This is a genomic window from Brevibacterium sp. CFH 10365, from assembly GCF_009299785.1.
GTDB classification, from domain to species: Bacteria; Actinomycetota; Actinomycetes; order Actinomycetales; family Brevibacteriaceae; genus Brevibacterium; species Brevibacterium limosum.
Genome location: NZ_VIGO01000002.1, coordinates 171949 through 228567 on the forward strand (window position 1 = coordinate 171949; position 56619 = coordinate 228567).

At 65.0% G+C, this 56619-nt stretch carries 58 protein-coding genes and 1 tRNA gene (2 of these 59 cut by a window edge); 43 read left to right on the top strand and 16 right to left on the bottom strand.

The features are described from left to right. From FHG09_RS04020 to FHG09_RS04030, 3 genes are all read left to right on the top strand, one after another. Window positions 1-108, top strand: partial view of a MaoC family dehydratase gene (locus FHG09_RS04020; RefSeq protein WP_152346420.1) — the final stretch only. 747 nt of this gene lie to the left of the window's left edge; only the last 108 of its 855 coding nucleotides appear in the window; its start codon lies beyond the left edge, outside the window; it ends in the stop codon at window positions 106-108. 81 nt (window positions 109-189) lie between these two features. Beyond that, window positions 190-277, top strand: a tRNA-Leu gene (locus FHG09_RS04025). A gap of 238 nt (window positions 278-515) precedes the next feature. After that, window positions 516-1823 (top strand): M20/M25/M40 family metallo-hydrolase, encoded by a 1308-nt coding sequence (locus tag FHG09_RS04030; protein ID WP_152346421.1) that lies wholly within the window; start codon window positions 516-518, stop codon window positions 1821-1823. Here the strand turns inward: FHG09_RS04030 and FHG09_RS04035 are convergent. After that, window positions 1777-2751, bottom strand: a complete 975-nt coding sequence (locus tag FHG09_RS04035) for a DMT family transporter (RefSeq protein ID WP_152346422.1) — start codon at window positions 2749-2751, stop codon at window positions 1777-1779. The genes FHG09_RS04030 and FHG09_RS04035 overlap by 47 nt on opposite strands. Window positions 2752-2755: 4 nt before the next feature. Beyond that, entirely contained in the window at window positions 2756-2938 is a 183-nt protein-coding gene (locus FHG09_RS04040) for a DUF5703 family protein (protein ID WP_152346423.1), read from the bottom strand. A 58-nt stretch (window positions 2939-2996) separates the two neighbouring features. Between FHG09_RS04040 and FHG09_RS04045 the strand changes: the two genes are divergently transcribed. Then, window positions 2997-3710, top strand: a complete 714-nt coding sequence (locus FHG09_RS04045; RefSeq protein WP_152346424.1) for a histidine phosphatase family protein — start codon at window positions 2997-2999, stop codon at window positions 3708-3710. 59 nt (window positions 3711-3769) lie between these two features. On the opposite strand, the gene FHG09_RS04050 is transcribed toward FHG09_RS04045, so the two are convergent. Next, window positions 3770-4606, bottom strand: coding sequence for an undecaprenyl-diphosphate phosphatase (locus FHG09_RS04050; protein ID WP_152346425.1), 837 nt, complete (start codon window positions 4604-4606; stop codon window positions 3770-3772). Window positions 4607-4675: 69 nt separating this feature from the next. Here FHG09_RS04050 and FHG09_RS04055 point away from each other — a divergent pair, with 69 nt between their 5' ends. Then, entirely contained in the window at window positions 4676-5590 is a 915-nt protein-coding gene (locus FHG09_RS04055; protein ID WP_152346426.1) for an aldo/keto reductase, read from the top strand. Between the two features lie 48 nt (window positions 5591-5638). Here the strand turns inward: FHG09_RS04055 and FHG09_RS04060 are convergent, their stop codons facing one another. Beyond that, complete coding sequence (locus tag FHG09_RS04060; RefSeq protein ID WP_152346427.1) at window positions 5639-5899, bottom strand: hypothetical protein; 261 nt, start codon at window positions 5897-5899, stop codon at window positions 5639-5641. Window positions 5900-5956: 57 nt separating this feature from the next. On the opposite strand from FHG09_RS04060, the gene FHG09_RS04065 reads away from it, so the two are divergent. The 3 genes from FHG09_RS04065 to mshC are packed head-to-tail and all read left to right on the top strand — an operon-like array spanning window position 5957 to window position 8659. Further along, a complete protein-coding gene (locus tag FHG09_RS04065) occupies window positions 5957-6520 on the top strand; it encodes a DUF3090 family protein (RefSeq protein WP_152346428.1) in 564 nt (187 codons plus the stop codon). 18 nt (window positions 6521-6538) lie between these two features. Further along, window positions 6539-7339, top strand: a complete 801-nt coding sequence (locus FHG09_RS04070) for an SCO1664 family protein (protein ID WP_227492535.1) — start codon at window positions 6539-6541, stop codon at window positions 7337-7339. Between the two features lie 60 nt (window positions 7340-7399). Further along, a complete protein-coding gene (gene mshC / locus FHG09_RS04075; RefSeq protein WP_152346430.1) occupies window positions 7400-8659 on the top strand; it encodes a cysteine--1-D-myo-inosityl 2-amino-2-deoxy-alpha-D-glucopyranoside ligase in 1260 nt (419 codons plus the stop codon). Window positions 8660-8701: 42 nt separating this feature from the next. On the opposite strand, the gene FHG09_RS04080 is transcribed toward mshC, so the two are convergent. Then, on the bottom strand, window positions 8702-9532 hold the full coding sequence (locus tag FHG09_RS04080) for a proteasome assembly chaperone family protein (protein WP_152346431.1): 831 nt from the start codon (window positions 9530-9532) through the stop codon (window positions 8702-8704). Window positions 9533-9554: 22 nt separating this feature from the next. On the opposite strand from FHG09_RS04080, the gene FHG09_RS04085 reads away from it, so the two are divergent. Continuing rightward, window positions 9555-10229: an HAD family hydrolase gene (locus FHG09_RS04085; protein ID WP_152346432.1), complete on the top strand. Its 675-nt coding sequence runs from the start codon at window positions 9555-9557 to the stop codon at window positions 10227-10229. A 3-nt stretch (window positions 10230-10232) separates the two neighbouring features. On the opposite strand, the gene FHG09_RS04090 is transcribed toward FHG09_RS04085, so the two are convergent. Next, window positions 10233-11042, bottom strand: coding sequence for a RecB family exonuclease (locus FHG09_RS04090; RefSeq protein ID WP_152346433.1), 810 nt, complete (start codon window positions 11040-11042; stop codon window positions 10233-10235). A 127-nt stretch (window positions 11043-11169) separates the two neighbouring features. On the opposite strand from FHG09_RS04090, the gene FHG09_RS04095 reads away from it, so the two are divergent. From FHG09_RS04095 to arc, 3 genes are read left to right on the top strand one after another with little or no spacing between them, the layout of a single operon-like run. Continuing rightward, window positions 11170-12330, top strand: a complete 1161-nt coding sequence (locus FHG09_RS04095) for a site-2 protease family protein (protein ID WP_152346434.1) — start codon at window positions 11170-11172, stop codon at window positions 12328-12330. A 45-nt stretch (window positions 12331-12375) separates the two neighbouring features. Beyond that, window positions 12376-13449, top strand: coding sequence for a tRNA (adenine-N1)-methyltransferase (locus FHG09_RS04100; RefSeq protein ID WP_152346435.1), 1074 nt, complete (start codon window positions 12376-12378; stop codon window positions 13447-13449). Next, a complete protein-coding gene (arc, locus tag FHG09_RS04105; RefSeq protein ID WP_152346436.1) occupies window positions 13446-15098 on the top strand; it encodes a proteasome ATPase in 1653 nt (550 codons plus the stop codon). The genes FHG09_RS04100 and arc overlap by 4 nt, the downstream gene beginning before the upstream one ends. A gap of 109 nt (window positions 15099-15207) precedes the next feature. Here arc and FHG09_RS04110 read toward each other — a convergent pair whose 3' ends face one another. Then, window positions 15208-15612: a DUF3054 domain-containing protein gene (locus tag FHG09_RS04110; RefSeq protein WP_152346437.1), complete on the bottom strand. Its 405-nt coding sequence runs from the start codon at window positions 15610-15612 to the stop codon at window positions 15208-15210. A gap of 32 nt (window positions 15613-15644) precedes the next feature. On the opposite strand from FHG09_RS04110, the gene dop reads away from it, so the two are divergent. The 7 genes from dop (at window position 15645) to FHG09_RS04145 (ending at window position 21756) form a co-directional block, all read left to right on the top strand. Then, the gene (dop, locus tag FHG09_RS04115) at window positions 15645-17174 is read left to right on the top strand and encodes a depupylase/deamidase Dop (RefSeq protein ID WP_152346438.1); all 1530 of its coding nucleotides are present in this window, start codon (window positions 15645-15647) and stop codon (window positions 17172-17174) included. A gap of 11 nt (window positions 17175-17185) precedes the next feature. Next, the gene (locus FHG09_RS04120) at window positions 17186-17377 is read left to right on the top strand and encodes a ubiquitin-like protein Pup (RefSeq protein ID WP_025778371.1); all 192 of its coding nucleotides are present in this window, start codon (window positions 17186-17188) and stop codon (window positions 17375-17377) included. Window position 17378: 1 nt separating this feature from the next. Continuing rightward, entirely contained in the window at window positions 17379-18176 is a 798-nt protein-coding gene (prcB, locus tag FHG09_RS04125) for a proteasome subunit beta (protein ID WP_152346439.1), read from the top strand. Window positions 18177-18210: 34 nt separating this feature from the next. Continuing rightward, window positions 18211-18900 carry a proteasome subunit alpha gene (gene prcA, locus FHG09_RS04130; protein ID WP_152346440.1) on the top strand — a complete coding sequence of 230 codons (690 nt, stop codon included), beginning with the start codon at window positions 18211-18213 and terminating at the stop codon, window positions 18898-18900. Next, complete coding sequence (pafA, locus tag FHG09_RS04135) at window positions 18901-20304, top strand: Pup--protein ligase (protein WP_152346441.1); 1404 nt, start codon at window positions 18901-18903, stop codon at window positions 20302-20304. A 63-nt stretch (window positions 20305-20367) separates the two neighbouring features. Beyond that, the gene (locus FHG09_RS04140; protein WP_227492536.1) at window positions 20368-21324 is read left to right on the top strand and encodes an FKBP-type peptidyl-prolyl cis-trans isomerase; all 957 of its coding nucleotides are present in this window, start codon (window positions 20368-20370) and stop codon (window positions 21322-21324) included. Window positions 21325-21381: 57 nt separating this feature from the next. Then, a complete protein-coding gene (locus tag FHG09_RS04145) occupies window positions 21382-21756 on the top strand; it encodes an FKBP-type peptidyl-prolyl cis-trans isomerase (protein WP_152346442.1) in 375 nt (124 codons plus the stop codon). A 141-nt stretch (window positions 21757-21897) separates the two neighbouring features. Here FHG09_RS04145 and FHG09_RS04150 read toward each other — a convergent pair whose 3' ends face one another. Next, a complete protein-coding gene (locus FHG09_RS04150) occupies window positions 21898-23031 on the bottom strand; it encodes a DUF3866 family protein (protein ID WP_152346443.1) in 1134 nt (377 codons plus the stop codon). Between the two features lie 40 nt (window positions 23032-23071). Here FHG09_RS04150 and FHG09_RS04155 point away from each other — a divergent pair, with 40 nt between their 5' ends. The 5 genes from FHG09_RS04155 to FHG09_RS04175 all read left to right on the top strand — a co-directional run bounded on the left by FHG09_RS04155 (window position 23072) and on the right by FHG09_RS04175 (window position 28896). After that, window positions 23072-24094 carry a helix-turn-helix transcriptional regulator gene (locus FHG09_RS04155; RefSeq protein WP_227492537.1) on the top strand — a complete coding sequence of 341 codons (1023 nt, stop codon included), beginning with the start codon at window positions 23072-23074 and terminating at the stop codon, window positions 24092-24094. Next, window positions 24078-24965, top strand: a complete 888-nt coding sequence (locus FHG09_RS04160) for a WYL domain-containing protein (protein ID WP_152346444.1) — start codon at window positions 24078-24080, stop codon at window positions 24963-24965. The genes FHG09_RS04155 and FHG09_RS04160 overlap by 17 nt, the downstream gene beginning before the upstream one ends. Before the next feature lie 88 nt (window positions 24966-25053). Beyond that, a complete protein-coding gene (tatA, locus tag FHG09_RS04165; protein WP_152346445.1) occupies window positions 25054-25344 on the top strand; it encodes a twin-arginine translocase TatA/TatE family subunit in 291 nt (96 codons plus the stop codon). Next, window positions 25341-26183: a twin-arginine translocase subunit TatC gene (gene tatC / locus FHG09_RS04170; protein ID WP_319803241.1), complete on the top strand. Its 843-nt coding sequence runs from the start codon at window positions 25341-25343 to the stop codon at window positions 26181-26183. The genes tatA and tatC overlap by 4 nt, the downstream gene beginning before the upstream one ends. After that, window positions 26176-28896, top strand: coding sequence for a DEAD/DEAH box helicase (locus tag FHG09_RS04175; RefSeq protein ID WP_152346446.1), 2721 nt, complete (start codon window positions 26176-26178; stop codon window positions 28894-28896). The genes tatC and FHG09_RS04175 overlap by 8 nt, the downstream gene beginning before the upstream one ends. A gap of 129 nt (window positions 28897-29025) precedes the next feature. Here the strand turns inward: FHG09_RS04175 and secA2 are convergent, their stop codons facing one another. Together secA2 and FHG09_RS04185 are read right to left on the bottom strand one after the other, a co-directional pair. Further along, on the bottom strand, window positions 29026-31287 hold the full coding sequence (gene secA2, locus FHG09_RS04180; RefSeq protein WP_152346447.1) for an accessory Sec system translocase SecA2: 2262 nt from the start codon (window positions 31285-31287) through the stop codon (window positions 29026-29028). Window positions 31288-31329: 42 nt separating this feature from the next. Further along, entirely contained in the window at window positions 31330-33042 is a 1713-nt protein-coding gene (locus FHG09_RS04185) for a 5'-3' exonuclease H3TH domain-containing protein (RefSeq protein WP_227492538.1), read from the bottom strand. A gap of 76 nt (window positions 33043-33118) precedes the next feature. Here FHG09_RS04185 and FHG09_RS04190 point away from each other — a divergent pair, with 76 nt between their 5' ends. Both FHG09_RS04190 and FHG09_RS04195 read left to right on the top strand, forming a co-directional pair. Then, window positions 33119-34045, top strand: coding sequence for a metal-dependent hydrolase (locus FHG09_RS04190; protein ID WP_152346785.1), 927 nt, complete (start codon window positions 33119-33121; stop codon window positions 34043-34045). Window positions 34046-34374: 329 nt separating this feature from the next. Continuing rightward, a complete protein-coding gene (locus FHG09_RS04195; protein ID WP_227492539.1) occupies window positions 34375-35133 on the top strand; it encodes a polyprenol monophosphomannose synthase in 759 nt (252 codons plus the stop codon). 148 nt (window positions 35134-35281) lie between these two features. Here the strand turns inward: FHG09_RS04195 and FHG09_RS04200 are convergent, their stop codons facing one another. After that, window positions 35282-35623: an RNA polymerase-binding protein RbpA gene (locus tag FHG09_RS04200; protein WP_135808267.1), complete on the bottom strand. Its 342-nt coding sequence runs from the start codon at window positions 35621-35623 to the stop codon at window positions 35282-35284. Between the two features lie 146 nt (window positions 35624-35769). Beyond that, window positions 35770-36534, bottom strand: a complete 765-nt coding sequence (locus FHG09_RS04205; RefSeq protein WP_152346449.1) for a glycerophosphodiester phosphodiesterase family protein — start codon at window positions 36532-36534, stop codon at window positions 35770-35772. Between the two features lie 56 nt (window positions 36535-36590). Between FHG09_RS04205 and FHG09_RS04210 the strand changes: the two genes are divergently transcribed. The 15 genes from FHG09_RS04210 to FHG09_RS04280 all read left to right on the top strand — a co-directional run bounded on the left by FHG09_RS04210 (window position 36591) and on the right by FHG09_RS04280 (window position 51533). Beyond that, window positions 36591-36914, top strand: a complete 324-nt coding sequence (locus tag FHG09_RS04210) for a hypothetical protein (RefSeq protein WP_152346450.1) — start codon at window positions 36591-36593, stop codon at window positions 36912-36914. Window positions 36915-37176: 262 nt separating this feature from the next. Beyond that, window positions 37177-37986: a septal ring lytic transglycosylase RlpA family protein gene (locus tag FHG09_RS20235; RefSeq protein WP_152346451.1), complete on the top strand. Its 810-nt coding sequence runs from the start codon at window positions 37177-37179 to the stop codon at window positions 37984-37986. Window positions 37987-38203: 217 nt separating this feature from the next. Further along, window positions 38204-39562 carry a flavin monoamine oxidase family protein gene (locus FHG09_RS04220; protein ID WP_152346452.1) on the top strand — a complete coding sequence of 453 codons (1359 nt, stop codon included), beginning with the start codon at window positions 38204-38206 and terminating at the stop codon, window positions 39560-39562. Window positions 39563-39565: 3 nt separating this feature from the next. Continuing rightward, complete coding sequence (locus FHG09_RS04225; RefSeq protein ID WP_152346453.1) at window positions 39566-41089, top strand: APC family permease; 1524 nt, start codon at window positions 39566-39568, stop codon at window positions 41087-41089. After that, the gene (locus FHG09_RS04230; protein WP_152346454.1) at window positions 41086-41493 is read left to right on the top strand and encodes a helix-turn-helix transcriptional regulator; all 408 of its coding nucleotides are present in this window, start codon (window positions 41086-41088) and stop codon (window positions 41491-41493) included. Before FHG09_RS04225 ends, FHG09_RS04230 begins: the two co-directional genes overlap by 4 nt. Before the next feature lie 19 nt (window positions 41494-41512). Next, a complete protein-coding gene (locus tag FHG09_RS04235) occupies window positions 41513-41923 on the top strand; it encodes a VOC family protein (RefSeq protein WP_152346455.1) in 411 nt (136 codons plus the stop codon). A gap of 5 nt (window positions 41924-41928) precedes the next feature. Next, window positions 41929-44301 (top strand): ATP-binding cassette domain-containing protein, encoded by a 2373-nt coding sequence (locus FHG09_RS04240; RefSeq protein WP_227492540.1) that lies wholly within the window; start codon window positions 41929-41931, stop codon window positions 44299-44301. A gap of 247 nt (window positions 44302-44548) precedes the next feature. Beyond that, window positions 44549-45010: a transglycosylase family protein gene (locus FHG09_RS04245; RefSeq protein WP_319803242.1), complete on the top strand. Its 462-nt coding sequence runs from the start codon at window positions 44549-44551 to the stop codon at window positions 45008-45010. A gap of 273 nt (window positions 45011-45283) precedes the next feature. Continuing rightward, the gene (locus FHG09_RS04250) at window positions 45284-45712 is read left to right on the top strand and encodes a DUF1801 domain-containing protein (protein WP_152346458.1); all 429 of its coding nucleotides are present in this window, start codon (window positions 45284-45286) and stop codon (window positions 45710-45712) included. 43 nt (window positions 45713-45755) lie between these two features. Beyond that, the gene (locus FHG09_RS04255; protein ID WP_152346459.1) at window positions 45756-46259 is read left to right on the top strand and encodes a hotdog fold domain-containing protein; all 504 of its coding nucleotides are present in this window, start codon (window positions 45756-45758) and stop codon (window positions 46257-46259) included. A gap of 298 nt (window positions 46260-46557) precedes the next feature. Then, on the top strand, window positions 46558-47304 hold the full coding sequence (locus FHG09_RS04260) for a DUF5058 family protein (protein WP_152346460.1): 747 nt from the start codon (window positions 46558-46560) through the stop codon (window positions 47302-47304). A 9-nt stretch (window positions 47305-47313) separates the two neighbouring features. Beyond that, window positions 47314-48051, top strand: a complete 738-nt coding sequence (locus FHG09_RS04265; protein ID WP_152346461.1) for a hypothetical protein — start codon at window positions 47314-47316, stop codon at window positions 48049-48051. A 104-nt stretch (window positions 48052-48155) separates the two neighbouring features. Then, entirely contained in the window at window positions 48156-49397 is a 1242-nt protein-coding gene (locus FHG09_RS04270; protein WP_152346462.1) for an amidohydrolase, read from the top strand. Then, on the top strand, window positions 49394-50827 hold the full coding sequence (locus FHG09_RS04275; protein WP_152346463.1) for an amidase family protein: 1434 nt from the start codon (window positions 49394-49396) through the stop codon (window positions 50825-50827). The genes FHG09_RS04270 and FHG09_RS04275 overlap by 4 nt, the downstream gene beginning before the upstream one ends. A gap of 190 nt (window positions 50828-51017) precedes the next feature. Further along, on the top strand, window positions 51018-51533 hold the full coding sequence (locus FHG09_RS04280; protein ID WP_152346464.1) for a ferritin: 516 nt from the start codon (window positions 51018-51020) through the stop codon (window positions 51531-51533). A gap of 149 nt (window positions 51534-51682) precedes the next feature. Here the strand turns inward: FHG09_RS04280 and FHG09_RS04285 are convergent, their stop codons facing one another. After that, complete coding sequence (locus FHG09_RS04285; protein ID WP_152346465.1) at window positions 51683-52615, bottom strand: AEC family transporter; 933 nt, start codon at window positions 52613-52615, stop codon at window positions 51683-51685. Window positions 52616-52697: 82 nt separating this feature from the next. Between FHG09_RS04285 and FHG09_RS04290 the strand changes: the two genes are divergently transcribed. Next, window positions 52698-53168, top strand: a complete 471-nt coding sequence (locus tag FHG09_RS04290; protein WP_152346466.1) for an Hsp20/alpha crystallin family protein — start codon at window positions 52698-52700, stop codon at window positions 53166-53168. A gap of 113 nt (window positions 53169-53281) precedes the next feature. Here FHG09_RS04290 and FHG09_RS04295 read toward each other — a convergent pair whose 3' ends face one another. Beyond that, on the bottom strand, window positions 53282-54016 hold the full coding sequence (locus tag FHG09_RS04295) for a class I SAM-dependent methyltransferase (RefSeq protein ID WP_152346467.1): 735 nt from the start codon (window positions 54014-54016) through the stop codon (window positions 53282-53284). A gap of 129 nt (window positions 54017-54145) precedes the next feature. On the opposite strand from FHG09_RS04295, the gene FHG09_RS04300 reads away from it, so the two are divergent. Next, window positions 54146-55405: an aminotransferase class I/II-fold pyridoxal phosphate-dependent enzyme gene (locus FHG09_RS04300; RefSeq protein WP_152346468.1), complete on the top strand. Its 1260-nt coding sequence runs from the start codon at window positions 54146-54148 to the stop codon at window positions 55403-55405. 181 nt (window positions 55406-55586) lie between these two features. Here the strand turns inward: FHG09_RS04300 and FHG09_RS04305 are convergent, their stop codons facing one another. Together FHG09_RS04305 and FHG09_RS04310 are read right to left on the bottom strand one after the other, a co-directional pair. Then, on the bottom strand, window positions 55587-56441 hold the full coding sequence (locus FHG09_RS04305; protein WP_152346469.1) for a 3-hydroxybutyryl-CoA dehydrogenase: 855 nt from the start codon (window positions 56439-56441) through the stop codon (window positions 55587-55589). Window positions 56442-56491: 50 nt separating this feature from the next. After that, window positions 56492-56619, bottom strand: the final stretch of a protein-coding gene (locus tag FHG09_RS04310) for a peptide deformylase (protein ID WP_152346470.1). Its footprint extends 379 nt past the window's final position; the window shows 128 of its 507 coding nt (coding positions 380-507); its start codon lies off the right edge, out of view; it ends in the stop codon at window positions 56492-56494.

The window sequence follows — 56619 nt, forward strand, 5'->3', positions numbered from 1 at the left end:
TATGCGCTGACCGAAGGACGGCGTCACGAGGCCGCGCAGTCGGCCGTCTTCGACCTGAAGTCAGGTAAGCCGCACGTGCTCTCGCAGGTGGCACACCTCGAACGATGAGCAGAAAAGTAAAGTGCGTCACAAAAGCCGATTTCGATTTTGCGACACCGTTTCGCGCATGTAGAGTTATATCTGTTGCCAGCGCGAGTGGCGGAATTGGTAGACGCGCTAGCTTGAGGTGCTAGTGCCCAACTTATCGGGCGTGGGGGTTCAAGTCCCCCTTCGCGCACAACGAGGAGATGGCCTCCGGATTTCGATCCGGAGGCCATCTCCGTCTTCGGGGGTCATTGGGGCTTCCGCGGGTCGAAAGATCATACGCACTCATCCAGATCACCACGTATGAACTTCTGACCCGCTGATACACACCATTTGGACAGTGAGCCGCGCCCGCCGGTGGGATACGGTGGTAGCTGTCAGGCCGATCACAGCACTGCCGCGTGATCCACCCACCATCGAGGGGAGTCCCCGTGTTTGATTTCAGCGCCGCAGAGGACGAAGTCACCGAACTGTGCCGTCAGCTCATCCGCATCGACACCCAGAACTGGGGCGGGAACAGAGCCAACCCGGAGCTTCCGGCGGCCGAACTCATCGCCTCCTGGCTCGCCGAGGCCGACCTGAAGTCCGAGATCGTCGAATCCTCTCCGGGGAGGGCCAACCTCGTCGCCCGCGTCAGAGGCTCCGATCCGGAGGCTCCGGCGCTCGTCGTCCACGGCCACACCGACGTCGTTCCCGCCGCAGCGGAGGACTGGAGCGTCGACCCCTTCGCAGGTGTCGTCAAAGACGGCCTGCTGTGGGGCCGCGGCGCAGTGGATATGAAGAACATGGACGCGATGATCGTCGCCTCCATCCGCGCCATGCTGCGCCAGGGGCTCACGCCTCGCCGCGACCTCATCATCGCCTTCTTCGCCGACGAAGAGGCCGGAGGCAACTTCGGCGCCCGCCATATGGTGCGCAATCGTCCCGACCTCTTCTCCGGAGCCTCCGAGGCGATCTCGGAAGTCGGCGGCTACTCCGTCGACATCCGCGGGCAGCGCGTCTACCTCATCCAGACCGCGGAGAAGGGCCTGGCCTGGCTCAACCTCGTCGCCCACGGCACCGCCGGACACGGATCTCAGCGCAATGACGACAACCCCGTCACGCGTCTCGCGGCCGCGATCACGCGCATCGGCAGCCATCCATGGCCGCAGGAGATCCCCTCGGCCACACGGAAGCTCCTCGAAGGCGTCTCCGAGATGACGGGAATCGAGTTCCGGGCAGAGACGATTCCGCAGCTGCTCGCCGAACTCGGTTCGGTCGAGAAGTTCGTGGCACCGACCCTGCAGAACACATCGAACCCGTCATTCCTCGAAGCCGGTTACAAGCACAATGTCATCCCCGGCACAGCGACCGCCTACGTCGACTGTCGCACACTGCCCGGCCGGCACGAGGACGTCATGCTCACGATCAAGGAGCTCGCGGGGGAGGGCATCGATATCAGCGCCGAAGACGAGGGTGAGGCACTCGAGTCCCCTTTCGACACCCCGCTGGTCGCGCAGATGCAGAAGAGTCTGCTTGCCGACGACCCGAGCGCGAAAGTTCTGCCCTACACGCTCTCCGGCGGTACGGACAACAAGTCGATGGCCGAACTCGGCATCACCGGCTACGGCTTCGCCCCGCTCCAGCTCACCGGCGACCTCGACTTCCCGGCCATGTTCCACGGAGTCGACGAGAGAGTGCCGATCTCGGCACTCAGGTTCGGGGCGCGGGTTCTCGGGGACTTCCTGATGAGGGCATAGCAGTCACGACGATCCCGATGAGCACTCCGACAGCGCTGAGCACCGTGGTCGCAGTGACCACGGAGCCCGGGATCGGCAGCAGCACATCGAGTGCCAGCGCCCCGACGAGGTTGCCGAAGAGGGCGAACAGGCTGAGCAGCAGCACGCCCAGCCTCGCCACGGTCACCGTGGTCAGGGCGATGAAGACCACGCCGAAAGCCCCGCCGAGGAGGATCCACCACTGATCGGGTGCGGTCGGGAGGCCCTGCCACGGAACACCCGAGACGAGCAGGGCGGCCGTGCCGATGATGAGCGCCGCGAAACCGACCGTGAAGTTCACCGTCGTCGCGACCACCGCCGATTCGGTGGCGGCTCGGATATGGCCGTTGAATGCCTGCTGCACACTCGTCAGTGCTCCGGAGACGAACGGAAGCAGGGGAGCCCACAGCGGAATCCCCGACTGCAGGCGGTCACCGGCGGCGTAGGCCAGGGAGGCGAGCACGATGAGCACACCGAGGATGCGCAGCGCGTTGAGGCGCTGTCGGCCTCCCGGCGGCAGCTCGGTGGAGTCGACGATGAGTCCGCCGGTGACCTGACCGGAGACGAACGCCATCGTGAACATCGCTACGCCCATCAGGGGAATCGTCGTGGCCTGGGCGATGACGACGAGCCCGCCGCTCAAGCCCCCGAGGAGCATCCACCAGGGCAGCCTGCGTTCGCGCAGGAGAGCGAACAGGCGTCGGGAGGCGGCTCGGGATCGAGCCGAGACGACGAGGGCGATGCCGACACAGAGAAGCCCGACGAGGAACGAGATGAGCGCGGCGAAGACGGCGTGGCCGAGCACCTGCCCGAGCAGACCGTTCGCGCGCCCCTGCAGAGACATCGCCGCTCCCGCGACGATCGTGACGAGCCCAGCGGTGACGACGGGGACGAGCGAGGACGATCTCAAGCGATCAGCTGCTCAACGTCAGCGGCATGATCTTCCGGCGCAGCCATACGGTGCGGACTCCGCCGACCGAGATGCGGGTGCGGGCGAGTTCCCACTGGCCGTATTCCGCCTGGTCGTTGAGTTCCTGCAGGCTGACCGACCGCGGCACATCCTTGGAGAACGAGACCTTCCGGAACTCGTAGGTCATACGTGGACGCTGACGTTTCATAGCCTCACCCTAGACGATCTGGGCTAATCTTGACGGTATGCCCGTCATCGTTCTGCTGCGGCACGGCCTCTCCAGCGCCAATGTCTCCGGAATCCTGGCCGGACGCGCCCCCGGCGTGTCCCTCACCGACGAGGGGGTCCGTGCGCTGCGAGCCAACCTGCGGCTGCTGCCGCACCGGCACTTCGCCCACCTGCTGCATTCGCCGCTGCAGCGCTGCGAACAGACCGCGACGATCGCGACAGAGGCGGCCGAATTCGAGCACATCGACGTCGATGAGGACATCATCGAACTCGACTACGGCGAATGGACGGGACGAGCGCTCACAGAACTGGGGGAGGAGCCCCTGTGGAAGACCGTGGTGAAGTCGGCATCGCAGGCCCGGTTCCCCGGAGGGGAATCCATCGCCGAGGCGGCCGATCGTTCCACGGCCCGTGTCCGAGAGCTCGTGGCTCAGCTGCGTGAGGAGGAGCGTGCCGATGCTGAGGGCGGGGCCACCGCGGAACCGGTGGCCGACGCTGGGAAGCCGGTGCCGCCTCGGTGGGCGATGGTCGTCTCCCACGGGGACATCATCAAAGCGATCATCGCCGATGCGCTGGGAATGCCGCTCGATGACTTCCAGCGTCTGAGCGTCGCCCCCGGATCGTTCACGGTCATCGATCACTCCGGTGCCGAACCGGTGCTCGCGGCGATGTCGGTGACCGCCGCCGGACTCGCGCAGTCGGCCGCCGTCGGCGGGGGCGGAATGCGCTGATCCCGGCACTCGAGAGCGAATGCCGGGATCAGGATGTCGGTGTGCGGAGGTGCGGCGACTCAGACGGCGGCGAGGACTCCCGTGCCGAGCAGGATGTAGAGGACGATGCCCACGGCCACGCGGTACCAGACGAAGACGGCGAAGGACTTCGTCTGCACGTATCTGAGGAACCAGTGGATGACGACGAGGCCGAGAGCGAACGAGATGACCGTGGCGAGGATCGTCGGCCCCCAACCGAGCACCATGTCCTCGCTGCGACCGAGGGTCTGCGCCACGCCGTAGAGGCCCGAACCGACGACTGCGGGAATGGCCAGCAGGAACGAGTAGCGGGCCGCGGAAGGACGGTCGAAGCCCATGAAACGCCCGGCCATGATCGTGCCGCCCGACCGTGACACGCCGGGGATGACGGCCAGTGCCTGAGCGAAGCCGAACAGGATGCCCTGACCCCAGTTCATGTCCTCGAGGGTGCGTTCGCGCTTCCCGGCCCAGTCGGCGACGCCGATGATGAGGCCGAAGACGATGAGCATCGTGGCGGTGATCCACAGGCTGCGCAGGGCGCCTTCGATGTAGTCCTGGAAGAGCAGACCGATGATGACGATGGGGATCGAACCGATGATGATGAGCCAGCCCAGGCGCACCTCGGGATCCCTGCGATCATGCTTGCCGACGAGTGCCTTGCACCATTTCGAGATGATCGTGACGATATCGCGCCAGAAGTAGACGACGACGGCCGCCTCGGTGCCGATCTGGATGATGGCGGTGAAGAACGCACCGGGGTCGTCACCGGGCAGCATGAGTTCGCCGACGATGCGCACATGCGCCGAAGAGGAGATCGGGAGGAACTCGGTGAGTGCCTGCACGATTCCGAGCACAGCAGCGACCAGCCAGTCGTACATACGACTCCTTGAGAATATGAGGTGGGAACGAAACCACGGTAGTCGCCGCATCGGGTAACCTCAAGAAGCATGAAGCACCAACGACTCGGCACCACCGGTTTGGAAGTCAGCGATGTGGGTCTCGGGACCTTCGAGTGGGGACACCGGGTCGATGACCAGGTCGCTCAGCGCCTCGTCGATGAGTTCGAAGACGCAGGTGGCAACCTCATCGAGCTGCCCAGCTCGGCCACGATCGCCGCTGAGGTGCTCGGGCAGCTGAGACTTCCCGAAGAGATTCTGCTGCTTGCCCGAGTGGGCGTGTCCATGAGTGAGCCCGACCACATCGAGGTCGGACTGGGGCGCTCCAGAATCCTCAGCCAGGTCGATTCGCTGCTGCGCACGGTGGGACGAGATCACGTCGACGTACTGGTCCTCGATGTCTTCGATTCCGAGGTCGACCGCGTCGAGACCGCTTCGGCGGTCGAGACACTGCTCACCCTCGGAAAGATCCGCTACATCGGCGTGTCCCATCACACCGGATGGCAGCTGGCGGAGATGCGCGGAGCCGGGGTCCCGGTCGCCTGTGCCGTCGCCGAATACTCCCTGCTCAACCGCGAAGCCGAGGCAGAACTCATCCCCGCTGCCGACTATGCCGGAGTCTCACTCATCGCCGGAGCCGGACTGGGCCGCGGTGTGCTCACCGACAAATACCGCAACGCCACCCCGCAGGATTCGCGACTGGCGGGGGAGCTGAGCGAATACGCCGGTGCCTACCTCGACGACCGGTCGAACCGGGTGCTCGCCGGGGTCCGCCGTGCAGCGACCGCTCTGGGCGTGTCGACGACGGATATCGCACTGGCCTTCAACCGGCAGCACGGAATCGCCAGCACTCTGGTCTCGCCCCGAACCCCGGCGCAGCTGGCGGAGGTCACCGGCAGCGATGTCGAACTGGCGCGGGAGATCGCCGAGGTGCTCGATCAGATCTCCTGGAGTCCGTCGGCCTAGAGCGCAGTGGCGCCGAGCACGCAGTGACGCTGAGCGCGAACGAGTCGTTCAGTCGTCCTCGTCATCGTCGTCGAGGACGAACTCGTCATCGTCCTTGGCATCCTCGACATCATCGAAGAGCTCGAACGGGGTGACTTCGTCGAACGCTGTGTAGATCGCGTCTTCGTAGATTTCGAAGGCATCGGCCAAAGCCATATAAGCGGCTTCGACTCGGGGGTCTTGGTCACCGTTGCGGTGTGCGGATGCAGCGTAGTGCTCTCTCACTGCTTCGAGGAATGCGTCCAGGGCCTCACGAGGATCTGTGCTCATGACTCAAATGTATCCCAGGCCGGACCGACATGTAAGTCTTTGAACTAGGCTGAAGACATGGCAGCTCTGTACGACCACCCCACACCCGATCGTTTCGTCGTCGGCACAATCGGACTTCCCGGCGAGAGGACGTTCCTCCTCCAAGCGAAGTCCGGCAACGCGCTCACGACCGTGGTCGTCGAGAAGGAGCAGGTCGAGATCCTCTCCGATCGGGTCACCGAACTGCTCGACATGGTCATGATCAAGGACCCCGCCGCCCGGGTGCCGCAGACGGCACTCGACGATCTCATCGACAATGCCGGGCTCAACGTGCCCATCGAACCGGAATTCCGCGTCGGCACGATGAGCCTGGGCTGGGACACCGTCAAGCATGAGCTCGTCATCGAGTGCTTCGAACTCACCGAGGCGGACGCCCAGGCCGGAACCTCCGCCGACCCCGATGACGACGAAGTCGAACGCGAAGTCCTGCGCATCGTCCTCGACGCCGCAGCCGCACGGGAGTTCGCCCGCCGCGGCGAACAGGTCGTCAGCGCCGGACGCGGTGACTGCCCGTTCTGCTCCCTCCCGCTCGAACCCGACGGTCACCTGTGCCCCCGTGCCAACGGGATCCCGCGCGCCTGATCAGTGATGGACCACGGGATGCTCCTCGACGCTTTGGAAGCGGGGGACTGGACGGAGATGGGTTCGATCCCACGCGCCAGCAACGACACCCGACTGCTCGTGCTCGACCACGAGGGCCGGGCGATCAAGGCCGTGTACAAGCCGATCTCGGGCGAACGCCCGCTCACCGACTTCCCATTGGAGACACTGGCCCTGCGCGAAGTCGCGGCCTACCGTCTGTCTGCCGCACTCGATCTGGGAGTGGTCCCGCCGACGGTGCTGCGAGACGATCTGCCCGCCGGCCGCGGATCGCTGCAGGCCTATGTCGAAGCTTCCGACGATGACGAAGCCGTGACCCTGTCGGCGGTCGACGCGATCCCCGTCGATCACACGCCGATCTTCGCTCTGCGCACCGAAGACGGTCGTGACCTCGTACTCTCCCATGCGGTCGATGAGGGTCTGCGGGCCGTGGCCTTCTTCGACCTCCTCGCCAACAACGCCGATCGCAAAGCCGGTCATGTCATCTCCGGCTGCTGCCTGCCGAGCACTGCCGCGGCCGATAAAGGCGTCTTCGGCATCGACAACGGTCTGACCTTCCACGATGAGGAGAAGCTGCGGACCGTGCTGTGGGGTTTCTCTCGCGCCTCGTTCCATGCCGAAGAGATCGAGGCGCTCGAGGAGGTCGCCGCAATGGACGAGGCACTGCGGGCACAGCTGAGCGACTGTCTGTCGGCAGACGAGCTGCAGGCGCTGAGGCACCGGGCGAACCGGCTTCTCGCCGCCGAGTTCTTCCCCGAAGCATCTGCCGATCGGACCGTCATTCCCTGGCCGCCGATCTGAAACGCGCATCACTTCGCGTCGGAAGTGCCGAACGCCGACCTCTCGGTTAGGCTGGTTGCCGTGAAGTCATGGCCCGAACCTCAACTGCCCCGTCTGACCAGCACCGGCAAAGTGCCCACGGTCTTCGACACGAGCACCCGCAGCCCGCGCCGACTGCGCGGATCCGAGCAGACCGCTCGTCTCTATGTCTGCGGGATCACCCCCTACGATGCGACGCATCTCGGTCATGCCGCCACCTATGTGGCCTTCGACCTGCTCAACCGGATCTGGCGGGATGCCGGGCTGGACGTCGTCTACGCACAGAACACCACTGATGTCGACGACCCGCTGCTGGAGAGGGCCGACGCCACGGGAGTCGACTGGCGCGAACTCGCCTCCTCCCAGATCCAGCTCTTCCGCGAAGACATGGACGCCCTGCGGGTGATCCCGCCGGACAGCTTCATCGGCGTCGTCGAATCGGTCGACGAGATCGCCGCCGGCGTCCGCGATCTCGTGGACAAGGGGGCCGCCTACACACTCGACAACGGTGACGTCTACTACCGAGTGTCGACCCAGATCACTCCGCCCTTCGGCACCGTCAGCCACGATGATGCCGAGACCATGGCCGCACTCTCGGCCGAACGCGGCGGAGATCCGGAGACCGCGGGCAAGGAGAACCCCATCGACCCGCTGCTGTGGCGAGCCGAACGCGAAGGCGAACCCTCCTGGGACGGAGGCTCACTGGGGCGGGGGCGCCCGGGTTGGCATGTCGAATGCACCGTCATCGCCGATAAGTACGTCGGATTCCCCGTCGATGTGCAGGGAGGCGGCAGCGACCTCATCTTCCCGCACCATGAGATGAGCGCCGCACATGCCGCAGCCTGGCGGGACACGCCGATGGCGAAGACCTACATGCACACCGGGATGGTCGGCCTCGACGGCGAGAAGATGAGCAAGTCCAAGGGCAATCTCGTCCTCGTCTCGAAGCTGCGTGAGCGCGGAGTCGACCCCATGGTCATCCGCACTGTGATCCTGTCCAACCACTACCGCAGCGACTGGAGCTTCACCGAGGAGCAGCTCTCCATCGCAGATGCGCGCCTCCAAGCCTGGAGGCATGCCGCCAAGTGCGAGTCAGAATGTCGTGAAGGCCTGCGCGAGCACATCATCGGCCTGCTGCGCGAAGCACTCACCGATGACCTCGACAGCCCACGTGCCCTGGGGATCCTCGACGAATGGGCCGAACACTATGCGGACTCCGAGCCGTCGGAGACTGCGGCTCTCAGCGGCGACCGAGTCGCCGACGCCGTCGACGCCCTGTTGGGCATCCGCCTCCTCGACTGACATCGATCGACGCTCACTGTCTGAGCGCCGGATGCCCGTGGTTCACTTATCGCGGCCGCGTTTGCGCAGATAGCGTTCGAACTCGGCCGCGATGGCGTCTCCGCTGGCTTCGGGCAGCTCCGTCGAATCGTTCTGTCGCTCCAGCGTCTTGACGAGTTCGACGAGTTGCGGGTTGAGGGAGACGAGCTCATCGGCGCCGAGTTCCCACGCCCGGCTCTCCTCTTCTAGCACGTGGATGTCGATTTCGATCCCGGCATAGCGTTCGACTGCCTTCGCCAGTGCGAGCTCCGCCTTCGGCGACGGTGATTCAGCCAGGTAGTCCGGCACGCCCACCCACAGATTGATCGCCCGGACTCCGCGCCATCGGCAGGCGACCCCGAGGAGCCCGAGAATGCCGATGGGACCCTCATAGCCGTTGGCGTCGATGCCGAGTCCGGAGGCGAGCTCCTTGTCCTCCGTATTGGCCACCACCGGCAGCGGTCGCGTATGCGGGACCTCCGCGTGGAGCCCGCCGAGGAGGACGACCGTATCGTCATCCCCGACGTGAGCGAGGACGAGGGAGAGGAACTCCCGCCATTTCAGACCCGGTTCGTGACCGTGGATGACCGTGATCAGCTGCTCGCCGAGGCAGCCCCGATGAACCGCGACGCCCGGCCAGGCGATCGACGCCGTTCCGTCCTCGTCGCGGATGATCTCGGGTTCGGAGAAACGGAATTCGTAGAACCCATCGGTGTCGAGGATCTCGGGGTCGTCCAGCTGCCAGACCTCGATGAGATCCTTGACCAGCGAACTCGCCGCTTCGGAAGCATCGGCATCCTGACCTTCGAAGGCGATGAAGACGAGTGCCCCGGACCCGGATGGAAGAATACTCATGGTCCCAGACTACGCTGGGCGTATGACGAACCATGCATCAGCCGACCCTGCCGCCGTCCTGTGGGATATGGACGGAACCCTGGTCGACACCGAACCGTATTGGATCCGCGCCGAGACCGAACTGATGAACGCCCATGGGCTGCCGTGGTCGGAGGAACAGGGACTCGACTTCGTCGGCAACGAGCTGATCGTCTCCGCCCGGATGATGCGTCAGGCCGGACTCGACCTGCCGGCCGAAGAGATCGTCGAGACCCTGATGGGCAAGGTCATCGCCCAGATCCGCGAGTCAGTGCCGTTCCGGCCCGGTGCCCTCGAGCTGCTGGCCGAACTCAAGGCCGAGGGCATTCCGAACGTCATGGTCACGATGTCCTACCGCCCCTTGGCCGAGGCCGTCATCGCCAACTGCCCGCCGAACAGCTTCGCCGGGCTCGTCTCCGGCGATGAGGTCTTCGCAGGCAAACCGGATCCCGAACCCTATCTGCGCGGGGCGGCACTGCTCGGCCTCGACCCGACCGAGTGCGTGGCCCTGGAGGATTCGAAGCCGGGCCTGGCCAGTGCCGAGGCGGCCGGAACCATTGCGATCGGCGTGCCCCACTTCGTCGACCTCGAGCCCCGTCCTGGCCGCATCCTCTGGGACAGCCTCGAAGGCCGCGGTGTCGCCGACCTGCGACGCCTCCGTGCCGAACAGAGCGCCTGAGGACTACGCCCCGACGATCTTCGTGATCTCCGGAGTCGGGGGAGGGGTGTTGCCCCAGGCCGGGCACAGCGGTTTGAACGTGCACCAATTGCACAGCGGTGACTTCTTCGGCCGCCACCGATCCGACTCCGCTGAGGCGATGATGTCCTTCCAGATCGCATCGATTTCGAACTGCGTCTGTTCGACCTCAGCCATCGTCGGATGGGACTTCAGCACGCTGCGCGAACCCAGGTACATCAGCTGCAGAGTGTGGACGAGTTCGCCGGAGAGTCGATAGACGACGAGAGCGTAGAAGCCCATCTGGAACTTCGCCTCCCGCCCGTACTGCGGCTTCGGCTGCTTGCCCGTCTTGTAGTCGACGAGACGCCGCTCGCCGCCAGGGGCGACATCGACCCGGTCGATGAACCCGCGCAGCTCGAGTCCGTTGTCGAGCTTCGTGCGGACGAACTTCTCCGTCTCCTCCGGTTCGAGATGCTCCGGATACTCGAGAACGAAATAGGAATCGATCAGCCGACGTGCCGATGTGAAGAACGTCTCCTTCTCCGATTCGTCCACGAAGATCTCGAGCACATCGGGGTCTTTCTCGACGAGCTCCTCCCACGCCGGCATGAGCATCGTCTGCGCCAGTTCGGCCGTGCGCTCGACCGCCGGTGCGGTGAACAGCTTCTCGAGCACCGAATGGACCACCGTGCCGCGGAATGCCGCCTGAGAAGGCGGCTCCGGCAGCTTGTCGATGCTGCGGAAGCGGAACTTCAGAGGGCATTGGATGAAGTCGTTGGCCCGGGAGGGCGAGAGACTGGTGAGCTCGGCCATAACTCCACTGTAACGACCTGCACGGACACGACGTGGCGACCAGCGGTCAGTGCGTCGTCGCTGTTAGGCTGAGTAACCGACCCTCTGTGGTCCGCTGACCACGACATCGACCGGAGGAATCCCTTCAATGGCCGCGAAAAACCACCACCCCGGTGCGTCATCGGGTCTGCGCCTGGGCACTGTCCTCGGCGCGCCGGTGATTCTGGCGTGGTCGTGGTTCCTCGCCGCCATCGTGATCACCATCCTCTTCACCCCGTGGCTCAACCAGGTCCGTCCCGATCTGGGCATCGGGGCATGGTTCGTGGCCTTCGCCTACGCCGTGCTCCTCTTCGCCTCCGTGTTCCTCCACGAGCTCGCGCACGGAGTGGCCGGTCAGTTCTACGGCCAGAAGGTCGCTGCGATCGAACTCAATATCTGGGGCGGGTTCACCCGGTTCGAACCGCAGATGGACAATCCGCGCGACAAAGCGGCGATGACGAGCTTCGTCATCTCCATCGTCGGCCCCATCGTCAACATCGTTCTGGCTCTGCTGGGATGGTGGTGCCTCAGCGCCGCCAGCCCCACCTCGGTGCCTTGGCTGCTGCTCATCGCCGTCACCTTCGCCAACGTCGCCCTCGGTGCCATCAACCTACTGCCGGGCATCCCGCTCGACGGCGGCTGGGCGCTGCAGGCGATCATGTGGCGCCTCACCGGTTCGCAGTTCCTGGGCACGATCGTGGCCAGCTGGGTCGGACGCATCATCGCCATCGGGTTCATCGGCTGGTCGGTCATCACACCGCTGCTCGCCGGCGAACGCCCCGCCCCGCTGACCGTGGCCTGGATGTCGCTCATCGCGATCATGCTGTGGTTCTCCGCCGGAGACGCCGCGACCCACGCCAAACGGGCTCGGAAGATGGAGACCTACGACCTGTCCCAGGTCATCCAACCGGCGATCGCCGCCACCTGGGACGCCGACCTGGCCGACACGCTCGACTATGCGAACACGCTCGGGAACGCGAAGGAGCGCACCCTCATCGTCGTCCTCGACCAGAAGGGGCTGCCGTACGGTCTCGTCGACCGGCATGCGGCAGCCGGTCGGCTCGCCGAGACCCTCGAGGCCGTTCCCGCCGGAGAGGTGGCGCGCCCCCTGGCCGGGTGGATCGGAGTGCCGAAGGACATCACGGCCCCGCACCTGCTCGAATCGCTCACCCACCGCCCCAAGGCACAGTTCAGCCTGGTCATGGACGGCAACACCCTCGTCGGAGTCATCGACCTGCAGGAGTTCTTCGACGAACTTCTCGCAGCCTGAGCCGGTTGTGTGAGGCAATCCTCACCAGCGTAGAGTGGACTCATCATGACTCAGCCACTGCATTCCCGGCCTCCGCGCGTTCTGGGCCGCGGAGAGAAGGTCCAACTCACCGACCCCAAGGGGCGGATGCACACCTTCGTGCTCGCCCCGGGTGAGCACTTCCATACGAACAAGGGCCTCATCAGCCACGATGACATCATCGGGCGCACAGAGGGAATCATCGTCGCGAACTCCGGGGGAGTGGACTTCCAGGTCTTCCGCCCCCGGTACGAAGACTTCGTGCTCTCCATGCCCCGTGGGGCCGCAGTCGTCTACCCGAAGGATTCGGGACTCATCGTCACCCTCGGCGACATCTTTCCCGGGGCTACCGTCGTCGAGGCCGGCGTCGGATCCGGAGCCCTGTCGATGGCGCTGCTGCGCGCCGTGGGCGCAGGCGGGTCCGTGCACTCGTTCGAACTGCGAGAGGAATTCGCGACGATCGCGGCCGGCAACATCGCCGACTTCTTCGACGGCGAACCGGAGAACTGGTCGGTCACCGTCGGTGATCTCGCCGAGACCCTGCCGCAGACGTTCGGACCCGGCAGCGTCGACCGCGTCGTCCTCGACATGCTGACCCCCTGGAACACCCTCGAAGCAGTCAGCGAAGCGCTGACACCCGGCGGAATCGTCATCGCCTATGTGGCCACCGTCCCGCAGCTGTCCCGTTTCGTCGAAGCCCTGCGCGCTTCCGGCCGGTTCGCCGAACCCGAGTCGATGGAGGCCATGGTCCGCGGCTGGCACGTCGACGGACTCGCGGTCCGCCCCGACCACCGGATGATCGCCCACACCGGGTTCCTCATCATGGCCCGCCGGATGGCCGACGGCATCAGCCCGCTGGAGAAGAAGAAGCGCCCTCAGGGAGCCGCCGCGGCCGCAGAGGATGTGGCGGCGTGGACGGAACCCGAGGTCACCGAGGCGGCCATCGGCACCCGCACCGCACACGGGAAGAAGCTGCGCCGGGTGATGCGCGAGGCCGGCAGACGCCTGCGCGACGAGCCCGAAGGATCCGGCGAAACGCCGACCACAGATGTCACAGACAGCCCGACCGACACGAGCACAGGGCCGAAGGAGGATCGATGACAGAGACCACGACCGAGGTGAAGAAGCTGCGCGAGGACACCGCGTCCCTGCGCCAGCAGCTCTACACAGCGGGCAAACGCAACGAGGCACTGTCGAAGACTCTGCGCACGGCCCGCGATGAGCTGGGCAGGATCAAAGAGGAGGCCAGGCGACTGACCGAGCCTCCGAACAACTGGGGCACACTCATCGCCCTCGGCGAGAATGCAGTGACCGCCGACGTCATCGTCGGCGGACGACGCATGCGCGTGGCCGTCGCCCCCGAAATCGAACCCGAGACCCTGCGTGCCGGAGCCGATGTGCTCCTGTCCGAAGGTCTCGTCATCATCGGCACCGGCGACTTCCCGCCCGTGGGATCGGTCGTCAACGTCCGCGAATTCGTCGACTCCCAGCGCATCCTCGTCGGAGCTCCCGGCGATGACGAACAGGTCTTCACCCTCGCTGCCGGCCTCGTCGAATCGGGACTGCGCGTCGGCGATGCCGTCGTCGTCGACACCCGCACCCACTATGCGCTGCAGGTCGTCGAGAAGCCCGAGGTGTCCTCGCTGCTGCTCGAAGAGGTCCCCGACATCACCTACTCGGACATCGGCGGACTGGCCGACCAGATCGAACAGATCAAGGACGCCGTCGAACTGCCCTTCGAACATCCCGAGCTCTACACCGAGCACGGACTCAAACCACCCAAGGGGATCCTGCTCTACGGACCTCCCGGCTGCGGAAAGACGCTCATCGCAAAGGCCGTGGCGAACTCCCTGGCCGATCGCACCGGCACGGTGCGCACGAGCAAGACCTACTTCCTCAACATCAAAGGCCCGGAGCTGCTGGACAAGTACGTCGGTGAGACCGAACGTCAGCTGCGCCTGATCTTCGCCCGAGCGCGGGAGAAGGCCTCGGCAGGTTTCCCCGTCGTGGTGTTCTTCGACGAGATGGAATCGCTGTTCCGCACACGCGGCACCGGCAAGTCCTCGGACGTGGAGACGACGATCGTGCCGCAGCTGCTCACGGAGATCGACGGTGTCGAACAGCTCGACAACGTCATCGTCATCGGTGCCTCGAACCGTGAGGATCTCATCGACCCTGCGATCCTGCGTCCCGGTCGCCTGGATGTGAAGATCCGCATCGAACGTCCCGACGCCGACGCGGCCCGGGACATCTTCGAGAAGTACCTCACGGCGGACCTGCCCCTGCACTCGAGCGTACTCGCCGGTCATGACACCCCCGCCGAGGCGGTCACCGCGCTGATCGACAGCTGTGTCGAACGGATGTTCGCGGAGACTCCGGAGAACGAATTCGTCGAGGTCAGCTATGCCGACGGTTCGAAAGAAATCCTCCACTTCTCTGCTTTCGCCTCCGGTGCGATGATCCACAACATCGTCGACCGTGCGAAGAAGGCGGCGATCAAGTCGCTGCTCGACACCGGTGAGCGCGGTCTGCGTCCTGGACACTTCGAGGATGCCATCGCCGAGGAATTCAGCGAGCACGAGGATCTGCCGAACACGACGAACCCTGACGAATGGGCGCGGATCTCCGGGCGCAAGGGCGAGCGGGTCACTCATCTGCGGATGATGCACCTCGATACGACCAGGGGAGCCCCGACCGTGCCCTATGAGACCGAGATCGCCGAGGTGCGGCCGAACTCCGATCTCGTCTGAGCCTGCCGATGATCACGAGGCGATGAATCGAGAGCCCGCCGTCTCCATCGGTCGACGGAGGCGGCGGGCTCGGTTCGCAGTCAGGCGTCGGGCCGACGCGAGCAGATGTTCAGCGGCTGCGTCTGCGGCGGCCCGAACCGCCGGAGACGGCCGTGGCGATGAGGCGCCAACCGACCAGAGTGATGAGATTGAGCGAGGTCGCCACGATCATGAAGCTCACCGGCACCGCAGCTGGGTCCCCGCCGGCACCGGTGACTCCGCGCAGAACGAGCCCGACGAGGACGGTGATCGCCCAGACGCCGGTGCCCGTGGCCAGAGGAGCGATCGGCCGATCCCACACGGCCGTGAGCAGCCACGCGATGACGAGGGCTGCGACGAAGGGCCACGCTGTGGTCATCAGCCCCTGAAGATCGAAATTGTGAGAATGTGTGTAATGACCGACGATCGTGAACAGAACCACGAGGATGAGGTCGACGATCAGTGCGATGGGGAGATGAGATTTCTTCGTTGCCACGTCCCCGAGTCTAGACCTTGGAGGAGAATCAGATGCTCAGAGTCAGGCGCGTCATGGGGGCCGAGACCGAGTTCGGCCTCAGCCAGCCGGGCAACCCGCGGGCGAACCCGATGCGGGACTCGGCGCGTGTCGTCGACGCCTATGCCGGTCACCGCGGGCTGAAGTCCTCCCAGAACTTCTGGGACTTCGCCACCGAGTCTCCGCTGGCCGATGCCCGCGGCTTCTTCATGAACATCGCCGACGCCGATGCCACCCAGCTGACCCACGTTCCGGCCGACGATGTCGAAGCCCAGTATCTGGCGAATGTCGTCACGGAGAACGGCGCCCGCTACTACGTCGACCACGCCCATCCCGAATACTCCTCCCCGGAGGTGCTCACCCCGCGCGATGTCGTCACCTTCGACCGAGCCGGCGATCTCGTCGCATTGGAGTCGGTGCGAACGCTCGAGAAGAGCGCGGAACCGGTCAATCTGTACAAGAACAACACGGACTCCAAGGGCGCTTCCTACGGCACCCATGAGAACTACCTCGTCGACCGGTCCACGGACTTCGATGACATCGTGGCCGGCCTCGTCCCGTTCTTCGTCACCCGTCAGATCCTGTGCGGATCGGGACGGGTCGGCATCGGTCGCGAGGGGGAGGGCAAAGGCTTCCAGATCTCGTCCCGCGCGGACTTCTTCGAAGCCGAAGTGGGACTCGAGACGACCCTGCGGCGACCCATCGTCAACACCCGCGACGAACCGCACGCCGACCCGGCGAAGTACCGCCGTCTGCACGTGATCATCGGCGACGCCACTCTGGCGGAACCGGCGACGTTCGTCCGCTTCGGGTCGACCTCCCTCGTCCTCGGACTCATCGAGGCCGGACTGGCGCCGCGGATCGAGCTCGCAGATCCCCTGCAGTCGCTGTGGGACGTCAGCCACGACCTGAGCCTATCCGCCCCGCTGCCGCTGGCCGACGGGACGACGAAGACGGCCCTGGAGATCCAGGAGATCTTCTATTCCGCCTGTCTCGAGCACGCCGACCCGGATGATGCCGAGACGAGTCAGGTGCTCGCCGAATGGCGCCGATTCCTCGACGGGCTCTCGACCGATCCGACGAATCTGGCCGACTCCATCGACTGGGTCGCCAAATGGGTGCTGCTGTCAAGCTACCGCTCCCGGGAAGGAATCGACTGGGACCATCCGAAGCTCGCCCTCATCGACGTCCAGTACCACGATGTGCGCCCGGAGAAGGGGCTGTTCCACAAGCTCGAACGGGCCGGACGGATCCGCCGGATGACCACCGACGCCGAGGTCGAAGCCGCCGTGACCAACGCCCCCGACGGGACCCGGGCGTTCCTGCGCTCCGTGGCGGTCAGCCGCCTCGGCGAGGATCTGGTGGCCGCGAGCTGGGATTCGCTCGTGCTCAACGCGGGATCCTTCGGCGTGGTGCGCCTGCCCATGCACGAACCGCTCAAGGGCACCCGCGAACTGCTTGCCCATCGGGTTGAGGGAATCGGGACGGCCGAGGGCCTGCTGGAGGCACTCGGAGTGGATAGACTGAGCGTGAAGAACGACTGAAGGAGTGTGAGATGAGCTCGCAGGAACAGGTCCAGAGAGACAAATCGTCCGGTGGGGGAGACGCCCCCGTCGATCCGCCGGAGGCAGTGCAGGGACAGATCAACACTCAGAACGTCGACTCCATCCTCGACGAGATCGACGGTGTGCTCGAATCGAATGCGGAGGAGTTCGTCAAGAACTTCGTGCAGAAGGGCGGCCAATGAGATGGCAGGATTCCCTCCTGCATTCTTGAGTTCGACGAGCAACTCCTTCGTCGAACTCGCCCGCTCCCTGGCGCCCGAAGCGCTGCCGCAACCCGGGGGTGGGGATCTGGCCGAACAGGCCCCGGACGGCACGACGATCATCTGCTTCCGCACGGCCGATGGAATACTCATGGCCGGTGACCGGAGGGCGACGATCGGCAACCTCATCGCGTCGCATTCGATGGAGAAGGTCGATGCCGCCGATGACTTCTCCGTCATCGGCATCGCCGGCACCGCCGGTGTCGCACTCGACCTCATCCGGCTGTTCCAGCTCGAACTCGAACACTACGAGAAGATCGAAGGAGCGCGCCTCTCGCTCAACGGCAAAGCCAACCGCTTAGCGGCGATGCTGCGCGGAAACCTCGGCCTGGCGATGCAGGGTCTGACCGTCGTCCCGCTGTTCGCCGGAGTCGACGAATCGAGACCGCAGGGTCAGATCTTCAGCTTCGACGTCACCGGCGGAAAGTACGAAGAGCACCGGTTCCATTCCATCGGCTCCGGATCCGGGTTCGCCCGCGGGGCACTGAAGAAGCTGTGGCGGGCCGATCTCGACCACGAGCAGGCGATCTCCGTGGCCGTCGAAGCCCTCTTCGACGCCTCCGACGATGATTCGGCGACCGGCGGGCCCGATTTCGTCCGCCAGATCGCCCCGACGATCTGCACCGTCGACCTTGACAACGGTGTCACCGAAATCGATTCGGCCACCGTCCTGGACACCGCCACCGAGGTCGTCGCCCGCCGCACCGCCGCCGCCCGGTGATGACCACGGCACCGTTACCGCGAAAGGATCGTGGATGAGTCAGGCACCGTTCTACGTCTCGCCCGAACAGCTGATGAAGGACCGGGCGGACTTCGCCCGCAAGGGCATCGCCCGAGGCCGGTCCGTCGTCGTCATGCGCTTCGACGAAGGCATCCTGCTTTTGGCGGAGAACCCGTCACCGACGCTGCACAAGATCGCTGAGATCTACGACCGGATCGGCTTCGCCGCCGTCGGCAAGTACAACGAATTCGAGACGCTGCGCCAGGCCGGAGTCCGCTACGCGGACCTGCGCGGGTACTCCTACGACCGCACCGACGTCACCGCTCGCGGACTGACGAACGCCTACGCACAGACGCTGGCCGGAGTCTTCACCACCGAATCGAAGCCCTTCGAAGTCGAACTCGTCGTCGCCGAACTCGGAGTCGCACCGGAGGGCGACCAGCTCTACCGACTCAGCTACGACGGGTCCGTCATCGACGAGACCGAACACGTGGCCATCGGCGGTCAGGCCGATGCGATCACCGCCTCCCTGGCCGGGGTGCGCAGCTCGCAGATGACTCTGCGGGAAGTGTTCGACCACGGCGTGGCCGCCCTGGGAGCCGCCACCCAGGCGACCTTGGACACCGACGCGCTCGAGGCCGCCGTCCTCGACCGCACCACGACGAAGCAGCGGACATTCCGGCGCCTCGACGATGCGGCGATGAGCGGACTGCGGGAGGACTGAATGGCACGCATCTACGGACTCGAAACCGAATACGGACTCGCCCACACCGCCGATTCAGAAGGCCGCCGCATCGGCCCCGAGGAGATCGCCCGGTACCTCTTCCGACCCGTCGTCGAATGGGGCCGGTCCTCGAATGTGTTTCTCCCCAACGGGTCACGCCTCTACCTCGACGTCGGATCCCACCCGGAATACGCGACCGCCGAATGCGATGACTTAGGCGATCTGCTCGCCCAGGACCGGGCCGGCGAAGGCCTGATGATCGATCTGCTGGACAAGGCACAGTCCGCGCTCGAGGCCGACGACGTCGGCGGACGCGTGCACATGGTCAAGAACAACACGGACGCGGCAGGAAACTCCTACGGTTCCCACGAGAACTTCCTCATCCGCCGCACACTCGACTTCAACCGGCTGACCACGGTGCTGCTGCCCTTCCTGGTCTCGAGGCAGCTGCTCGTCGGGGCCGGAGCCGTCATTCCCCGCCGTTCGGCGTTCGCCCCCGACGAGGAGGCCGACCGGTCGGAGATGATGTTCGGCCTCTCGGCCCGCTCCGATGTCATGTGGGAGGGACTGTCCTCGGCGACGACGCGGTCGCGACCGATCATCAACGCGCGCGACGAACCGCACGCGGATGCGGAGAAGTACCGGCGGCTGCACGTCATCGTCGGGGATTCCTCGATGTCGACGGCCACCTCGGCGCTCAAGATCGGATCCGCGGTGCTCATGCTCGACCTCATCGAACAGGGCGCCAGGATCCCGGAGAACGGGCTGCGCCACCCGGTGCGCGATATTCGTCTCGTCGCCCGCGACCTCACCGGGCAGGTCGTGCTCGAACGCACGGACGGGACCACGACGACTCCGCTGGGACTGCTCGGCGACTACCGGGATCGGGCCCAGCGGATCGTGGAGTCCGGGGAGCACAGCCTCGGCGATGATGATCTCGCCCACTATGTCATCGATCTGTGGACACGGATGCTCACAGCCGTGGAATCCCAGGACTTCTCGAGCGTGGACACGGAGATCGACTGGGTGATGAAACGCACCCTGATCGAGCGGTCTATGCAGCGCGGCATCGCCGATATCGCCGATGCGCGCATTCACCGCCTCGACATCGCCTTCCACGACATCACCCCCGCAACTGGCCTGTTTCCCAAACTCGAAGCCGCCGGGATGGCGAAGTGCCTCGTTCCCGCCGAGGCGGCCGAGCGGGCCAAGGACACACCGCCGGCGAGCACGCGCGCTGCGATCCGCGGCGAATTCGTGCGCGCCGCTCACGCCGCCCGTCGGGACTACACCGTCGACTGGGTGCACCTGCGGCTCAACGACGAATCCGGTCGAGCAGTCGCGCTCAAAGACCCGTTCTTGACGACTCACCCGCAGGCGGAAACACTCATCGCGGGCCTGTAAGATCGCCCTGTGATCCGGTCGAGCCCCCATCCGGGCACGGCCTCCCGTGACGAAAGGAAACCAGTGCGCACCAAAGTGCTCAGCGCCATCGCGGCCGGCCTGCTGCTGCTCTCGGCCTGCGGACAGGGTGAGGAGTCAGAGGACTCGACCACACCTCCGCCGTCGGTGGCCGCGCAGGACGCGAAGTCGACCGGTCTCGACGACATCACCGTCGACGGCAAGATCGGGAAGAAGCCCGAGGTCAGCTTCGAGGCTCCACTGGTCATCGACGAGACCGAGAAGAAGGTGCTCAAGAAGGGCACCGGCGACAAGATCGCCGAGGGCGAGCAGGTCACGGCACAGATGACACTGGTCTCCGGCACGACCGGCAAGACCGTCGAGTCCAGCTACGATTCGGATTCCGCCGCCGGATTCCCCATGGACAAGGCCCAGATCTCCGAAGACCTCTTCAACGCGCTCATCGACGTCAAGGTCGGATCGCGCGTGATGATGTCTCTCAACGGCAGCGCCGAGCAGGGTGAAGCCTCCCAGACGCTGGTCTACATCATCGATGTCGAGGACACGACGAAACCGCTGACTCGCGCCGAAGGCACGAAGGCCGACCAGTCGGACAACCCCGTCACCGTGAAGTGGGGTGACGACGGTGCTCCGTCGATCTCGAAGCCGAAGGGCAAAAAGCCGACCGAGCTCGAGTCCTACACGACGATCGAGGGCAAAGGCCAGGAGGTCAAGAAGGGCCAGAGCGTCTCCGTGAAGTACTCCGGTTGGCTCTGGGACGACACGTCGAAGACCTTCGACTCGAATTGGAAGAAGGACGGACAGCCCTTCGTCGTCGCCCCGGTCGGCGAGGCTCAGGTCATCGACGGCTGGAACGAGGGACTCGTCGGTCAGAAGGTCGGCGACCAGGTCGTCCTCGTCGTCCCACCGGACAAGGGCTATGGCGAACAGGGCAGCGAACCGTCCATTCCCGGCGATGCGACTCTGATCTTCGTCGTCGACATCCTCTCGGCCCAGGGCTGAGACCCAACGGTCCGACACCGAGCGACACCTCAACAGAACCGACACCAGGAGGAACATATGAGCAAGCAGAAGCCCGAAGTCGACTTCCCCGGCGGAGACGCCCCGACCGAGCTCATCATCACCGATGATGTGATCGGCACCGGCGCCGAGGCGGGGCCCGGCGACACCGTGAGCGTGCACTATGTCGGAGTCGCCTATTCCACGGGCGAAGAGTTCGACGCTTCGTACAACCGCGGCACCCCGCTGGAGTTCCGTCTCGGCTCCGGAATGGTCATCTCCGGCTGGGACCAGGGCATCCAGGGGATGAAGGTCGGCGGCCGCCGCACCCTGCAGATCCCGCCACACCTGGCGTACGGCGACCAGGGGGCCGGCGGAGTCATCCAGCCCGGGGAGTCCCTGATCTTCGTGTGCGACCTCGAGAACGTGCGTTGAGAGACAGCAATAGGACCAACACGCGCTGATTCTGCCTGAGACGACTGTGGCCGGGTTCTTTCGAACCCGGCCACATCTGTCTTTCCCGACGCGGAGGGGGATTCTGCGAGGACGAGGCGGCGGACTGAGTGTTCGACGTGGTCAGCGGCGGGCGAGCCCGGCGGCGCAGCGTCCAGCGGCGGCCGCGGCGAGGAACGATGCGGCATCGGCGGGCAGCTTCCTGCCCATCGTCGACAGTCGCACCGGCGATGTGCCCAAGGCATCCCACAGCCCGGTCAGGTCGACATCGACGAGATCATGCATCTGCAGACGAGGCAGCTGTCCGGCCACGGTCTCGGCCACGACATTCGGGTCCGGATCCATCTCGGCCCGCTCCGCCTCGGCAAGGGTGGAGAAATCGGGCACCGGCACGGTCATCCCCGCCCGCGCGATCTCACTCAGCGGAGTCAGCGAATGATGGGAGATGCCGAAATGACGGCCGCGGGCATCGGCATTCGACATCCGCAGCAGACCGACCGGACGCCCGCCGAGGAGGGCCGCGGCATTGAGATGCTCACCGGTGACCAACCCCGAATACCCGTACTTCGTGCCCGTGCCCAGATTCCCGGGACCCTGAGCGACGATGGCGATGTTGGCGGCCATCACGTGCTTGGCCGCGAGCAGCCCCGTATGGATGGTCACAGCTTCCAGATCACCGCCCCAGGCCTGGCCGGTGCTGATCGACCCGCTCAGCCACCCGGCGTCCTTGAGCCCGGCGACGGCCTGCGAGAACGGGGCCGGCAGTGCCGCACCGTCGCTGAGCACATACGCCACTGACAGGGACGGGTCGACGGCACGGATTCCGGCGATCACCGCGGGCAGAGCCGAATGCAGGTCGGCCACGACCACGGGCATGCCGTCGAGGTGTTCGGCCTCGGCGAGGGTGGAATGATGCTGCGATTCCTGATCGTCGACGCCGAGGACCATCGTCTGCAGGGGCGAATAGCGGTCCTTGACCAGATGACCGGGACCTTCCGGCGGGTCGGCCGGCAGGGCATCGGGCAGGGCGATGATGAGTCCGAACCCTCCCGTGCCCAGACGCTTCGCGAGAGCCGAGACATTGACGATGACGGCGTCGGCCGTCATCGGCTGCCCGACGGCATCGGTATAGGCGACCGCCCGGATGGATCTCACATCGGTGCCCGGCAGAGCCTCGTCCAGTTCGACGTCGACCTCTGTGTATCCTGGCCGGGTGGAGCGAATCGCTGCGACGATTCCTTTGCGCCAATGAATCATGGTCCCAAGACTATCGCCCGGCCTAGGTTACGGTGGAATCGTGAACACACCCCGCACCAGCAGACAGAGACAGCAGACCGAACGTCTGATGAATCTGCTGATCGCCCTGCGCGCGTCCCGCGGTTGGGTGTCGCGCAAGACTCTGATGAGCGCCATCGACGGCTATTCCGGACTCGACGAGGTCGCCTTCGATCGCAAATTCTCCCGCGACAAGGAACTGCTGCGGCATATGGGCATCACCATCGCCACCCGAGCCGAACACGACTCCTACGGTGATGTGGGGGAGACCGGCTACCGGATCTCCACCGCCGACTATGCGATGGACGACGTCGATCTCACCCCCGCCGAGGTGGCCGCCGTGACCGTGGCCGCCGCATTCTGGTCCGAGACCGAACTCGGGGAGTCCTCCGCCCAGGCGCTGACGAAGCTGCGTGCTCTCGGCATCGACCTCGACCAGTCCGCGGACGGGCCGGGAGCCGTCGACCCGGGCACCGCCGCGCACAGGCTGGCCAGCGCGAACTTCGCCGCCGCCCTTCATCACATCAACGCCCGCGAAGCCATCGGATTCCGCTATCACAAGCCCGGCCAGAGCGTGCGGAAGGTGCGCCTGGAACCCTTTGCGCTGCTCAGCCGTGGTGACCGCGTCTACCTCTTCGGCTTCGACCTCGATCGGCAGGCGCGTCGCACCTTCCGACTCTCCCGCGTCGAGGGTGGAATCGCGAAGCTCGGCGGCCGTGAACCCGGAGACTATGAGATCCCCGAGGACTTCTCCCCGCAGCTGGCGCTGCAGTCGAGTTCGGAGATGGCCGTCGTCGCCGAGGCGACGCTGCGCATCCGCGCCCACCGGGCCGATCCGCTGCGACGCCGACAGATCCGCAGCGACGGAGACGAAGTGATCATCGGCTGTTCCGATGTCGACGCCCTTGCCGCTGAGATCGTCGGTTTCGGTGATGCCGTCGATGCCGTCGACCCACCCGAGCTCGTGCGAGCCGTCGACCGCAGACGCGAGGCGATCCGGGAGTCGCTCAACCGCTTGGGAGGCGCCAGTGTCCTCAGCGCGTGAACGTCTCACCCGGCTGCTCAGCCTCGTGCCCTACCTCGACGCCCATCCGGGAGCGGATCTCGAAGACACTGCCGCCTACTTCGGCATCGACTCCGACACTCTCATCGACGATCTGCAGCTGCTCTTCGTCACCGGTCGCCCCGGGCATATGCCCGATGACCTCATCGATGCGTCCTGGGAAGGCGGACAGATCTTCATCTCCAACGCCGAGGAGGTCTCCGTGCCCGTGCGACTGAGTGCCGAGGAGGCCGGCGTCCTCGTCCTCGCCCTCGACATGCTCTCGTCCCTGCCCGGGCTCGACTCCGAAGCGGTGGCCACTGCGGCGTCCAAACTGCGTGTGGCGGCGGGGGAGAACCTGCGCACCGCGGTCGATGTCAGCCCCATCGACGTCGACGAGGAGCTGCTGGCCGCTCTGCGGCGGGCCGTCGAGTCCGGGACGGCGCTGCGCATCGACTACTACGTGGGGTCCCGCGACGAACTCACGACGCGGACCATCGCCCCGACCCGTCTCGTGCCCGGCGCCGATTGGTATGTCGACGCCTGGTGCTATTCGGCCGGGGCTCCGCGCCGTTTCGCCCTGGGCCGCATCCGGTCCTGGGAACCGGCGGCGCACCCCCCGATGTCGGTGAGCGAAGCGACGACGTCCTCATACGAGGTCACCCTCGGTCTCGCGGCGAGAGGAGCATGGCTGGCAGACGAACTCGACGTGACGAATCGGGAATATCTCGACAGCGGTGAGACGAGTGTGCGTATCCGTCTGCTCGTGCACTCGGTGGATTGGCTCAGCCGGTTCCTGCTCTGTCACGCCGATGTGATCACCGAAATCGATGACACCGAAGCGGTTGCGGCCGCTCTGCGCAGGCTCGGCTGAGACGAAGACCGCGTCCGAATGTGGATGAAAGGCTCAGCCGCAGCGCGTAGAATCGTCCACAGCATCAACAATCCAAGGAGAGCTCCCCATGAAACCGAGTTTCGTGCAGATCGCGATCGTGATCCTCATCATCGTGATCATCTTCGGCGCACCCAAACTGCCGCAGCTGGCCCGAAGCCTGGGACAGTCGATGAAGATCTTCAAGTCCGAGGTCAAGGATCTGCGCGGCGACGAGGACGAATCCGGCACGAGCAAGACCACCGAGCCGGGAGCGCTCAATCAGAACTCCTCGACCGATTCCGCCGCGGCCACCGGTGAGACCACCGGAACCGAGGAGTCGCGGCGAGAGAAGCAGGACCCGCAGTCTCACGAGAAGTGAAAGAGAACAGTCAGCGGAAGCCATCTCGATCACGGAAGAGCAATCCTGAGAAGAAGATGCCCGTCGTCGGGCACCTCGTCGAGTTGCGCAACCGCGTCATCATCTCCGCCGTTGCCATCGCCCTCGGTGCGGTGGCCGGCTGGTTCCTCTACGATCCCGTCCTCGATATCCTCCAAGAGCCGATCCGGACCATCCGAGACAACGGCGGTCGGATGGCCGAGATCAACTTCGCCGGAGTCGCCTCGCCCTTCGACCTGAAGATCAAACTCTCGTTCTTCATCGGTCTCTTCCTCTCCTGCCCGATCTGGCTCTATGAGGTCTGGGCCTTCATCGTGCCGGGTCTGAAGCGGAAGGAGAAGCTGTACTCCCTCGGATTCCTCGGCGCGGCGATCCCGCTGTTCCTGGCCGGGTCGACGATGGCGTTCTTTGCGCTGCCCAACGCGGTGAAGGCGCTGACCTCGTTCACCCCCGAGGGCGGCACGAACATCATCCCGGCACAGGACTACCTGAGCTTCGTGATGGTCATCATCGTGGTCTTCGGACTCGCCTTCGTCCTGCCGGTGCTCATGGTGGGACTGAACATGCTCGGGATCCTGTCGGCGGAGAGGATCAAGAAGTCGTGGCGCATCATCGTCATGCTCGTGTTCCTGTTCGCCGCGATCGCCACCCCGACTCCGGACGCAATGTCCATGTTCTTCCTCGTCATCCCCATGATGACGCTGTTCTGCCTGGCGTGGTTGATCTGCGTCTTCAACGATCGCCGACGCAAGAAGCGGCTCATCGCGCAGGGCCTGTGGGTCGACGAGGACGAACTGACCGACGAAGAGAAGAATGACTGACTCCACACCACTTTCGACCGACACCTCTGCGGAGCAACCGCTGAGCCCTTCCGCCGCCTATGCCGACTTCAAGGCGCGTGCAGAGTTCGCCCGCACACCCTTGGGCGAGTTCATGGAGCGCACCGAGTTCGACCTCGACGACTTCCAGATCGAAGCCTGCAGCCATCTGCAGGAGGGCGAGGACGTACTGGTCACCGCGCCGACCGGAGCGGGCAAGACGCTCATCGCGGAGTTCGCTGTGCAACTGGCGCGGGGCGAGGGCAAACGGATCTTCTACACCACGCCGATCAAGGCGCTGAGCAACCAGAAGTTCAATGACCTCGCCGAGGTGCACGGAGCCGAGAACGTCGGGCTGCTCACCGGTGACACCTCGATCCGACGCGACGCGCCGATCATCGTCATGACCACCGAAGTGCTGCGCAACATGCTCTACAACGATGTGGCGGGTCTGGCGGATCTCGGCTTCGTCGTCCTCGACGAAGTCCACTACCTCGCCGACCGGTTCCGCGGCCCCGTGTGGGAAGAGGTCATCATCCACCTTCCCGACCGTGTGCAGATGGTGTCGCTGTCGGCGACGGTGTCCAACGTCGAGGAGTTCGGTGCCTGGCTGCGCGAGGTCAGAGGACCGACGACGATCGTGTCGACGAGCCACCGGCCCGTGCCCCTGGTCAACCATGTCCTCGTCGGCCACCGGATGTACGACCTGTTCACGCACACCGATTCCGATCGGATCGACCCGGCGCTCAACCATGCCACGCGCACTCACGGGGGACCGCGCTCGAAGCGCGCGCGTGCCACCCGGGCGCGGTTCCGTCGTCCCAGCCGCACTCAGGTGGTGGCCTCCCTCGCCGAGGCGGCCATGCTGCCGGCGATCATGTTCATCTTCTCCCGCAACGGCTGCGACGAAGCCGTCGAACAGTACCTGAGCACGGGCACCGACCTGAATTCGCGGGAAGAGAAGACGATCGTCAACGCCGCTCTCGAATCCCTGCGCGATGAGCTCGCCGATGAAGACCTCGGCATCCTCGGCTATCACACCTTCCGTGAGGGTCTGCTGCTCGGCGTGGCCGCCCACCATGCGGGGATGATCCCGCAGTTCAAGCAGCTCGTCGAAGAGCTGTTCTCGCAGGGAATCATCAAGGTCGTCTTCGCCACGGAGACCCTGGCCCTGGGCATCAACATGCCTGCACGCACCGTCGTACTCGAGAAGCTCGTGAAGTTCAACGGCGAAGCGCATGTGATGATCACGCCGGGGGAGTACACGCAGCTGACCGGACGGGCCGGTCGCCGCGGAATCGACCGAATCGGCCATTCGGTCGTGGTGTGGCACCCGACCATCGAAGTCAGCGAGCTGGCGGCCCTGGCCTCGAACCGCTCCTACGCGCTGAACTCCGCTTTCGGACCGACCTACAATATGACAGCGAACCTGCTGTCGCGGATGGGCTCCGACGAAGCCGCCAAGGTGCTGGAAACCTCGTTCGCCCAGTTCCAAGCCGATAAGGCCGTTGTCGGCCTGGCCCGGAAAGTGCGGAAGAACGAAGCCACGATCGAGGCGTACGAGAAGTCCATGCACTGCGATCTCGGCGACTTCTCCGAATACGCCGGACTGCGTCGGGCGATCTCGGACACGCAGAAGCAGGAGACGCGGACGAAGTCGCGGAACAAGCAGCGCGATATCGTCGAATCACTCACCGCACTCAAGATCGGCGATGTGGTGATGATGCCCGCGAAACGGGTCGGCGGACGCGCGGTCATCATCGCCCCGATGAGCAACAAGGACGGCGTCTCCAGGCTGCCCACCGTGCTCACCGAGCAGGGCAAGGTGTGGCACCTGCGCCCGCACGAGGTGACCGAACCCGTCGCCTCTCAGGGCCGAGTACGGGTGCCGAAGAAGTTCAACCACCGGCAGGCAGGCGATCGCAGGCAGCTGCTGTCCATCCTCGAGGCCGCCGTTCACGACGGTCGGGTCGATTCCGAAGCCCACTGGGAATCGAGCCGGCAGCATCAGGGCGAAAGCACCACCGTGGCCGAGCTCCAGGCGCAGATGCGGGCACACCCCTGCCATGACTGCCCGGACCGGGAGCTCCACGCTCGATGGGCCAACCGTGCTGACAAGCTCATCAGGGAGAACGATTCGCTCATCGCCCGCATCGAAGGCCGCACCACCTCGATCGCTTTGGTCTTCGACCGTGTCCAGGATGTGCTGCGCGGTCTCGGTTTCGATCCCGCACACTCGACGATGCTGCGCCGCATCTACGGAGAACGTGATCTGCTGGTGGCGCTGACGATCCGCGCCGGTCTGTGGGACCGCCTCAATGAGCCGGAACTCGCGGCCTTCGCGTCGATCTTCGTGTTCCAGTCGCGCAGGGACACCCTCACAGCGCACCGGGCCCCGAGCGCCGACCTCAAGGCCGTCTGCGACGAATCCGAGACGATCTGGCGTCGGCTCTTCCACCTCGAAGAGCAGCATGCGCTGAACACGACGGACGAACCGGACCGTGGCCTGATCAGATCGATGTACCGGTGGACCGAAGGCAAAACGCTCTCGGAGTCCCTGCGGGGCAGCGACATCGCCGCCGGAGACTTCGTCAGATGGGCCAAACAGAGCCTCGATCTGCTCGGTCAGATCGCTGAAGTCATCGATGCGGAGACCGCAGTGCGGGTGCGTCGCACGATCGAAGCCATCCGTCGCGGAGTCGTCGCCGACTCCTGACTGGTGTCGTGGTCCGGCCGTCGCCGGAACCTGTCCGTCGCCGTCACCGGCAGAGTCGGCACCTTGATCGGTACGGGTTCGAGACCGGGCCCCGGCTCCCCGCAGGAGCCGAGGCCCGGTCTCACCGACTCAGCGTCGGACCTTCTTGACGATGTTCTCGATATCGGAGCCGAATGCGTTCTCAGTCGTCAGATAGGTCCACGTCGACGACGGACGTTTGAGACCATGCGATTCGAGATCGATTCCCTCATCGGTGATCGTCGCCTCCTCGATGGTCGCCTTCGAATCGTCGATCACATCGGACCAGAACGACGAGAAGACGCGGATCGACTCTGTGTTGAACGCCTCGTGCGGTTTCTCCCGGGCGAAGGTGCGCAGGTGGATGCCCTCACGCAGATCGTTGAGGAAGGCGAGGTGATCGACCCAACGCGCGTCGAGGTGGAAGAGCATGACTTCGCGGAGAACCGACTCCAGCAGCTGCTCCGAATGCTCCTGTGCGATCTCATCGGCACGGTCGCCGAGTTCGTCACGCAGCTGACTGACTGGTTCGTCGTCCTTGCGGATCTCGGCTCGGCGTTCGAGGACGAGTTCGCGCTGTTTGGCCATGAGCTCATTGAAACGCCAGGTGTCACGGTGCAGTGCGGTGTTCTGCCCCTCGGCGATGCGCTGAGCATGCTCGACAAGGCCGAGAGCGCGCTTGGACTCGATGAGCCCGGTCTCGTCGCCCTCGGAGACGAAGCGCTGGATCTCGGGAACCCTGGTGAGCAGTTCATCTTCGAGGCTGGTGAAGAACACGGACGTGCCGGGATCACCCTGACGACCCGCACGACCGCGCAGCTGGTCATCGAGACGCGAAGAGGGATAGCGACCGGCACCGATGACGAGGAGACCGCCGGCATCGGCGACGTCATCGTCGGCCAGACGGATATCGGTGCCGCGCCCGGCCATCTGAGTGGACACCGTCACCGCACCGGGCGCACCCGCCTTCGCGATGATCTCGGCTTCCCGGGAATCGTCCTTCGCATTCAGCACCGCGGTTTCGATTCCGCGCTCGGTCAGCCGATCGGCCAGGGACTCGCTCTCGGCCACCGACGAGGTGCCGATGAGCACGGGACGGCTGCGGGCATGATTGTCGGCGACCTCTTCGACGATCGCGCGTTCCTTCGACTCCTGATAGGTGAACAGGCGATCGGGTTCGTCGATGCGGATCACGGGCAGGTGAGTGTCGATGGGCACGATCTCCAGCCCATAGAATTCGCGCAGGTCGTCGCCGACGGCCAGCGCGGTGCCGGTCATTCCGCATACCGTCGCATAACCGTGGATGAGCTCCTCGACGGTCATCTGGTCGAGGATCTCCCCGCTGTCAGTGGCCTCCAGGCTCTCCTTGGCTTCGACAGCGGCTTGGAGCCCGTCGGGCCAGCGCTGGAGCTCGGCGACGCGGCCGCGGGAGGAGGAGATGAGTTTGATCCGTCCGTCGACGACAAGGTAGTCGACATCGCGTTTGACCAGTGCCCGGGCGTGGAGAGCGAGGTTGACGGCGGCGAGCGTCTCGGAATCCTCTCCGAAGAGTGCGACCTCGAGCTCTTCTTCGACCCGGTCGACTCCGGCGTCGGTGAGTGAGACGGCATGACGGTCGGCGCTGACCTCATAGTCGGTGTCCGGGCTGAGCCGGGACACGAGTGCTGCGATGGCGGCATCGGTGTCCTGCACACTGGCAGAGCCCGCGAGGACCAGCGGCACGCGTGCTTCGTCGATGAGCACCGAGTCGGCCTCATCGACGATGACGACATCGCGTTCGGGGACCCGCTGATCGGCATCATCGGTGAGGAACCGATCACGGAGGACGTCGAATCCGACCTCGGTCACCGAGGCGTAGACGACCTCGGCACGGTAGGCCTCACGGCGTTCGTCGTCGGTCTGCGCACCGGAGATCGCGGCGGATTTCACACCGAGGAGGTCGAACAGCGGCTTCATCCAGCTGCGGTCACGGACGGCGAGGTAGTCGTTGACGCTGACGACGTGCACGCGTCGTCCCTGGAGGGCGTAGCCGGCTGCCGCCAGGGCACCGACGAGAGTCTTGCCCTCACCGGTGGCCATCTGCACGATGCTGCCCTGCAGGAGCCCGACGAGCCCGCGCAGCTGTGTGTCGTAGGCACGTTCGTCCAAGACCCGCTCACCGGCTTCGCGTGCCAGAGCGCAGTAGCGGATGTGCGTCTGCTGCTGGCTGCCCGATGCGAAGACCTCAGCGGCGGCTTCCGTGAGCTCGGCATCGCTGAGCTCGGAGAATTCGCGCCCGGCCGCTCCCAGATCGTCGACGGCGCGCTCGAACCAACCTGTCGTCTTCTCCGCATGAGAGCCGGGTCGGTTGAGCAGGCGAGAGAGAAATCCCATTGTCGTCCTTCATCGTGTGTACGTCGGTGTCGAGTCTAGCGTTCAGCACATCGGCCACGAACCGTCGACGACGGCTTCGGCGTTGCCCTTCTTCCGCAGCCAGGCCTGCAGCCCTGCCGCCTGTGAGCGCTTCCATTCGGCCTGCGCGGCCATGATCTCAGCGTTGCTGAGCACAGAGATTTCCGTGGACTTTTCGGCCAATGCTCGGGAAATGTCCAGAGCGGCCAGGGCATCTGCAGCGGCATCGTGGGCGTCGAGGAGTTCGACCTGGTAGATCTTCGCCGTTTCGATCAGCGTCCGCTTGCCCCTGCGGTAGGGATCGATGTTCTTGTCGACGACGAAGGTGTCGACGATCGTCGGGATGATCGATGGGAAATCGATGTCCGGGCGGTGGCGAGCCACCTCGGCGGCCATCACGCTGAGATCGTAGACGACGTTGTGTCCGACGACGACGGCGCCTTCCTCCCTGAGTGCGGCGAACTCCGCACACAGCTCGCTGACGACCTGAGCGGCGGCCGCACCGTTGGCCTGAGCGAATTCGGTCGTGATTCCGTGGACCGCTCGCGCCGATTCGGGGATCTCGATTCCCGGATCGGCCAGCCACGTGCGCACCTGTGCGGCCGAGTCGACGAAGGCGGCGGTGACGATGCGGGCAGTGGCCGGTTCGACCCCGGTGGTCTCGAGGTCGAAGCCGACGAGCCGCGACTGCACCCACGAAACGGCACCGCCGGTCCGCGGTGCCGGCTCAGCTGATCGCGCCGGCCCCGGCTGTCCCGACGCGCCGCCCTGCACTGGGGCGCCGCATTGCACTGGGGCGCCTGCCGGCGCCGAGCCGCCGGTGCCGGTCACGGATTCGAGCGCGGCGATGAGGTTGTCGACGGAGCGGCGGATGTTCTGCCCTTCAGCGGCGCTGTCGACTCCAGCGCGGTCGAAACCGTTCGGAACAGACTCGAGGTCGATGCCGTGGTCGACGTCGGTCAGGCAGCGCATGACCTCGAGCGTCTTGTACAGAGTGTCTTCGACCTCGATGATCGTCGCTGCCCGCTTCGGGCTGAGCCCACCGGACTTCACTCCGGCTTTGGCGGCCTTGACGATCGATTCGAGGGAGCCGAAGTTCCCCAGCAGGGTCGCGGCGGTCTTCTCCCCGATGCCGGGAGCTCCGGGAAGACCGTCGGACGGGTCGCCGCGCAGCGCTGCGAGCTCACGGTAGCGGGCGCCGTCGGGCACTCCGTAGGCGGTCGGCAGGTCGGCCTGAGTCACGGCTTCCCACTCGCCGCCCTTGCGCGGCCGCAGGACGCTGACCTCGGTGGTCGAGTCGATGAGAGCCAACAGGTCGCGGTCGGGGGAGACGATGACCACGGGGGTCGTCGACTGGGCGGCCATCGTGGCGATGACGTCATCGGCTTCGGTCCCCGCCACCTCGGCGATGGGGATTCCGGCGGCGGCGAGGACACGATTCATGATCGGCAGCTGCACGGCCAGCTCGGGTGGGATCTCCGTTCCCGCTTCCTCATCCTTGACTCGCGCCGCCTTGTATTCGGGCATGATCGCGGTGCGGAAGGCCGGACGCCAATCGGCGTCCATCGTCGCGATCACACGATCGGTGTCGAAGCGGCGCACCATCTGGGCCACGGTGTCGAGCACCCCACGCACGGCGTTGACCGGGTGACCGTCGGCGTTGACGATCGAATCCGGCACCGAATAGAAGGCGCGGTAGTACAGAGCAGGCGTATCGAGCAGAACCAAGGGCTTCACAATCGATGACGATACCCGACCGTCCTGACACAGGTGTAGCCGCAACGGCCGACGGTGTAGCCTGTCGGCTGTGACTATGTACTTTGGTGGAGATGTTTACAGCAGTGTCGACGCTTTTGCGACGGCATTGGGATGCACGGACGGAAAGGTCTCGTTCATCGGTTCCGATGAAGCGGCCAAGGCTCTGGACCAGGAGGCGATCGACCTCGGTGAGGACTTCCTCACCCCGGGCTTCGTCCACGCCGGGCTGGTCGTGGACGGTTCGGCACCGACGGCTGCCGACCTCCACGCGCAGGGGTTCACCCATGTGCATGCGATCGGCACCGCCGAGGCGGTCGCACAGTTCGCCGCCGACGCTCCGGATGGACTGTCGATCGTCGACTATCCGCAGCTGGGCACTGAGTCCGGTGCGGCCGGACGTGCGTCGATCGCGGCCGGTGATCTCCTCGGGCTCGGTGAGCTTCCGGCGCTCAGCCTCTTCGTCCTCGTCGATTCGAATGAGCAGCTCACCGGCGTGCTCGACGCTCTGAGCGCCGATGCCGCTCATGCTCAGCGCCACGGATATCGCCTGCGTCTGGACTTCGCCGTTTCGGAGGCCGAAGTCGAACACCTCGGCCGCAGCGGAATCGCCGTCACCCTCGACCCCGCACAGCCGCAGCCCTTGGCCCAGCTGCTGGCGGCCGGAGCGCAGGTGTCCTTCAGCCATTCCGACCCCTCGCCCTGGGCGGCTGTGCGAAATGCCGTCGTCGGCGACGGCGGGATCGGCGCACGAGCCGCCTTCAATGCCGCGACGCGCTTCGCTCATCGTGCGGCCGGCAATCCCGAAGGCGGAGTTCTCGCTCCCGGAGCCGATGCCGACATCGTGCGGTGGAAGGTCGAACGCCTCGTCGTCCAGGTCGCCGACCCGCGCGTCGCGGCCTGGAGCACCGATCCGCGATCGGGAACACCGGGGCTGCCCGAGCTGTCGCCGGACGTGGCGTTGCCCACGTGCGTCGAACTCTGAGTCGAACAGGTCAGGGCCGCCTCGGCGAGGTCGGGAGGCCGGACTCTCGTCATCCCCGTCGCACATGTAGGCGAGTCCAGCCGACACGCCGCCGTGGGGAAAATTTCGATATCGCTCCTAAGGCTCTGAGCTGGGGAATCAGCCATCCGTCCAGGTCACAGCGATTTTGCAAAGTCTGAATCGGCCACTAGATTCGAAGCGAACATTCCGCTTGCTGCGGAATGGAGTCGGCACCCCCGTCAATAGATAACTCACTGCTTCGGCAGCGTGGTCCGAAGGCGGGGGTGTCGACTCATTGTCCGGACCTGCCACCGCGTATCGTGGAGTCCGTGCTTTCCAAGATTCTTGTCGTCATCCCCACCTTCAACGAACGTCTCGCCCTCCCCGTAACCCTGGCCGGACTGTTCGAGCAGCAGCCCGACGTCGATGTCCTCATCGTCGATGACGGCTCTCCCGACGGGACAGGGGAGTGGGCCGATGAGCAGGCTCGCGAAGATCCCCGCATCCATGTCCTCCACCGCACCGAGAAGTCCGGACTCGGCATGGCCTATATCGCCGGGTTCGAATGGGCTCTCGAACGTGACTACGAGATCATCTGCGAATTCGACGCCGACGGCTCTCACCGCCCGCTCGACCTCGGACAGCTGCTCGACGCCGCCCGAGAAGGACGAGGGGACCTCATCATCGGATCACGGTGGGTGCCGGGCGGAGAGATCGTCGATTGGCCCAAGTCCCGGTACCTCCTCTCCCGCGGCGCGAACGTCTACGTCAACGCCGTCATGGGTCTGGGAGTCAAGGATGCGACGGCCGGATTCCGCGCCTACACCCGCCCGGTGCTCGAAGCTCTCGACCTCTCCGGCGTGCAGTCGCAGGGATACTGCTTCCAGATCGATATGACCTACCGCACCGTCGAAGCCGGTTTCCGGGTCACGGAGGTGCCCATTGTCTTCGTGGAACGCGAGTTGGGCGAATCGAAGATGAGCGGATCGATCATCACCGAGGCCTTCACGAAGGTCGCCGGTTGGGGACTGACCCGCCGTCGCAGGCAGGCGCAACGTCTCCTGAGCCGCACCTCGCCGGCCACCTGAACCCCTTATTACTACCTGACGGCGGCCCAGCAACCTCGCGAGGTATCTGGGCCGCCGTCAGGTAGCAATAGGGGTGGAGGCGCTGATGCGAATGAGGGGGTGCAGGTCCGAAGACCTGCACCCCCTCAGGGTTCTCAGCGCAGCTGAATCAGCTCTGGGCGGGAACCTCGCCGCGGCGGATCGCGAGGCGCTCATCGAGGAGCACCTGGAGTTCATCGAAGGACCGGCGCTCGAGGAGCATGTCCCAGTGGGAGCGCACATGCTTGACGGGCTCGCCATCGGGTTCATTGACTCCCACACGGACGCCGATGCCATGGAGACCGGAATCCCAGGTCGAGGGGACCTCGGCTTCGATCGAGAACGGCACCTTGAAACGGGTCCCGTCTTCGCATTCGAATTCGACCATCTGACGGGGAGCCGGCTCGACGCCCTCTTCGGTTTCGAGGCTGCGCGAGCCCAACTGTGTTCCGCGGAGACTGCGTTCGCTCATATCTAAGACCTTCCGACTCGACTGCACACCTTGGACGCAATGCAACAGTCTACCGTGCCCGAATATTCCTCGCCGACGGCCCGTGACGGCATGCGCGTCGCTGCCTAGACCGGAATGTCGCGAGGCCACGTCGGAGGGACGTCGGCTCAGCCGTGCCGGCGCCCCAGCACCTCGAGGCCGAGTTCCACATCATCGGTGACGATTCCGTCGACACCGAGGTCGAGCAGAGACTGCATCGTCTGTTCGTCGTTGATCGTCCAAACGTGGACGAGCAGACCCGACTGGTGCGCCCGGGCAACGAAATCAGCCGTGACCACCGGGATCCGCTTGAACGACATCGGCACCTGCAGTGCGTCGACTCCCGGCGGCAGGGGAGCGGCCCCACGATCGGGAACTCCTGGCACTCGACCGAGGGCGAACAGGGCGGTCTCCGTCCTCCCCGTGGACGTGCGCACTCCGGGCAGAGCGGTGCGCAGGCGCCGCAGGGTCGCCGAGTCGAAGGAGGCCAGACGGAGACGATCAGCGGCGTTGAAATTGTGAACGAAGCGAATCATCGGACCGATGCTGTGAGCTGCCTTGACATCGATGTTCCACTGCACCTGCGGCAAGGCTTCGAACAGGGCGTCGAGGCGGGGGAGTCGGCCTCCCGCGAGGAGCTCGACATCGTCGAGTTCGTCCGCACCGAGTTCGCGGATGGAATGGGACAGTCCGGCGATGCGGTTGAGATCGGCATCATGGGCGGCGAAGAGGACGCCGTCGGCGGAGGCGTGGACGTCGGTCTCCATCCACTGCACCCCGACCGCTGCCGCAGCGGCGAAGGCATCGAGGGTGTTTTCGCTCATCCCCGGCCACAGGCCGCCTCGGTGCGCGATGATCTCAGGGTCTGCGGTGACCTCCGGCAGGGAATTCATGGTCCAATCCTAATCAGGGTGTTGATTTCGCAGGGGGTCTGTTCAAGGATGGACGTATGAGCTCACACCGCGAACCCCTCGAACCCGACGACGTCATCGACGCGACCGCGAAGACCCCGACCGAACGTGCACGCCGGGCCGCCGGACGCGCTTACAGCGTTGCGAGCACCGGTGTGAAGAGCGTGCGTGAGGCGGCCTCGACCTCCCGCCTCATCGAAGCCACCGAGAACGGTGTCAACCGCGCCCTCGGCACCGTCTCGCACGCGATCGATGACGCTGTGCGCAGCGGCAAGGTCGAGCGGGCCTTCGACAGGGCTCAGGAAACCGTGACGACGGGAGCCGACGGTGTCCGGAGACTGGTGAAGCGCAAGCCTCGCTGACTCTCACTGCCTGAATCCCACTGCGATCGGCCCCGACCGCGAACAGCCGTCGGGGTTCTGCTGACCGACGATGCGCAGACTTACTCCGTGAGCAGAGTCTCATCCATGTGGCACGCCGATTCGGTGAGCCACATTGCTTTTGTAACAGTTCCTTAATTAGAATCAGTGAACATAACGATCCGATAACTTGGAGTCTCTCCTCAAGCGCACCGTCGCGAGAGGTCTTCCCCTCTGCATCTCCGAGTTGCCGAAGCACTCTCTGATGACGACGAGGAACACCACTGTGGGCAGACACTCAGCACCGAGCACCAAGAAGACCGATTCGATCTTCTCTGCGCTGACAGCGAAGAAGAAGGCCGGCCGCCACGCACCTGTCGGTCGGCAGAACACCGCCGGGGGAGTGCTGGCAGCAGTCCGCACCCGCCCAGTCCTCTCCGCTTTCGTCGTGCCGACTGCCGCAACGGCTGCTGTTGTCGCCTCGAGCTTGGCCATGGCTCCCAATGACTCCTCCACAGGCGGCCAGGTCGTGGCCGAAGCTCCGGCTGTCGCCGTCTCCGAGCCGACCAAGGCCACGGACGAGTTCCTCGCCAAGGCGAAGAAGCAGGCCGAGGAGAAGCCCGCAGACGTCACGATCGACACGCATATCGAGACTCCGAGCCCAAAGCCGTCGAAGACCGCTGACAAGAAGACCGAAGGATCGACCGGCGGGGGAGACTCGTCCAGCGGCGGTGCCGCCGATGAGAACGACGGACCGTCGAACTCGGGCGAGTCGGCCGGCGAATCCGGCAGCTGCCCGATGTCGTATTACGGCGGCGGCGACGGCTTCGACGGCAAGCAGACCGCCAACGGCGAGATCTTCGATACGAACAAGCTCACCGCCGCGCACAAGACCCTGCCCTTCGGTTCCAAGGTGACGATCACGAACTCCGCGAACGGCAAGTCCGTGACCGTGCGCGTCAACGACCGCGGCCCCTACCACGGCAACCGCTGCTTCGACCTGTCGAAGGCGGCCATGGAAGCCGTCGGCGGCGTCGGCGCCGGACAGATCAACGGCAAGTACGAAGTGCAGTGACCGGACCTCTATCTGCGGATTCCGCAGCTGAACGCGCTGGAAGACGAATTTCGAATTGCCCGCTGGCTCAAACATAGGGAATCAGTCGCATTTTGGCGCTGAGACGTGTGGATAGTGCATTCGGTGCGAATTCCGTACTCACGATTTCGACCTTGGCTTTCGACTGTGGTCTGGCTAATCTGAATCCACCACCACACCCCCTTTCGAGGAGATCGCCATGTCGGAAGAATCCTGTGACGTCGTCATCATCGGAGCCGGCCCCACGGGTCTGAGCGCAGCCCGTCGGCTGCACAGGGCCGGACGCAGCGTCGTCGTCCTCGAAGCCCGCGACAGAGTGGGCGGTCGCACCTGGACCGAGCACATCGACGGGCAGATGTACGAACTCGGCGGCCAGTGGATCTCCCCGGACCAGACCGCGCTTCTCGCCCTCGTCGACGAACTCGGCAAGGAGACCTATCCGCGGTACCGTGACGGCGACAGCGTCTACATCGCTCCCGACGGCACGCGCACCGTCTATTCCGGGGAGATGTTCCCGGTAGGGGAGTCGACCCAGGCGGAGATGGAACGTCTCATCGGCCTTCTCGACGAGCTCGCCGCTCGCATCGGCCCGAAGGCTCCCTGGGACGCCGACGACGCGGCCGAACTCGACTCGATCTCATTCCACCACTGGCTGCGTCGGCAATCCGAGGACGAACTCGCGTGTGAGAACATCGGACTGTTCGTCGCCGGCGGCATGCTGACCAAGCCCGCCACCACCTTCTCAGCACTCCAGGCCATCCTCATGGCCGCCTCGGCGGGATCGTTCACAAACCTCGTCGACGATCACTTCATCCTCGATCGTCGCGTCGTCGGCGGAATGCAGTCGGTTTCGGTGCAGATGGCAGACGAGCTCGGCTTGGACATCGTCCGCCTGGAGCAGCCGGTGCGCCGAATCGAATGGTCGGAGTCCGGTGTCCGCGTCTCGACGGAGGAGCTGCGTGTGAGCGCCCGGTCCGCGATCCTCGCCGTTCCGCCGAACCTCTACTCACGCATCACCTACTCACCGCCGCTGCCACGGCTGCAACAGATCTTCCACCAGCACCAGTCCATGGGACTCGTCATCAAGGTCCACGCCACCTACGACACACCGTTCTGGCGTGAAGACGGGCTCTGCGGAACCGGATTCGGCGCTTCTCGCCTCGTCCAAGAGGTCTACGACAACACGAACCACGGCGAAGAGCAGGGAACCCTCGTCGGCTTCATCTCCGATGTCAATGCCGATGCCATGTGGGCCCTGGACGAGGAGACCCGGCGGACGAAGATCCTCGAAGCCCTCGCCGAATTCCTCGGTCCGAACGCGCTCGACCCCCGCGTGTTCTACCTCTCTGACTTCGGTGCCGAGGAATGGACCCGCGGAGCATATGCGACAAGCTACGACCTCGGCGGCCTGCACCGGTGGGGCCCCTTCCAGAACGACCCGGTCGGGCCGCTCCACTTCGCCAGCTCCGATATCGCCGCCGAAGGCTACCAGCACGTCGACGGATCAGTGCGCATCGGCACCGCGACCGCCGAGAGGATCCTCGGCGAGAAGTCCTGATCCATGAGCAGCACACAACCGTCACCGTCGACGAACTCGAGCGGACTCAGCGCCAAGGGGCTCTCCGCCGGCAAGATCGGTGCCATCGGGGGAGCCGTCATCGGCATCTCCTGCATCGCTCCGGCCTACACGCTGACCTCGGGACTGGGCCCGACGATCTCCGAGGTCGGAGTCCACACCCCGGCCGTGCTGCTCATCGGCTTCGTGCCGATGCTGTTGGTCGTCTTCGGCTACCGGGAACTCAACACGGCGATGCCGGACTCGGGGACCACCTTCACCTGGGCGACCAGAGCGTTCGGCCCCTGGCTGGGCTGGATGGGCGGATGGGGCCTCGTCGCCGCCACAGTCCTCGTGCTGTCCAACCTCGCGGCTGTGGCGGTGGACTTCCTGTTCCTCCTGCTGTCCCAAGTGTTCTCCGACCCGCAGATCGCCGAACTCACCCGTGTTCTGTGGATCAACATTCCCGTCACGATCATCCTCACCGCGGCTGCGGCCTGGGTGTCCTACAGGGGCGTCGAGGCCACCGAGAAGCTGCAGGTCTGGCTCGTCGCCTTCCAGGTGCTGGCTCTGGGCTGGTTCGTAGTCGCCGCGATCGTGCAGGCCTCGAACGGCACCGCCTACGACCCGACCCCGGTCTCACTCGACTGGTTCAACCCGCTGTCTGCCGGTGACTTCTCCACCGTCGCGGCCGCAGTCTCCCTCTCCATCTTCCTGTTCTGGGGCTGGGACACCGTGATCACGATGAACGAGGAAGCCAAGGACCCGGAGAAGACCCCTGGCCGGGCAGCCATGCTCACCATCGTGGCGATCGTCATCATCTACATCGCCTGCACGATCGCCGTCATCTCCTTCGCCGGAGTCGGCACCGAGGGCCTCGGCGCAGGCAACCCGGACAACCAGGAATCGATCTTCGCCTCCCTCGCCGGCCCGGTCATGGGGCCCTTCGCGGTGCTCGTGTCCATCGCCGTGCTCTCTTCCTCCCTGTCGTCGCTGCAGGCGACGATGGTCTCACCGTCGCGGACGATCCTGGCGATGGGCCACTACGGAGCCCTGCCGGAGAAGTACGGCCGCGTCTCCCCGCGATACAAATCGCCGTCGGTGGCCACAGTCACTTCGGCGGCAGCGGCGATCATCTTCTACGTCGTCATGCGCCTGCTCTCGGAGAACGCACTCTGGGACACGATCACCGCGCTGGGACTCATGGTCTGCTTCTACTACGGCATCACCGGCCTGGCCTGCATCTGGTACTTCCGGCGCAGCCTGTTCACATCGGCGCGCACCTTCTTCTTCCGATTCCTGTTCCCGCTCGTCGGCGGAGTGACCCTGCTGGTCATCTTCGTCACCACCGCGATCGACTCACTCGACCCCGACTACGGATCCGGCTCGTCGGTCTTCGGCCTCGGACTCGTGTTCGTCCTCGGCATCGGGGTCTTGGCACTGGGTGTGGTCATCATGATCATCCAGTCGCTGCGCCATCCGGACTTCTTCCGCGGACGCACCCTGACACAGGGAGTCGACGCAGGGTGAACGATCAGCTGGTGGCTCTGCGTCGGGTCCGTGACCGCATCGACCGGGAGTTCGACCAGCCGTTGAGCGTGGAGGCTCTGGCCGCAGGCGTGCATATGTCGGCCGGACACCTCAGCCGCAGGTTCCGAGCGGCCTTCGGCGAATCCCCGTACTCGTACCTCATGACTCGCAGGATCGAACGGGCCATGGCGCTCATTCGGCGCGGGGATCTGTCCATCACCGAGATCTGCTTCACCGTCGGCTTCTCTTCCTTGGGCACCTTCAGCACCCGCTTCAGCGAACTCGTCGGACTCTCACCGACCCGCTACCGCGACGGTGTCGCCGCCGGGGAACACCGGCTGCCGACGATCGTGGTGAAGAACGCACTGCGACCGGTCAGGAATCGAGAAGTCCCACCGGGCTGAACAGTCTACGATTGCTGTCATGGACATCTCGATCAACGCCAGCTTCCTGCCGCATACCGATGCCGAACAATCCCTGCACTTCTACCGCGACGTCCTCGGCTTCGAACTGCGCCTCGACGTCGGATCCGGACGCATGCGCTGGCTGACGGTCGGGCCGAAGAACCAACCGGACACCTCCATCGTGCTCACACCTGCGGTGACCGATCCGACGATCAGCGGCACCGAACGTGAGACCATCGAGGCGCTCATGGCCAAGGGCAGCTACGCCGCGATCGTGCTCGCCAGCCCGAACGTCGACGAGGTCTTCGCCGAGGTGGAGGCCAAGGGCGCCGACATCGTGCAGGAGCCGATGGACCAGCCCTATGGACTGCGCGACTGCGCCCTGCGGGACCCCGCAGGCAACATGATCCGCATCCAGCAGAGAGGCTGAGACCGGTGCACACAGCCGACAGCCACGACCTCATCCGCGTCAGCGGAGCCCGGGAGAACAACCTCAAGAACGTCAGCGTCGAAATCCCCAAACGCCGCCTCACAGTGTTCACCGGAGTGTCCGGTTCCGGCAAGAGCTCGCTGGTCTTCCACACCATCGCCGCCGAGTCCCAGCGGATGATCAACGAAACCTATTCCGCCTTCGTCCAGGGATTCATGCCGGCGATGGCCCGCCCCGAGGTCGACGTCCTCGAAGGACTGACCACCGCCATCCTCGTCGATCAGGAACGCATCGGGGCGAACCCGCGCTCCACCGTGGGCACGGTCTCGGACATCAATGCGAAGCTGCGCACTCTCTTCGCCCGCAGGGCAGAGCCGAACCTCGGATCGACGAACGCGTACTCCTTCAATGTCGCCACCCTCAGCGGGAAGGGCGCGGTCTCCATCGACAAGGGCGAGGGCAAACAGGTCGAACGCAGGTCTTTCTCCGTCAACGGCGGTATGTGTCCGCACTGTGAGGGAATGGGCACGGCCACGGACATCTCCATCGCCGAGGTGGTCGATGAGTCGAAATCCTTAGCCGGGGGAGCCATCACCGTCCCCGGATACAAACCCGGTGGCTGGTCGGTGCGGATATTCTCCGAATCCGGCTACTTCGACCCGGACAAGCCCGTCGCCGACTTCGATGAGAATGAGCGGCACTACCTGCTCTACGCCGAAGGTGAGAAGGTCAAGATCAACGGCACGAACATCACCTTCGACGGGCTGATTCCTCGTATCCGCCGGTCGTTCCTGTCCAAGGACCGGGACTCGATGCAGAAGCACATCCGCGAGTTCGTCGACCGAGCCGTCGTGTTCACCACCTGCCCCGAATGCGAGGGAACTCGTCTCAACGCGGCCGCCCGTTCCTCGCTGATCGCCGGACAATCGATAGCCGATGTCTGCGCTCTGCAGATCTCGGACATCACAGACTGGCTGGACCGGATCGAACCCGGAGCAGCCTCGGCGCTGCTCGATTCTCTGCGGGCGGATGTGCAGGCATTCAACGACATCGGACTCGGGTATCTGTCCCTGGACCGATCGGCAGGGTCGCTGTCCGGGGGAGAGGCGCAGCGGATCAAACTGGTCCGTCACCTCGGATCCTCACTGACCGATGTCACCTACGTCTTCGACGAACCGACCATCGGTCTGCACCCGCACGACATCCAGTCGATGAATGAACTGCTGCTGGCGCTGCGGGACAAGGGCAACACGGTCCTCGTCGTCGAACACAAACCCGAGACGATACTCATCGCCGACCACATCGTCGACCTCGGTCCCGGAGCCGGCGGCAACGGGGGAGAGGTCACCTTCACCGGCACCGTCGATGGTCTCCGCGCATCCGATACCCACACCGGCCGCCACCTCGGGTACACGGCGGCTCTCAAGGACACGATCCGGGAATCGGCCGGCGCACTCGAGATCCGCAGTGCTCAGTCGCATAACCTCAGGGACGTCGACGTCGATGTGCCCCTCGGCGTGCTCACCGTCGTCACCGGAGTCGCCGGTTCGGGCAAGAGCAGCCTCATCGAGGGGTCCCTGCGGGGACGCGACGGAGTAGTGATGATCGATCAGGCTCCGATCAAGGGATCCCGGCGCAGCAACCCTGCCACGTATACGGGCATGCTCGAGCCCATTCGGAAGGCCTTCGCGAAGGCCAATGGGGTCAAGCCGTCACTGTTCAGCGCGAATTCCGAAGGCGCCTGCCCGGTGTGCAACGGTGCCGGGATCATCTTTTCGGATATGGCGCTCATGGGCGGTGTGTCGGCACCGTGCGATGAGTGCGAGGGCAAGGGATTCCAAGCCGAGGTGCTCGAATACACGTTGGACGGGCTGAACATCCGCGAGGTCCTGGATCTGCCTGTGGTCTCCGCAGTCGACCATTTCGGTGCGGGGGAGTCGCGCATCCCTGCTGTCGTGAAGATCCTGGGGATCCTCGCCGAGGTGGGGCTGGGCTATGTCAGTCTGGGACAGCCGCTGACGACGTTGTCCGGGGGAGAGCGACAGCGGCTGAAGCTGGCGGTGCACCTGTCGGCGAAGGCCGCCGACGCGGCCCAGGTGATCATCCTCGATGAACCGACGACGGGTCTGCATCTGGCCGATGTCGAGAACCTGCTGGGCCTGCTCGATGGACTCGTCGACTCCGGACGGACCGTCATCGTCATCGAACACCATCAGGCCGTGATGGCTCACGCCGACCACATCATCGACCTCGGTCCCGGTGCCGGGCATGACGGAGGTTCCATCGTCTTCGAAGGCAGTCCGGCCCAGATCGTCGCAGGTGCGGAAGAGAACGGATCGGTGACCGGGAAGCATCTGGCCGCATATGTGAACGCCTGATCCGGCTGTGCCCATCGGACTGCCGAGCTGCAGGTCAGGTGCCAGGGGAGTGCGCCTCCTGGCCGCTCTGCTCAGGGACGGGGAAGCCGCTTCCGGTCAGCTTCCCCTCAGGTTCTGCGGAGAGGATTCGGATGCTGATTCCGGGTTCTCGGGTTCACTCTCCACCGCAGATTCGTTACGGTGTATAACAGCTCGGTAACGACCGGGTTACAGAACCGAAATGCAGTCGTACTTTGGAGAAGACACAGTGAACCTCTACAGCACAAGCCTCCGCAAGGTCGCCCTGCTCGTCGGCGCCGGCGCTGTCGCAGCCGCCGGAGTGACCGGAATGAGCGCAGGGCAGCCGGCTCAGGCATCTGAGAAGGGCGTCTGGGACAAGGTCGCCGAATGCGAATCCGGCGGTGACTGGGACATCAACACCGGAAACGGATACTACGGTGGTCTGCAGTTCTCCAAGCAGACCTGGAACGGCTTCGGCGGTTCGGGCACAGCGGACCAGCACAGCAAGAAGGAGCAGATCCGCATCGCTCAGAAGGTCCTCAAGGAACAGGGCCCGGGCGCATGGCCGACCTGCGGTGAGAAAGCCGGGCTGACGAAGTCCAATGGCGCCGCCGATGACGGAGGCGGCTCGAAGGACGACGGCGGCAAGAAGGATGACGGCGACAGCGGCAAGGTCGGACTCGGCGGCAACGTCACCGTCGGCGGCTGAGGTCCATGATGATCTGTGGCTCAGCGACCCGCAGTCACTGACAGACCTGTCGTGGTCTGAGGCCGAGATGGCCGTGAGCGTCGCGTTCGACGCTCACGGCCATCTCTGTCACTCATGAGAAGCCAGGCTCTCCCGCTTCGGGTATAACGCCGATAATATACATTATGTTAAGTAAACACATGCGGCCTCTTCCCGGATCTGCGTCTATGGTGGGAACCGAAGAATCGACTCCACCGACATGGATGTCGTCACAGCACCGATGTGGGAGTTGATATGGCGCAGCCACAACCGGCGATGAGGCCGACCGGCGACGACATCGCCGACGTGCTCGATCGCGCCCAAGGGCCCAGACGCGCCGAAGCCGATGAGCTCATCGAACTCCTCGGCGAGGTCTCCGGTGAACAGCCCGTCGTGTGGGCCTCACGGATCATCGGCTTCGGCGAAGTCACCTACAGTTACGAATCGGGTCGCGGTGGGACTATGCCGGTATTGGCCTTCTCCCCCGCCGCACGTCAGCATACGATCTACCTCACGAGCGACTTCGAAGACCGCTGGCCCGACCTCGTCTCGCGACTCGGGAGATTCCGCAGCGGCACATCGTGCCTCTACCTCACGCGCCTCACCGGCGTGGACGAGGCGATACTGCGAGAGCTGCTCGAGCGCACGCGCGATCACACCCTGGCCGAATGGGCGGACTGCTAGCATGTACTGACTAGTAACTTAGCTCACGGGAAAGGAAGCCTTCATGTCCGCAGACGCCACCGCCGCTCAGAGTGCTGACCCGGCGCCCACGTTCAGACTCTGGAAGAAGATACAGGAGCTGCCTTTGGGCAACTGGCTGTTCTCGCAGGCCGTCTGCTTCAAGGCGCCCTACTTCCGCACCGTGCGTCCGCTGATCAGGGAGCTGCGGCCGGGCCTGTGTCGCGTCACAGCGCCGAATCGTCGCGGAATGCGCAACCATCTCGGCACGTACCACGCGATCGCATCGTGCAATATGGCCGAGATCGCCGGAGGGATGCTCACCGAGGCGACTGTGCCCGCCACGCATCGGTGGATTCCCGCAGGAATGACCGTCGAATACAACGCCACGGCCACCACCGCAGTCACGGCGATCGCCCGTCTCGAGGAGATTCCCGAGTTCGGAGCCGAGAAGTTCGACATCATCGTTCCCGTCGACGTCCTCGACGCCGACGGCACCGCCTTCGTCACAGCTCGCATCACGATGCACATCTCGCCGAAGAGGCGTTGAGGCGCTGCGGCCCCCACCGCCCCCGCAGTGATGAGCCGTCGGCACTGAGGTGGTCGACTCCCCCGTCGGTCGGCCGCCTCAGGGCCGGCGGCGGTATGCAGAGTCGGGCAAGTGAGCCTCAAGCCGATTGATGAGGCTCATCGATTTTCCATATCCCGACTGGTGGGAATTTCTGACCGAACTATGGCCCCTGACCGGTTGGTCAGTATAGGTTGTTCCTGCGCACCGCGTGATGGTATACCAATGCGGCTTGCCGGTGTGCGTCCCTGCAACTCAACAATGAAGTGAGGAGCTGACCATGCCCATGGCCAGCGGTTCGGCCGACTACATAGGCCTCGCAAATGCACCGATTCTCTGGATACTCGCGATGGCGGTGATGGGCGTCGTCGTCGTACAGTCGCTCATCTACATGACCGCTGTGAAGAAGAACGCCGAGTCCGCAGGAATGAGCCAACAGGAAGTCCGTTCGGCCTTCCGCGCCGGCGGGGTCGCCGCGATCGGCCCATCCCTGTCGGTGGTTCTCGTCGCCATCGCCCTGCTTCCGCTGTTCGGCACTCCCCCGGTCATCGTCCGCGTCGGCCTCATCGGATCCGCCGCCACCGAGGTGGCCTCGGCCTCTCTGGCCGCAGGGACCATGGGCGCCAACCTCGGTGATGAGACGTTCACCCGCGGAGTCTTCATCGTCGCGCTGATGGCCATGAGCCTCTCGGGCGCCGGTTGGATGATCTCCACCCTGATCCTCACCCCGATCTTCAGACGCAGCTCGCACAAGCTCGAGAAGGTCAATCCCGCACTCATGTCGATCATCCCGGGCGCGGCGCTGCTCGCGGCCTTCGCGGCCCTGACCTTCCGGGAGCTGCCCAAGTCACCGACCCACGTCATCGCCGTCGTCGTCTCGGCCGTGGTGATGAGCATCTGCCTGCTGTTGGCCAAGACGCTCAAACAGAACTGGCTGAAGGAATGGGGACTGGGATTCTCCCTGCTCATCGGCCTCGTCGCCGCCTACTTCGCCCACTATGCCGGTCTCGGCCTGCCCGAAGCCTGAGGAGAGAACATGTCATCGCTCATCACATCACCCTCACATGCGGCATTCGAGCGCACCACCAGCCGGTGGGGGTCGATCACGCTGTTCATCGGATTCCTCATCGCCACCTCGGTGCCCTTCTATCTGCTCTTCGTCGCGGATGCGAACATCGACGTCGCGGAGATCCTCAAGGGATTCCTCGCCGTGTTCGCCGTCTACGGAGTCTTCTACATCGTCGAACCTCTCACCTACTTCCCGATCCTCGGACCAGCCGGCATGTACCAGGCCTTCATGATCGGCAACGTCTCGAACAAACTGCTGCCCTCGGCGATCGTCGCTCAGGACACGATCGGTGCGAAGCCGGGGACCCGCAAGGGCGAGTATGCGGCCACGATGGCCATCTGCGGGGCCGCGATCATCCACGTGGCCTCGATGATCATCTTCGTCGGCATCCTCGGGACCTGGCTCGTCGCCCTCATCCCCGAGCCGATCACCCTCGTCGCCAAGCTCTACATCCTCCCGGCGATCCTCGGCGGTGTCACCGTGCAGCTCATCGCCTCCCTCAAACAGGTCAAATCCACACTCATCGCACTCGGCATGGCGGCGCTGGTCATTCTCGTGCTCGTTCGGCTGGTTCCCGTGCTCGCTCCCGGGGACGTCGCCATCGTCGTCTTCCTGACCATCCTCATCACATGGTTCACCCGCAACAAGGCGGTCACGGACAAGAGAGCCGGAGGTGACGGCACCGATACCGTCGGCATCAACTGACGCCAGAAGACGACGGCATGCGCTCGGCGTTCGACTGCCGAGACCGCCGACCATCTTCGAGAATTCCTGCCAAGATGGCACCAGACCACTGCTGAAAGGACAACATGTCTCTCAATCCCGCCCTCCGCACGTCGATCAGTGCCGATCTCGACCAGACGATCGCGGACTACAAGCACTTCCATAGCACTCCCGAGCTGTCGATGCAGGAGACGAACACCGCCGCTGAGATCGCCTCCAGGCTCCAGGCACTGGGACTGACCACGCACACCTTCGGGGGCACCGGAGTCGTGGCCGTGATCGAAAACGGTGACGGGCCGGTCATCGGCTACCGTGCCGACATCGACGGACTGCCGATCGCCGAGGACACCGGACTCGACTACGCCTCCACAGCGGACGGCACTCTTCCCGACGGCGAGACGACGAACGTCATGCACGGCTGCGGTCATGACACCCACATCACGGTCGGGCTCTATCTGGCCAAGCACCTCATCGCACACAGGGACCTGTGGTCGGGAACAGTGGTCATGATCTTCCAGCCCGGGGAGGAGACCGGCCAGGGTGCACGGGCAATGCTCGACGACGGACTCTGGGACCGGATCGTGCGCCCCGACGTGATCTACGGCCAGCATGTGTGGCCTGGCGTCGCCGGCCACGTCTACGTCAGCAGCGGTACCGCCATGGCGATGTCCGACTGCCTGCGCGTGACCGTCAGGGGCAAGCAGGCACACGGCTCTCAGCCGGAGAACGCGATCGACCCGATCGTCCTCGGCGCCTATATGATCACCCGCCTCCAGTCGGTCGTGTCCCGTGAGATCTCCGGCAACGACATGGCCGTCGTCACCGTCGGCACCTTCCACGGAGGACTCAAGGAGAACATCATCCCCGACTCCGCCGAGTTCAAACTCAATATCCGCACCTTCAACGAGGAGGTCCGCGAAGTCGTCCTCGACCGCGTCCGACGGGTCATCCTCGCCGAGGCGCTGGCTTCCGGAGCACCGGAACCCGAGATCGAGGAGATGTACCGGTTCCCGCGCTGCTTCAACGACCCCGCGGAGACGGAGTCGTTCCTCACCCATGCCGGAGCCGAACTCGGAACCGACCAGGTCCACCTCGATAAGCCGGCCACCGGCAGCGAGGATGTCGGAGCGTTCGGCGATGACATCGGAGTCCCGTACGTGTACTGGTTCTTCGGCGGCTACTCCCCCGCGAAATTCGAAGGCGAAGAGACCCCACCCGGGAATCACTCCCCGTTCTTCGCCCCCGACGATGTCGAGACCACTCTCGAGACCGGCATCAGGGCCGCGCTGTCTGCAGTGCTGAGCAAGGTCGGAAAGGACAACGCATGACCGATGAGATGCGATGGTGGTCGACTCGTGAGCTGGCCGCCCGGATCGCTGCCAGAGATGTCTCGGCCCGTGAGGCGCTGCAGGCTCACCTCGACCGCATCGATGAGGTCAATCCCGCTCTCAACGCCGTGATCACCCGTGATGACGAGGCCGCCTTGGCTCGGGCCGAAGCAGCGGATGCCGCGACTGCTCGCGGTGAGAGCTTCGGCGCGCTGCACGGAGTGCCGATGACGCATAAGGACACTCACGACACGGCGGGGATGCGGACGACCTGGGGTTCGCCGCTCATGGCCGACCGCGTGCCCGAATCGGATGCGCTCATCATCGCCCGCCTCAAGTCTGCCGGGATCACGACGACGGGCAAGACGAATGTGCCCGAATTCGCTGCCGGCTCGCACACCTTCAATGAAGTGTTCGGAACGACCGTGAACCCCTATGACCGGACGAAATCCGCTTCGGGCTCCTCCGGCGGAGTCGGAGCGGTGCTCGCGGCAGGCATCCAGGCCTCCGGGGACGGATCGGATATGGGCGGATCGCTGCGGTCGCCGGCATCGTTCAACAACGTCGTGGGGCTGCGACCGAGCAACGGACGCATCCCGCATGTGCCACCGGGCAATCCGTTTGCGTGGCTGGGCCAGAGCGGTTTCATGGCACGCACGGTCTCCGATGTGGCGCTGCTGATGTCGGTGGCCTCCGGGCCGCATGCCTCCGCGCCGGCATCGATCGTCGAATCGGGCAGGGTCTTCGACCTTCCGGAGTTCGCGCTCGATGCGGACTACTCCCCCGCCCTCACCGGTCTGCGGGTCGGCTTCAGTCCCGATCTGGGCGGACTGCTGCCGGTCGAGACCGAGGTTGCGGAGATCGTCGCGTCCACCGCCCAGGTCTTCGCCGGCCTCGGCGCACAAGTGGATGATGAGATTCCGAACCTCACCGACGCCGATGAGGTATTCAACGTTCGCCGTGCCCTCGACTTCATCGGCTCCTGGGGAGGGCTGTACGAGGCGCATCCGGACATGATCAAGGAATCGGTCGGATGGAACATCCGCATGGGCCTCGATCTCACGGGCGCCGAGGTGGCCTCGGCCGAATCCGCACGCACTCGCCTGCACGGCGAGATCGACCGCTACTTCACCGAGCACGACGTCCTCGTGCTCACCACCTGTCAGGTCCTGCCGTTCGATGCGGACATCGAGTATCCGACGCAGATCAACGGAGTGCAGCTGTACAACTACCTCGACTGGATGCGGGCGCTGTGCCTCATCTCGGCGACCGGGTGCCCGGCGATTTCGGTGCCGGCCGGGTTCTCGGACTCGGGCCTGCCCGTGGGCGTCCAGATCGTCGCGAGACCAGGTGCTGATGTCGAGCTGCTCCGAGTCGCGCACGCCTTCGAAGCAGCGACCGGACACCACGCCCGGCGGCCGGACCTCTGAGCAGACCCCCCCCGCGCCGAGCTTCGAACTGCCGAGTTCCGAACTGCCGAGGTCACGGATTTGACGCAGGTATGGCAAACCTGGGCGGAGTTTGCCGAGCCTTTCCACACTGGAACCGTTCTAGAAAAGGTGTCAGGATATTCTCTAAGCAGGCGGAATGGATCCGCCTCGAACCGCAAAGGAGTAAAAGATGCACCTGAGCCCCGCCATGCAGAAGGCCCTCAACGAGCAGGTCACCCTCGAACTCGAAGCCTCGCTGGTCTACCTCCAGCTCTCCATCCAACTCGACGACCTCGATCTGCCCGGAATGACGCGCTGGATGCGTGCTCAGTCCGAAGAAGAGCAGGTTCACGCCGCGAAGTTCACCCAGCACTGCCTCGACCGCGGATTCGCCCCTCAGATCGGCGATATCGCCGCTCCGAAGGTCTCCGGTTCACAGCCGATCGACTTCTTCAAGGCAGCACTGGCCCACGAGGAGAAGGTCTCGGAGTCCATCCGCAGCCTCTACCGCACCGCCCAGGACGAAACCGACCTCGACGTTCTGCCGCTGCTCCACTGGTTCATCGACGAGCAGGTCGAGGAAGAGTCGAGCATCTCCGAGATCATCGGCCGTCTCGAGCGCGTCGGCAACGACGGTGCCGGTGTCCTGCGCATCGATTCCGAACTCGGCTCACGCCACCCTGATATCACCGCAGACAGCGAGTGACATCTGCAGACTGATCACTCAGGCTCAGCGCTTCGATCGAGCGACATGAGCCGAGTGCGAACTCGAATCGAGCACTCAGCGGCCGATCCCTCTGCGGGGTCGGCCGCTGAGCTGTCTGGACCCGAGACACGGGCGAGAAGGAACCGAACTCAGCCGAGCACGGATTGTCCGATGAGAAGCACGACCGGCAGTGTCACGAGCATGACGACGGTCTGGCCGGCGATCAGGGCGGCCATGAGCCTCGCATCTCCCCCGAGCTGTCGGGCCATGACATAGCCGGAGCTCGCCGTCGCAATCGATTGGAAGATCAGCCCGACCAGCGCCGGCACCGTCGGTATGCCGACGATGGACAGAGCCGCCAGAGACAGCCCCGGCAGGACGAGCAGCTTGATGATGGTCGACGCGATGATGGCTCGGGCATGGGCTCGCATGGAGAACGTCCGCAGACCGGCGCCGACACACAGCAGACCGATGGGCAGCGAGGCGGCCGCCAACGGATCGAGGACTGTTGCCGCCACGACCGGCAGACCCAGCCCGCTGATGTTCGCCACCGCTCCGGCCACGCAGCCGAGCACCAGAGGATTCGTCACGATCGCACGCAGCAGCGCAAGCAGAGAGCTCGGCCCCGTGCGCAGGAGCTCGAACCCGAGGCTCGAGATGACATTGACCGTGGGGACGAGGATCGCGGCGACGATCGCAGCCACAGCACTGCCTTCTGAGCCGAACAGGCTTCCCGCCAGGGACAGGCCGATATAGGTGTTGAAGCGGATTCCGCCCTGCAGCACCGAGGTGAAGGCGGGGAGATCGCGGGCGATGACCCGACGCGCCAGGACGATGCCCAGGGACACGATCACTGTGGGAACGACGAGCGCCGCCGCCAAGCGCGCGAGCGGGACATGAGCCACGTCCACCTCGGCGACGGACGTGAAGAGGAGCACCGGCAGCAGACAGTAGTATGCGAGCTTCTCCGCACCCGACCAGAACTCCGGACTCCGAAATCCCGGCAGCCTCCCCAGCACGAGGCCGAAGGCGATGAGCACCGTGACGGGAAGGAGGGCGAGAAGTATGGGAACCAGGCTCACAGACTGAGAATTTCATGAGTTCGGAATCATTTCAAAGTTGAGTGTGTTTGACTCAATGTAGGACCCGAACGAAAGGAAGCACATGGCTACACGTTTCGACCCCTTCCGTGACCTCGACCGATTCTTCTCCGAGGTGACCCGGACACCGAATGCCACCACCTTGCCGATGGACCTCTACCGTGACGGTGAAGTCTTCATCGCCCGCATCGACATGCCCGGAGTCGATCCGAGCAGCATCGATGTCGACGTCGAGGACCGCACGCTCACGGTTCGTGCTCGCCGCGAATCCGAGGTCGCTGACAAGGACGTGAAGTGGCTGACCAGGGAACGCACCAACGGCACCTATGCCCGACAGCTCACGCTCGGCAACCGGGTGGCACTGGATCGCATCCGCGCCGATTACAGCGACGGCGTTCTCACGCTGACGATCCCCGTCGCCGAGGAGGCCCGTCCGCGGAAGATCTCCGTCTCGCACGCCTCCGGACAGACCGCCCCCGAGGTGGTCGAATCGTCCACGTCGGACGAGCCCCGCTCCCCCGGCGTCGACAGCTGACTCGAGCGCAGAACTCCAGCGCAGAGAAGTGGGCCGAGGATCGGACGCAGATTGGCCGCTCGGACGCTGACAGCGGGCCGCACCTGAACCAGGGTGCGGCCCGCTTCGTTCGGTCAGCGACGTTCGAGGAGGTAGGCCAGGCACAGATACGGCAGATCCACCGTGTCCGGCACCGGATGTTCGACCCGGAGGTATTCGCGCAGGTTCGATTCGACCCGAGTTCGAGTCGTCTCGTTCGAACGCAGCCAGTAGGAACGTGTGCGAGCCAGATCGACGATTCCATCGACGGACAGCTCGGTGGTGAAATCGACGATCAGGTGATCGGTGAGAGTCAGTCCCCCGCCGGGTTGGGGCCGGTACTGAGGTCGGTACACGTCACCGGCGTGCATGATCCGGCTCAGACGCAGCACCCAGTCGACGCGGACGTCGAGTTGGTTGATGAGGATGAGCAGCCGCCCTCCGGGCCTGAGGATGCGGGCCACCTCGGCGGCGGCCCTCGCTTCGTCGAACCAATGCCAGGCCTGAGCCACGGTGACGAGGTCGAGGCTGTCCGAATCCAGACCGGTGTCCTCGGCGGTGCCGACCATGGTGGGGGCAGGATTGCGTTCGAGTGCCGCCGTGTCGGGATCGACGGCGATGAGATCCGTGCCGTATGCGGCCAGCCTGCGGCTGAGGATCCCGGTTCCGGCGCCCAGGTCGCACACCCGCAGATCGGACCAGTTCCGGTCCCAGCCGGACAGAGCCAGGCCGAGGGCAGCGTCGGGATAACCGGGGCGCACCTCGTCATAGACTCCGGCCTGGGCGCCGAAACCGCGCCCGTGGGCTGCCTGCGCGCGTGGTCGCACCATCTGAGTCTGCCTTTCGCCGAGCCTCCACCGGCCGTTCGGGCGACCGCTCCAGACCACTCTAACGTCGTCCACGCACTGCGAGTCGATAGGATGGAGTCAACGGCCCGTTCCCAGCCCTAAGGAGCCACCATGTCCGCACCGTCCGACCTCCGATCCAAACTGGATGAGGCCTCCGCCGCCTACGAGGAATTCGCCTCTCGCGGCCTCGCTCTCGACATCACTCGAGGCAAGCCGGCCCCCGACCAGCTCGACCTCGCCGCCGATCTGCTCACTGCGGTCAGCGGCGACGACTTCCTCACTCCCAATGGGGTCGACACTCGCAACTACGGCGGTCTCGACGGGCTCATCGAACTGCGAGAGATCTTCGCGCCGCTGCTCAAGGTGCCGGCCGCTCAGCTGTTGGCCGGAGGCAATGCCTCGCTGACGTTCATGACCCAGGCCCTGACCTTCGCGCTGATGCACGGAACGGCCGTCGATGACCGCCCGTGGGGTCAGGGCCCGCACAAGCTGCTGTGCCCCGTGCCCGGCTACGACCGCCATTTCACCCTGGCCGAATCCCTCGGCTTCGAACTGCTGACCATTCCCATGGACGAGGAGGGCCCGATCATCGCCGAGGCCCAACGCCTGGCAGACGATCCGGCGGTGAAGGGCATGTGGCTGGTGCCGATGTATTCGAATCCGACCGGAGTCACCATCACCGAGGCGCGGGCACGGGAGCTCGCGGCGATGCCGACCGCTGCGCCCGACTTCACTCTGCTGTGGGACAACGCCTACGGGGTGCACCATCTGCGTGAGGACCATCCGGACAATCTCGACATCCTCTCCCTGTGCGCCGAGGCGGGCAATCCCGAACGGGCGTGGATCTTCGCCTCGACCTCGAAGATCACTCATGCCGGCGCCGGAGTGTCGTTCTTCGCCGGGGGCCCGGCCACGGTCGACTGGATGCGAGCGAACCTCGGGAAGGTCGCCATCGGTCCCGACAAGATCAACCAGCTTCGCCATGCCCGGTTCTTCTCCGACTCCGCCGGCGTCGAAGCGCATATGCGCAGGCATGCCGAGATCATCGCGCCGAAGTTCGATGCCGTGCTCACTGCACTGCACAACGGCCTCGGAGCAGACGATCTGGCGCATTGGACCTCACCTGACGGCGGCTACTTCATCACTCTGACGACGATGGAGGGCATCGCCGATCGGGTCGTCAAACTCGCCGCGGAGGCCGGGGTGAAGCTGACCCCAGCCGGTGCCACTCACCCCTACGGGCTGGACCCGCACAACAACATCATCCGCATCGCCCCGACGATGCCGACCCTCGAGGAGGTCGAACTCGCAGCTCAGGGACTCGTCGCGTGTGTGCGACTGGCCAGCTATGAGAAGCTTCTGGCCGGCTGAGTTCCAAACAGCGCCTGCATTCCGACAAGAGCTCGATTGCCACACATCTGTCTGACTGCCGGCTGAGACAAGTCCGCCCCGAACCGAATGGTTCGCGGCGGACCTGTCTGTTCCAGGAGCTTCGGCGCTGATCTCGGCTGCGGCGGGAACCGCAGTGCCGACCGGACGGTGCCGGTTCGGCTCAGTATTCGTAGAAGCCGCGTCCCGACTTCACACCGAGAAGGCCGGCATCGACCATGCGCGAGAGCAGGATCGGCGGCTTCGCGGCGGGATCGCCGGTCTCCTCATAGATGCTCTGTGCAGCGTAGAGGCAGGTGTCGAGTCCGACGAGGTCGGTGAGCTTGATCGGCCCCATCGGGTGGGCGCAGCCGCCGACCATCCCCGCGTCGATGTCTTCCTTCGTAGCGAATCCGGACTCGAGCATCCGGATGGCGCCGATCAGGTACGGGATCAGCAGTGCGTTGACGATGAAGCCGGGACGGTCGTCTGCCTGGATCGGGTTCTTGCCGAGCACGTCGGCAGCGAACGTGGTCACGGTGTCACGGACATCCTCGGCGGTGAGGACCGATGAGACGATCTCCACCAGCGGCTGCACGGGCGCCGGGTTGAAGAAGTGGACGCCGAGCACGCGTTCGGGACGCGAGGTCGACTGGGCGAAGCGGATGATCGGCATCGACGAGGTGTTCGAGGCCAGGATCGCCTCCGGGTCGGTGACGACCTCGTCGAGTTCGGCGAAGATCGACTTCTTGATGTCTTCGTTCTCGCTGGCGGCTTCGATGACCAGCTGACGATCGGCCAGATCGCCGATATCGGTGGTGAACCGCAGTCGGCCCAGTGCCTCGTCGCGGGCCGCGGCCTCGAGCTTGCCCTTGTCCACTGCGCGGGCCAGGGACTTCTCGATGCGGGCACGACCGGCGGCCGAAGCCTCCTCGTTGATCTCACGGACGATGACGTCGAGTCCGGATTTCGCCAGGACCTCGGCGATTCCGGCTCCCATGAGTCCGCTGCCGATGACGGCTGTGCGCTGGATGCTCATAAACTTCTCCTTCTCAGTCGTTTTGGTCGATGTCGTGCGAATCGGTCTGCTCAGGACATCCGTGCGAGGAACCAGTCGGCCGAGCGGATCGCCTTCATGGCTTCCCGTCGGCGCTCCCCGGGCAGGGTCTGGATGTAGACCTGCCCGTCGAGGTGGCCCACCTCGTGTTGGAGCATCT

Bases quoted from the DNA above. Each gene is read 5' to 3' on its own strand.
- FHG09_RS04040 (WP_152346423.1), bottom strand. From the start codon at position 2,938: ATGACCTACGAGTTCCGGAAGGTCTCGTTCTCCAAGGATGTGCCGCGG.
- FHG09_RS04045 (WP_152346424.1), top strand. From the start codon at position 2,997: ATGCCCGTCATCGTTCTGCTGCGGCACGGCCTCTCCAGCGCCAATGTC.
- FHG09_RS04050 (WP_152346425.1), bottom strand. From the start codon at position 4,606: ATGTACGACTGGCTGGTCGCTGCTGTGCTCGGAATCGTGCAGGCACTC.
- FHG09_RS04055 (WP_152346426.1), top strand. From the start codon at position 4,676: ATGAAGCACCAACGACTCGGCACCACCGGTTTGGAAGTCAGCGATGTG.
- FHG09_RS04060 (WP_152346427.1), bottom strand. From the start codon at position 5,899: ATGAGCACAGATCCTCGTGAGGCCCTGGACGCATTCCTCGAAGCAGTG.
- FHG09_RS04065 (WP_152346428.1), top strand. From the start codon at position 5,957: ATGGCAGCTCTGTACGACCACCCCACACCCGATCGTTTCGTCGTCGGC.
- FHG09_RS04070 (WP_227492535.1), top strand. From the start codon at position 6,539: ATGCTCCTCGACGCTTTGGAAGCGGGGGACTGGACGGAGATGGGTTCG.
- FHG09_RS04080 (WP_152346431.1), bottom strand. From the start codon at position 9,532: ATGAGTATTCTTCCATCCGGGTCCGGGGCACTCGTCTTCATCGCCTTC.
- FHG09_RS04085 (WP_152346432.1), top strand. From the start codon at position 9,555: ATGACGAACCATGCATCAGCCGACCCTGCCGCCGTCCTGTGGGATATG.
- FHG09_RS04090 (WP_152346433.1), bottom strand. From the start codon at position 11,042: ATGGCCGAGCTCACCAGTCTCTCGCCCTCCCGGGCCAACGACTTCATC.
- FHG09_RS04095 (WP_152346434.1), top strand. From the start codon at position 11,170: ATGGCCGCGAAAAACCACCACCCCGGTGCGTCATCGGGTCTGCGCCTG.
- FHG09_RS04100 (WP_152346435.1), top strand. From the start codon at position 12,376: ATGACTCAGCCACTGCATTCCCGGCCTCCGCGCGTTCTGGGCCGCGGA.
- arc (WP_152346436.1), top strand. From the start codon at position 13,446: ATGACAGAGACCACGACCGAGGTGAAGAAGCTGCGCGAGGACACCGCG.
- dop (WP_152346438.1), top strand. From the start codon at position 15,645: ATGCTCAGAGTCAGGCGCGTCATGGGGGCCGAGACCGAGTTCGGCCTC.
- FHG09_RS04120 (WP_025778371.1), top strand. From the start codon at position 17,186: ATGAGCTCGCAGGAACAGGTCCAGAGAGACAAATCGTCCGGTGGGGGA.
- prcB (WP_152346439.1), top strand. From the start codon at position 17,379: ATGGCAGGATTCCCTCCTGCATTCTTGAGTTCGACGAGCAACTCCTTC.
- prcA (WP_152346440.1), top strand. From the start codon at position 18,211: ATGAGTCAGGCACCGTTCTACGTCTCGCCCGAACAGCTGATGAAGGAC.
- pafA (WP_152346441.1), top strand. From the start codon at position 18,901: ATGGCACGCATCTACGGACTCGAAACCGAATACGGACTCGCCCACACC.
- FHG09_RS04145 (WP_152346442.1), top strand. From the start codon at position 21,382: ATGAGCAAGCAGAAGCCCGAAGTCGACTTCCCCGGCGGAGACGCCCCG.
- FHG09_RS04150 (WP_152346443.1), bottom strand. From the start codon at position 23,031: ATGATTCATTGGCGCAAAGGAATCGTCGCAGCGATTCGCTCCACCCGG.
- tatA (WP_152346445.1), top strand. From the start codon at position 25,054: ATGAAACCGAGTTTCGTGCAGATCGCGATCGTGATCCTCATCATCGTG.
- FHG09_RS04175 (WP_152346446.1), top strand. From the start codon at position 26,176: ATGACTGACTCCACACCACTTTCGACCGACACCTCTGCGGAGCAACCG.
- secA2 (WP_152346447.1), bottom strand. From the start codon at position 31,287: ATGGGATTTCTCTCTCGCCTGCTCAACCGACCCGGCTCTCATGCGGAG.
- FHG09_RS04190 (WP_152346785.1), top strand. From the start codon at position 33,119: ATGTACTTTGGTGGAGATGTTTACAGCAGTGTCGACGCTTTTGCGACG.
- FHG09_RS04200 (WP_135808267.1), bottom strand. From the start codon at position 35,623: ATGAGCGAACGCAGTCTCCGCGGAACACAGTTGGGCTCGCGCAGCCTC.
- FHG09_RS04205 (WP_152346449.1), bottom strand. From the start codon at position 36,534: ATGAATTCCCTGCCGGAGGTCACCGCAGACCCTGAGATCATCGCGCAC.
- FHG09_RS04210 (WP_152346450.1), top strand. From the start codon at position 36,591: ATGAGCTCACACCGCGAACCCCTCGAACCCGACGACGTCATCGACGCG.
- FHG09_RS20235 (WP_152346451.1), top strand. From the start codon at position 37,177: ATGACGACGAGGAACACCACTGTGGGCAGACACTCAGCACCGAGCACC.
- FHG09_RS04220 (WP_152346452.1), top strand. From the start codon at position 38,204: ATGTCGGAAGAATCCTGTGACGTCGTCATCATCGGAGCCGGCCCCACG.
- FHG09_RS04225 (WP_152346453.1), top strand. From the start codon at position 39,566: ATGAGCAGCACACAACCGTCACCGTCGACGAACTCGAGCGGACTCAGC.
- FHG09_RS04235 (WP_152346455.1), top strand. From the start codon at position 41,513: ATGGACATCTCGATCAACGCCAGCTTCCTGCCGCATACCGATGCCGAA.
- FHG09_RS04250 (WP_152346458.1), top strand. From the start codon at position 45,284: ATGGCGCAGCCACAACCGGCGATGAGGCCGACCGGCGACGACATCGCC.
- FHG09_RS04255 (WP_152346459.1), top strand. From the start codon at position 45,756: ATGTCCGCAGACGCCACCGCCGCTCAGAGTGCTGACCCGGCGCCCACG.
- FHG09_RS04260 (WP_152346460.1), top strand. From the start codon at position 46,558: ATGCCCATGGCCAGCGGTTCGGCCGACTACATAGGCCTCGCAAATGCA.
- FHG09_RS04265 (WP_152346461.1), top strand. From the start codon at position 47,314: ATGTCATCGCTCATCACATCACCCTCACATGCGGCATTCGAGCGCACC.
- FHG09_RS04270 (WP_152346462.1), top strand. From the start codon at position 48,156: ATGTCTCTCAATCCCGCCCTCCGCACGTCGATCAGTGCCGATCTCGAC.
- FHG09_RS04275 (WP_152346463.1), top strand. From the start codon at position 49,394: ATGACCGATGAGATGCGATGGTGGTCGACTCGTGAGCTGGCCGCCCGG.
- FHG09_RS04280 (WP_152346464.1), top strand. From the start codon at position 51,018: ATGCACCTGAGCCCCGCCATGCAGAAGGCCCTCAACGAGCAGGTCACC.
- FHG09_RS04290 (WP_152346466.1), top strand. From the start codon at position 52,698: ATGGCTACACGTTTCGACCCCTTCCGTGACCTCGACCGATTCTTCTCC.
- FHG09_RS04295 (WP_152346467.1), bottom strand. From the start codon at position 54,016: ATGGTGCGACCACGCGCGCAGGCAGCCCACGGGCGCGGTTTCGGCGCC.
- FHG09_RS04300 (WP_152346468.1), top strand. From the start codon at position 54,146: ATGTCCGCACCGTCCGACCTCCGATCCAAACTGGATGAGGCCTCCGCC.
- FHG09_RS04305 (WP_152346469.1), bottom strand. From the start codon at position 56,441: ATGAGCATCCAGCGCACAGCCGTCATCGGCAGCGGACTCATGGGAGCC.